Below are 57,671 nucleotides of genomic sequence, written 5' to 3' on the forward strand. Positions count from 1 at the left end.
CGTACGGCGCCGCCTACGCCCTGCAGGAGCTGCTGACCATCAAGTCCGACGACGTGCTGGGCCGGGTGAAGGTCTACGAGGCGATCGTCAAGGGCGAGAACATCCCCGAGCCGGGCATTCCGGAGTCGTTCAAGGTCCTCATCAAGGAAATGCAGTCGCTGTGCCTGAACGTCGAGGTGCTCTCCAGCGACGGCATGTCCATCGAGATGCGCGACACCGACGAGGACGTCTTCCGCGCCGCGGAAGAGCTCGGCATCGACCTGTCCCGGCGTGAGCCGAGCAGCGTCGAAGAGGTCTGACGGTCCCCATGCGCGACCTGCGGGTGCCGGCCCGCTGCCTGCCGGGTCCGGCGGCCGGGGCATGCCGGGCCCGCAGGGGCCCGTCGGCAGCGTGGCCAGCGAGGAATCACCCGTTCAGGTCACCGGGCCACGGCCAGGCGGTAGTTCTCGTCCGTGGTGAGGAGGTTCCGGTGGGTGTCCTCCGCGGTGATGACGCCGTCGTCCAGGACGAGGACCCGGTCGGCGGCGTCCAGGAGGGCCGGGCTGCTGGTGATCACGATGGTGGTGCGGTTCCGGCGTAGCTCCGCGATGTTGCGCGCGATGAGCTGTTCGGTGACCGCGTCGACCGCTGTCGTCGGGTCGTGCAGGACCAGGATGTCGGCGTCGGCGGCGAGGGCGCGGGCCAGGGACAGCCGCTGGCGCTGCCCGCCGGAAAGGTTCGCGCCCCGGTCGCGGACGCCGTAATCGAGTCCCTCGCGGTGGAGGGCGACGACGTCGGTCAGCATGGACGCCTCGACGGCCTCGGAGACCATACGGCCGGCGCCCGCCGGGTCGATGTTCGTGCGGAGAGTGCCCGCGAAGATCTCCCCGTCGTACGGGTTCACCAGCATGTGCTCGCGGACCGCCTCGATCGACAGGTCCGCGATCTCCTGCCCGCCGACCCGCACCACCCCCTCATACGTGTCGGGCGGGACGTTCACGGCCAGGATCGACGCGAGATCGGCCGCCGCGCGCGGCTGGTAGACGGCGATCGCCACGAACTCGCCGGCGGGCACGTGGAACTTCAGCTCGCGCAGGGACCCGTACCGGACGCTGTCGACCTCCAGGTCTCCGCCTGCGGACGGGCGCCCCTGCCTCGGGGCCATCACTGGAGGCGCGGCCAGCACCAGCGCCATCCGCTCGGCCGACGCGCGCGCGATCATCACGTACTTCGGCATCTCCGAGAACAACCTGAGCGGTTCCATGATGAACTGCGCCAGCCCCACGGCCATGACGAGCTGCCCGATGGTGATCTGTCCGTTGAACGCCAGCCAGCCCGCCGTCAGGGTCACAGCGGCGGCGAGGATCGCGTTGAGTGCCAGCGCGGTGCCGGCGTAGGCGCCGTTCACCTTGGCGACGGTGATCGCCTGGCTTTTCGCCTCCGTGCTGACCTTCCGGTAGGACAGGAACCCGGCGTGGTTGCCGCCGAAGCCGTGCAGCGGGCGCAGGCCGGTGATCAGGTCGGCGACCTTCGCCCCCGCCCGCGCCACCCGGGCCTGCTGCTCCCGGGTGCTGGCACCGATCCGTCTGGACATCACGCTCAGGATCGACAGGATCGCGACGGTTCCCACGATCACCAGCAGGCCGAGCTGGACGCTGGCCATGCCCAGCGCGACCGCTGTGATCAGCACCGCGACCAGCGAGCTGATCAGCAGCGGCACCACCTCGATGATGTCGGCGGTCTGGTCGGCGTCCTCGGTGGCGATGGTCAGGACCTCGCCGGACTTGAGATCGACGTCCCTGGCCACCGGTTGGAGCCCGCAGGCCGCGACCCGCACCCGCCAACGGTGTGCCTCGGTCGTGTTGGCCTTCTGCAGGATGCGCATCCCGAACCGCCACGACAGTGACACGGTCGTGATGATCACGGCCAGCGCGGCGATCGACAGGGCGAGGGAGCCGGTGCTGCGGTCCCGCATCGTGTGTTCGACTATCAGGCCGAGTGCGATGGGGAAGGCGGTCTCGCCGGCCTGGTACATGCCCATGAGGACGGTGCCCCAGGTCATGGCGCCCGCGTTGCGCCGCAGTGCGGTCCGGAGGATGTCGGGCCCCGTGCGGGGCCTCTGCTTGTCAGGAGTTGTCATCGAGGTGTCGGGCAATCGCTTCCGGGGTTCGCAGGGTGAGCAGATCACGGATGGTGATCACGGGACCGTACTCGCGGCGGAGCAGCCCGATCAGCCGCACCGCCAGCATGGAGTGCCCCCCGAGGGACATGAAGTCGCTCACCGCGCTCACCTCGTCATCATCCAGGTCCAGTGCCTCGGCGAAGAACTCGCACACCACGGTCTCAGTCTCGGTCATCGGGCCGCGCTCGGCCGACGTGGTCAGCGCGCCCAGGGGTCTGGCCTCCGGCAGCGCCTTGGCGTCGGCTTTCCCGTTCACTGTCAGCGGGATGGCATCGACGTGGGCGTAATGCGTGGGGCGCAGGTAGTCCGGCAGCCCGGCGCCCACCTCGGTGGCGACCGTCGCCAGGTCGGAGCCGCCCAGTACGAGGTAGGCCGCCAGCCGGAACGCCCCGTCGACCTGCGGATCGGGTTGGGCGACCGCGGCGGCGAACCGCACCGCCGGGTGTGCCTCGAACGCGGCCTCGACTTCGCCCAGCTCGACCCGGTGCCCCCGGATCTTGACTTGCTGGTCGGTGCGGCCCAGGTACATCAGGTTCCCGTCGGGCCGCCGGAGCACGAGGTCCCCGGTGCGGTACATGCGCTCGCCGGGTTCGCCGAACGGGCACGCGACGAACCGGTGCGCGGTCTGGCCGGGCTGCCCGAGGTAGCCGCGCGCGATGCCGATACCCGACACGTACAGCTCACCGGGCACGCCGTCCGGCACGGGCCGCAGCCACGGGTCCAGCACGTACACGTCGGTGTTGTCGATCGCCACGCCCACCACCGGGTCCTGGCACTCGAAGGTGCCGACGCCGAGGGTGTTGATGGTGTACTCGGTGGGTCCGTACAGGTTGTAGCCGACTGTCCCCTCGGTCTCGGCGAGCCGACGCCACAACGTCGGGGTGACCGCCTCACCGCCCAGCAGCACCAGCGCGGGTCGCCGCGCGGGGTCGTCGAGCAGCCCCTCGGCCACCAGCTGCTGGGCGTAGGTGGGGGTCACGTTGATGACGTCGATCCCGTGCTCAAGGCAGTACTCGACCAGCCGGGGCGCGTCGCGTCGCAGCTCCTCGTCGCAGATGTGCACCTCGTGGCCGTCGGCGAGCCACAGTAGTTCCTCCCACGACATGTCGAACGCGAACGACACGGTGTGCGCGATCCGGAAGACCCGGTGGGCGTGCTCCACCAGCACCGGCTCGAAGATGCGGCGCTGGTGGTTGATCAGCATGTTGGTGAGCCCGGCGTACTCGGTCACCACACCCTTGGGCTTCCCGGTCGATCCGGAGGTGTAGATCGTGTACGCAGGGTGCCGCAGGCGGGCCGGGTCGTCCGGCGCGAACGTCACGAACGGCTCGGCCTCGGGCAACGGGCGGTCCAGCTCGATCAGGTCGCCGGTCAGCCGGGGAGAGACGGCGCTCACGGTGAGGATCACGTCCGGGCGGGCGTCCGCGACGATCGCGGCGATCCGCTCGTCCGGGTGGTCCAGCTCCAGCGGCACATACGCGGCGCCGGCGCGCAGCACGGCGAACAGCGCCACGATCGAGTCGAGAGAACGCGGGATCGCGAGACCCACGGTCGTCTCAGGGCCGATGCCGCGCTGGACGAGCAGACCCGCCACCGCGCGACTACGGTCCCGGAGCTGGGCGAACGTCATGGTCCGGCCGTGGGCGACGAGCGCGACCCGCTGTGGGCTGCGGTCCGCCGCCTGGTCGAACCGGTCGACCACGGTGTCCGTGCCGACGTCCGTACGCTCGGCCGGCTCGGGCTCCGGCCCCAGACCCCGCAGCGCGCCCACCGGCCCGGTCGAGCGGGCCAGGTCTCCGAGCACGCGCAGGTAGTCGTCCAGGAGACGACGGGCGCGCTCCGCGTCATCGTCGCGGTACTCCAGCTTGACCGTGAGCCGGTCGCCGGGCGTGACGACCCAGGTGAACGGGTAGTGCGTGGAGTCGTCGGCCCGCACCGCGGTGATGCCGTGCCTGGCGTTCATCCTGGCGAACGCGTCCATGTCCAGGAAGTTCTGGAGCACGAACAGGTTGTCGAACAGGGTGTCGTGCCCGCTGGCCCGCTGGATCTCGCCGAGCCCCAGGTGCTCGTGCTCCATCGCCGCGACTCTGTCCGCCTGCACGGCGGCCAGGTACTCCCGCACCGTGTCATCCGGCCGTGCCCGCGTCCACATGGGCACGGTGTTGAGCAGCACGCCGACGATGTCGGACAGGCCCTCGCCTTGTCGACCGGAGACGGTTACGCCGAACACGGCGTCACTCCGGCCTGTGTGCGCGCCCAACAGCAGGCCGAACGCGCCGGTCAGCACCGAGTTCAGCGTGACAGCGTGCGTCCTGGCCGCTTCTCGCAGCAGTTCCGACTGTTCGGCGGACAGCGTGTGCACGAGTACGTGCGGCGGATCGTCCGGAAGTGACGGCGACGGTCCGGCGAGCAGCGTCGGGCCCGGGAGGCCGGTCAGGTGCTCGGCCCAGAAGCGTTCCGACACGGAGAAGTCCCTGGCGTCGAGCGCCCGCGCGTAGTCCTCGAAGCTCGGCGTGGCCGGGACCGGGGCCGGCGGTTCTCCCGTGACAACGGCCTGATAGGCGTCGAACAGGTCCCGCAGCACGATCTCGCGTGACCAGCCGTCCCACAGCAGCAGGTGGTAGCTCAGCAGCAGGCCGTCGCGGTCGCCGGGCAGGCGCACCACGGTCAACCGGATCAGCGGCGGCTCATCCAGGTCGAAGCCCGTGTCGCGGTCCTGGGCGCGCAGGGCTTCGACTTCCGCGTCCGTCGACAGTACGACCGTGCGGACACCGACCCGCCGGCCCGCCGCGAGGACCTGGACCGGGTTTCCGCCGGCGTCGGTGCTGAAACCGGCGCCCACGACCGGGTGCCGCGCGATCACGTACGCCATCGCCTCGGCCAGGGCGTCGGTGTCCAGCCGCCGGTCGAAGGCGAAGTAGTTCTGGGCGACGTAGTGCCCGGCCGAGCCCGCCAGCTGGGCCTGGAAGAACAGGCCCTTCTGGAGCGGGGTCACGGGTGCCGTCCACTCGGCCGTCGCGGAGGCGTCCGCGATCCGCTCCAGCGCGCGCCGCCAGTGCTCGGCAAGCTCGTCGGGGATGCCTTCGGCGAGGGTGAAGACCGCGCGCAGGCTTCCGGTGGCCGCGTCGATCCACGCGTTGACCTCGACAGCGTACGGGCTGCCCTGGTCACCGCCGGCGATGTGCAGCGCCTGGGACTCGCTGCCCCGGCCGAGGTAGTTGAACAGCACCTGTGGGCGCGCGTTCAGCAGCGGTGCCGTCTGCGGGTTGAGGTACCTGAGCTGGCCGTAGGCGACATGCCCGCGCTCGTCCGGCTGGCGTTCGGCGACCTCGCGCGCCGCCGCGACGGGGTCGGTGTGCGCCGTGAGCCGCACGGGCGCGACGGAGGTGAACCAGCCGACCGTGCGGGTGTAGTCGTGGTGCCCGAGCACCGGGACCCGGCCATGCCGCTCCAACTCGATCGCGAGATCGGCAGGCGACGGCTGGATGTGCGTCAGCGCGGTCCGCAGCGCGCCGCACAGCAGCTCGGTGAGGCCGACGCCCAGTACGGCGGGCGCGGTACGCGTCACGCGGGCGGTCAGCTCGGGCGCGATCTCCACAGTGGTCTCGCGCAATCCCTCGATCACGGGCAGCAGCACGGGCGCCTCGAGCGTGGTGACCCAGTGCCCGAGGTCGTCGATCACATGGGCGGACCGGGCCGTCAGCGCGTCGGCGTACTCGGCGTAGGACGTGGTCGGCGGCGCCAAGGGCGCCCCGCGCATGGCGGCGGCCAGGTCGTCCAGCAGGACCAGCCAGGACACCGAGTCGACGGCGAGGTGGTGCACGGTGACCACGAGGGTCCGGCTCGCCGCCAGCCACGAGAACGCGACCACCTCCCCGGACTCGGGATCGAGCCGTCCGGCGTCTCCGTCCGCCACGGCCGTCGCGTCGGTCGCGTCCGTCCGGACGACGGTGACCTCGCGGGCGGGTTCGGTGCGCAGTGCCCACACCCCGTGCTCGACGCGCAGCCGCAGCCGGAGGGCCGGGTGTGCGGCCACGACGGCGTTCGCGGCGCGCTCGGCATCGGCGAACCCGGTTCCCTCGGGTGCCGCCACTGTCCTGGCCTGGGCGAACCGGGCGAGAGAGCCACCCAGTTTCCGTTGGCGCAGGATGATCGGAGTCGGTGCCAGCGGGCCGTCCTCGCGGCGGGCGGGCGCCGACGCCGTGGTCTGCGGCGTGCGCGCCTCCAGGTGCCCGGCGAGTGCGCGCGGCGTCCTGAACAGGAACACGTCCCGTGGGGCGATCGGCAGGCCGAGCGCCCTGGCCCGGTTGACCACGGTGATGGCGACGATGCTGTCGCCTCCGGCCCTGAAGAAGTCGGTGTCGCCGTCCGCGTCGCAGCCGGGTAGCGTCTCGGCGAAAATGCCGACCAGTGCGGCAAGCGTGGAATCACTCGCGGGCACCGGGGTGTCGTCGTGCGCGGCGCGCTCGCTCAGGGCCTGCCGGTCCAGCTTGCCGTTGACCGTCAGCGGCAGGGCGTCGACCCGCAGCACCCGGCCCGGCACCATGTGCGCGGGCAGCTTCGCCGACAGCGGGCCGGTGACGTCGCCGGGCACCCGACCCACGACGTGCGCGACCAGGTGATCGCCGCTGTCGGCCACGGTGACGGCCACATCGACCACGCCGTCGAGTTCCCTGACCGCGGCCTCCACCTCGCCGAGCTCGATGCGGAAACCCTTGAGCTGCACCTGATCGTCGGCGCGGCCGGTGAACTCCAGCTCGCCGCCGAGCGTGCGGCGGGCGAGGTCGCCCGTGTGGTACATCCGGGAGCCGTCGCCCGCGAACGGGTTCGCCACGAACCGGCTCGCGGTGAGCTCCGGCCTGCCCAGGTAGCCGAGCGACACCTGGTCGCCGGCGACGTAGATGGCGCCCACCCGGCCCGGCGGCACCGGCCGGAGCCGGTCGTCGAGCAGGTAGGTGACCAGGCCGGGGATCGGGCCGCCGATCGGGCTGACGTCGTCGCCGGAGACGAAATCCTCGTCGGTCAGCACCCGGTGCGTGACGTGGACGGTGGTCTCGGTGATGCCGTACATGTTGACCAGCTCGGGCGAGCCGGTGCCGTGCCGCTCGACCCAGCCGCGCAGCCGCCCGAGATCCAGCGCCTCGCCGCCGAAGATGATCCGGCGTAGCGATGTGAGCGGTTCGCCGGCGTGCCGGTCGGCCTCGATGAACTGGTAGAACGCCGACGGGGTCTGGTTGAGCACGGTCACTCCGCGCTCGCGGACCAGCCGGTGGAAGTCGACAGGGGAGCGGGTCAACCCGTACTCCGGCACCAGCAGCTCACCGCCGTGCGCCAGCGCGCCCCACAGCTCCCACACCGCGAAGTCGAAGGAGTAGGAGTGGAACTGGACCCACACGTCGTGCGGACCGAAGTCCATGCCGGGCCGGGTGTTCGCGAGCAGCGTCACCACGCTGGAGTGCGGGACGACGACACCCTTGGGCCTGCCGGTCGATCCGGACGTGTAGATCACGTACGCCGGGTCGTGCCAGCCGACCTCGGGCGCGGCGGTGGCCGGCGGCGGCTCGTCCCCCGGTACGAGCAGGTGGGCCGGCACGCCCGCCCTGGCCGACAGCTCCGTGAAGCGGTCCCGCTGTTCCCGGTCCACGAGAACGACCTGCGGGGCGGCGTCAGCGAGGATGTACTCCAGCCGTTCATCCGGGTACGCCAGATCCAGCGGCACGTACGCGCCGCCCGCGGTGACGATCGCGACCAGGGCGACGACCTGCTCGAGGGAGCGCGGGACGGCGACGGCGACCCGTTTGCCCGGTCCGACCCCGGCCGCGCGCAGCGCCGAGGCCAGCGCGTTCTTCGCGTCTGCCAGTTCGCCATAGGTGAGCGACCGGGTGCTGCCGTCGAGACCGCACTGGGTGACGGCGACGGCGGCCGGGTCGCGGTCCGCGGCGGCGTCGAACAGTCCGCCCAAGGTCGTCGGGGTGATCGGCGCGGGGTGTCCGGCGCCGTCGGGCACCGGGTCGTCCGGCCGGGTGAGCAGGCCGGTCAGGGTCCGGGTGAACGTGCGCAGGATCGCCTGGGCGTGCGTCTCCCGCAGCAGTTCGCTGTCGTAGATCAGGTTGAATCGCGGCCGGCCGTCGAGCGTGCGCTCCACCACGAGCGTCAAAGGGTAGTGCGGGGCGCCCTCGTTCACGATGTCGGTGATGACGAACTCGTCGCCAGGCCTCCGCAGACCGTCCACATCGGTCGCGACGTCGAACACCACCAGGGTGTCGAACAGGGGACCGCCACCGACCTGGCGGCCGATCCTGGTCAGGGAGACATGCTGGTGCGGCAGCACCGCGCTCTGGTGTTCCCGCACCGAGGCGAGCAGTTCGCGCGCCGTGGTGGTGCCGTCCCATCGGGCGCGCACGGGGATCGTGTTGATGAGCAGGCCCACCATGTCCTCGATGCCGGGCACATCCGCGTCACGCCCGGACACCGTGGAGCCGAACACCACGTCCTTGCCCTGCAGGACGCCGCCCAGCGTCACCGCCCACGCGCTGTGCACGGCGACGCTCAGTGGCACACCCGCTGACCGGACGGCCGCGTCGATGCCGTCATCCGGCTCCACGGCGGTTTCGGCGAACCGGTCGGACGGGGTGTGCCCCTCGGCGACCAGCGAAGGGCCGGGCAGGCCGGCGAGCTGATCGCGCCATACCCGGTCGCTCTCGTCGTCGTCGCGTGCGGCGAGCCGGCGCACGTGGCCGGGGAAGTCGCCCTGCGGGTACACGGTCCCTGGCGCGTGATACTCGGCCAGCAGCGCGCGCAGCATCGGGGGCACCGACCAGCCGTCGGCGATGATGTGGTGCACGGTCTGCACCAGGACGTTCCGGCCGGCCCCCGTGCGGATGAGGGTGTACCGCATCAGCGGGCCGGCGGCCAGGTCGAACCCGGCGCGGCGATCCCGCTCGGCGTAGTCGCGGATCTCGTCGCCGGTGATGCCGGGGCGCTCCAGCGTGGTGAACGGCGCCTCCACACCGCTCTCCAGCACCGAGACCACGCGGCCGTCGGCGAGGGCCGTGAACCGCGCGGCCAGGTTCGGGTACAGCGCGAGCAGCCGGGTGGTCGCCGCCGCGAGCCGGTCGGCGTCCACATCGCCGTCCAGCGTCAGTATCTGCTGCTCGACGTAGCTGCCCGCCGAGCCGTCGTCGAAGACCGAGTGGAAGTACAGGCCCTCCTGCAGCGGGGTCAGCGGCAGGATGTCCCGCAGCGCCGGGCCGTCCAGGGCGTCGACATCGGCCTGTGTGAGAGACACCGCGCCGAAGTCGCTGGGGGAGTGGCCGCCGTGGTCGAGCGCGGCCAGCCCTGCCAAGGCCTCCCGGAAGTACTCGCCGATCGTCGCGATGTCCTCGTCGGCGAACACTCCGTCCGGCCACGAGATGGTGGTGACCAGCTCGTACTCGCCGGTCGCGCCGGGTTCGGCGATCGCGTTGAACTCCAGGGCGCGCGGCAGGCGCATCCTCGGGTCGCGCTTCTCTCCCAACTGCCCTGTGGCGCCTGCGAGCCGCCAGTCACCGGACGCGCCCGCGTCGAAGCGGCCCAGGTAGTTGAACAGCACCTGCGGGGCGGACGCGTCGAACCCGATGCCGGCCAGGTATCGCAGGGCGCCATAGGACACGCCGTTGCCCGGCATCCGGGCGAGGTCTTCCTTGACCGACTTGAGCGCGGCGGACAGGTACTCGGGGGTAGTGAGATCGGCCGCCGCGCCAGGGTCCACGGTCACCGGGAACAGCGTGGTGAACCAGCCCACGGTCCGCGACAGGTCCGGCTCGAAGCCGGCGGCGCCCGCCACGAACCGTCCTTCGCGGCCGTGGCCCTCGAGTTCGATGTGCGCGAACGTCTGATCCTGCCCGAGACCGCGGCGCCACCGGGCGAGGGCGACGGCGAGCGCGGTCAGCAGCACGTCGTTGACGCCCGCGTGGAACCTCGCGGGAATCTCACCCAGCAGTGCGGCTGTGACCTCCGGGCCGACTGAGACGGCCCGGACCCTCTCGCGCGCGACGGTGTCGGATCCGGACAGCGGACGCCTGCCCAACGGCCCGTCCGCCTTCGGCAGGGGACGCTGGAAGTAGTCGCGGTCCATGTCGAACGCCGCGCGCTCAAGCAACTGTGTCCAGCGCCGGAACGACGTGCCCACCGGAGGCAACTCGATCGGCGTGCCCGAGGTGAGCTGCCGCCACGCCGTGGCCAGGTCCTCCATCAGGACCCGCCATGACACGCCGTCGATCACCACGTGATGGACGACCATGACCAGTTGTCGTGCCTCGCGCCGCCAGACGGCACGGAGCATCACGCCGTTGTCCGGGTCGAGCCCGCCGGTGGCGAGCTCGACGCACTCGCCGAGCGGCCGGTCGCTCTTCTGCCACCCCGCGACGGCCTGGTCCGCCTCCGGGATGTCGAAGCCCCAGCGGGCGCCGCGCACCAGCTTGGCGCGCAGCATGTCGTGCCGCCTGACCACGGCGGTGAGCATCTCGTCGAGGGCGTCGGCGGTCAGGTCCGCCGGGGTGTTCAGCACCACCGACTGCACGAAGCCGTCGATCGCGTCCGTGCTCTCGCCGAGCCACTGCACGATGGGCGCCCCTACGACGGAACCGGTCGCGACATCCTCGCGGTCCACGGGGGAGACACCGTCACGGCTCGCCGCCGCCGCCAGCGCCCCCACGGTGCCGTTGGCGAAGATCTGCGCCGCCGTGACGTGGAGGCCCGCGTCGCGCAGCGCGCTCAGCAGCGAGATCGCCAGAATGCTGTCTCCGCCGAGTCTGAAGAAGTTCTGGTCGACACCGACCTCGTCCAGCCGTAACACCGACGCGACCGCCGCGCACACCACGCGCTCGTTCTCGGTGGTGGGCGGGACGGACGGCCCCGCCTCGACCGCCGGCTCCGGCAGCGCGCCCCGGTCCAGCTTGCCGTTCGGAGTGAGCGGGAACTCCCTCATCACGACGAAGCGCGCGGGCACCATGTACTCGACCATGTGCTCGACGGCCCACGCCCTGACCTCGTCCGCCCGCAGGTCCTCGCTCCCGGCCACCGGGATCACGTACCCCACCAGGTATGTGCCGCCCGCCGCGTTCTTCTTCGCGACGACACAGGTATGCCGTACCCGGGGGTGCTCCGCGAGACCGACCTCGACGTCCTCGATCTCCAGCCGCATGCCGCGGATCTTGATCTGGTTGTCGGCCCGGCCGAGGAAGTCCAGCGACCCGTCCGGGGCGAACCGCGCGAGGTCACCGGTCCGGTACAGCCGGGACCCGTCCCCGGCGAAAGGATTCGCCACGAACCGGGATGCCGTCAGGCCGGGCGCGTTGACGTACCCGCGGCCCAGGAGGAACCCGCCCACGTACAGCTCGCCGCCGACACCGACCGGGACCGGGCGCAGCTCCTCGTCCAGCACGTACAACTCGGTGTTGGGGTTGGCCCTGCCGATCGACGTCGACAGGCGTTCCGCCGCGCCCCGGTAGATGACGTGCGAGACACCGATCGTCGTCTCGGCCGGGCCGTAGCCGTGGTACATGGGGATGTCGAGCCGGGTACGGAACCGTTCGTACAGCTCCGGGGTCAGCACCTCGCCGCCGCACCACACGTGCCTCAGGCTGTCCAGCCGCCCGGAGTCGCCCGCGATCTCCAGCAGCACGTCCAGCATGGACGACACCAGGTACGTGAAGGTGACGCGCTGCTCGGTGATCACGCTCAGCAGGTGGTGCGGGTCGCGTTCGCCGCCCGGCCGCAGGACCACCAGCCTGCCGCCGCACACCAGCGGCAGGAAGATCTCGTTGATGGAGATGTCGAACGACAGCGGCGCCTTGAACAGCGACGCGTCGTCGGGGCCGAAGCCCAGGATCTCGTCGACCTGCCACAGCAGGCGCTCGCTGATCGCCTCGTGCCGGATCATCGCGCCCTTGGGCCGCCCGGTCGAACCGGACGTGAAGATCACGTATGCCAGGGCGGGGCCGGGGACGGCCACCTCGGTGTTCTCGGTGGGATACGGGCCGAACCGCCACTCGTCGAGGTCGACGGCCACGGCTTCCGGTTCACCCGCGTCGTGCTCGCCGGAGTCGTTGAGCTGCACCACGACCCGGGCGTCGTCGATGACGACCGCTCTGCGCGCGGCGGGCCAGTGCGGATCGAGCGGCACGAACGCGCCCCCCGCCTGGAGCACGCCGAGCAGGCCGATCACCATCTCGGCGGAGCGCCCCAGCGAGACGCCGACGACCTGTTCGGCGGTGAGCCCGCGTTCGATCAGGTGGTGGGCCAGCTGGTTGGACAGCTCGGCCGCCTCACGGTAGGTCAGGGACCGATGTTCGTCGACGATGGCGACGGCGTCCGGCCTGGCGCGAACCTGCTCACGGAACATCTCCACGATGGTCGGGCGGATCCGGTCGGCCTTGTTGTCGTTCCACTCGGCCAGGGCTTCGAGCCGTGCCGGCACGCTGGAAGGGCCGATGGTTCCCACGGGCCGATCCGGGAAGTCGGCCAGGTCGTCCAGTGCGAGCTGCGCGTCGGTCAGCACGACGCCTTCGGGGACGGTGATGCTCCGGCCGTCGGCGCCGACCTCCCAGCCGCCGACCCCCTCCCCGCCGTTGTCGACCCATCCGAGGACGTCGGCGAACAGGGTGCCGGAGGTGAGGTCGAGGCTGCCGGGGCTCTGACCCGTCGCCCAGTAGGCCAGCCCGATGGCGCACGCTCCGGTGATGGTCCTGTCGGGATATTCGCCGGTCCGCCGGCGCACATCGGCCAGGCGCGAGGGAGAAAGCAGTGCGAGACGAGGGCTCGGTTCCATCATCGAAGACTCAGTCGCCCTTTCAGGTATGAAAGTCAGCCAAACCTAATTGAATTCCTCAACTGCCTTCTTGCCACGCGCGCCACAGCCGCGCGTACCGGCCGCCCAGAGCCACCAGTTCCTCGTGGGTGCCGTGCTCCACAACGCGTCCCGCGTCCAACACGGCGATGCGGTCCGCCGCCATCGCCTGGGTCAGCCGGTGCGCCACGAACAGCGTGGTGCGGCCCAGGCACACGGCCGACACGGCCCGCTCCAACTCGGCGGCGCCCTGGCTGCCCGCCTCCGCGGTCGACTCGTCCAGCACCACCACCGGCGACCGGCCCAGTACCAGCCGGGCCAGGGCGATCTGGGCGACCTTGGTGCCGTCCAGGCGCTCGCCGCCCTCGCCGACCATGGTGTTCAGCCCATCGGGCAGGGCCGCGACCCACGTCTCGGCGCCGGCCGTACGCAACGCGTCCATCAGCTCGGCGTCGGTCGCCTCCGGCGCGGCCAGCCGCAGGTCGTCGGCGAGCGGACCGGAGAACACGTGCGTCTCCTGCGTCAGGATGCTCACCAGGGCCCGTACCCCGGCCTCGTCCAGACCGGCGAGGTCGGTCGACCCGACGCGCACCGACCCGGCCTGAGGGGTCCCGATGCCCGCGATCAGCGCGGCCAGGGTCGTCTTGCCCGCGCCCGTCGCCCCCACCAGCGCGAGCGAACCGCCCGCCGGGATCACCAGGTTGACGTCCCGCAGGACCGGCTGCTCGGAATCGGGATAGCCGAACGTCAGCCCCTCCACCGTCACCGGGTACGGCCCGGCGTCCGCCGGGGCGACGGCCACCCGGCCCACCAGCCTTTCCTCCGTGGCCTCGCCCAGCACCCCGACCAGCCGGGTCAGACTCGCGCCCGACTTCTGCGCCTCGTCGAAGGTGAACATGATGGCGCCCAGCGGAGTGAACAGCCGGTGGAACAGCAGTGGGGCCACCGACGCCTCACCCAAGGTGACGGCATCGGCCTCCAGCAGGACGTAGCCCACCACGATGATCAGGACCAGCCCGATGAACTCGGCGCGGTTCTCCCTGCCGACGAACCGGCCGAAGAACCGGAACACTTCGACGCCGAGATCGCGCACCCGCCACGACTCGCGGGTGACCTGCTCGCGGAAGGCGTCCTCAAGGCGGTACGCCCGGACGGTGTCGATCCCGTTCAGGCCACTGATCAACGCCTGCGCGCGATCGGCCTGGGCTTCCCGCTGCTTCTGGTAGAGCGGTGCGGACCGGGGGAGATACCAGCGGAGGGCCAGCGCGTAGGCGGGCAGCGCGCCGGCACCCGCCAGGCCGAGCCGCCAGTCCAGCCCGAACATGCCGACCGTGGCGATGACGACCAGCACTCCCGCCGAGAACACCGTGGGGACGGCCGTCCGGATGCCCTTGGACACCACGGCCACATCGTCACCGACCCTGGACAGCACGTCGCCCCGGCCGACCTGCTCGATCCGCGCGCTCGGCATTCCCAGCACCGCCTGGACGGCGCCCTCCCGCAACCGCGCGAGCAGATCCGCGCCCAGCCGCCCGGTCAGGTACGTCGACGCCGCGGCGGCCGCCGAGCCGAGCAGCGCGGCGGCCACCAGCAGCGTCCCGATCGTGATCAGGATCGACTGCGGTTCGCCCCCGACCACCCCGTCGACCACCCGGCCGAGCAGGAGCACCGGCAGCACCTGGAACGCCGCCCCGGCCACCGTGGTGAGCACGGTGGCGGCCGTCAGCCATGGCACCTCGCGGGAGTGCGCCGCGACCCATCGGGCGGCCTCGCGTCCGGTCGCCGTGCGCAGGATGGCCGGGGCGACGCGCGTGTCGGCGGTGCTCACGCCCGGACCGCGGCGGGCCGGGGACGGAACACGTCTGCGGGCATCTCTAGCCGGCCGACTTGACGAGTTCGTCGATCGCGTACGGCAGGGACAGCAGGGTGCCCTGCGACATGGCCGCGCCGATCGCCGGGCCCTCGCTGTCCAGCAGGTACGACACCTTGCCGTTCTTGACCGCGGGCAGGTTGGCGAACAACTTGAACTTCTTCAGCGCCTCCTGGTCCGCCTGGTCGGCGATGACGAAGATGCGGTCGACATCGATCAGGTCGATGCGCTCGGGGGACAGCACGGTGTAGAAGCTGCCGCCCGCGAGCTTGTCGATCTCCGTCGCGCCCTTGAAGCCGATGCCCGACACCAGTCGCCCGCGCACGTCGGTGGTGGTGAACGGCGCGACCGAGTTCTTGTACCAGGACACCGCGACGGCGGTCCGGTCGGCGAACTCCGGGTGCGCCTTGCGGGCCGCGTCGAGCTTGTCCTGGATGCCCTGCACCAGCTTGGCGCCCTCGTCCGCCTTGCCGAGCGCCTTGGCGATGTGAACCGCGTTGTCCTGCCACGGCGCGCTGAACGGCTCCTTCTCGCCCTTGGTGCGGCCCACCGTCGGGGCGATCTTGGAGAGCCGGTCGTAGGCGGCCTGGTCGATCTCGGAGTAGACCGCGATGATCAGGTCGGGCCGCAGGGCGGCGATCTTCTCATAGTTCGGGCCGGGGTCCCCGTTGTTCATGATGACGTCGGGACGGGTGTCCCCCCACTTGTCCTTCACCCACGGCCACTGGGTGTTGACGTCGGGAGTCTTGCCCGGCGGGTTCGGGTACTGGTCGACCATGCCGACCGGCTTGATGCCGAAGGCCAGGATGGCCTGGTCGTCGGTGTAGCCGACGGAGACGACCCGCTGGGGGGCCTTGGGGATCTGCGTGGACCCGAACGCGTGCTCCACGGTGAGCGGGAACGCGCCGCCCGTGGTGGCCGCGGTGTCGCCGCTCGGCTTGTCCGCCGAGCCGGAACCGCATCCCGCGAGGAGGCCGGCGCTGAGGGCCACAGCGGACAGTACCGCCGCGAAGCGCCGCAAGGTCTTCGTAACTGTGGTTCGGTGGGGGGGCATCCAGAATCCCTTGCTTCCGTGCAATCGGCTGCAACCCTTTATGAGGAGCAGGAAAACCGTAGCACGCGGGAATTAGGTGAGGCTAACCTTGCTTGTGGCGGGCCGGACACGGGTGCGGCCGATCGGCACGATGGGTGGCCGGTCGCTCACCCGGTCGCCGATGGCCCCGTGCGGCATCGTGACCCCCGCGCATCCCGGATCGTGCGGGTCGAGCCCCTCGCCCACGTCCTTGGCCGTGAGCTCGGGGATGTCCTCGCTGCCCGGCACGACCGTTCCCCCGGCGGGTTTGAGCGGCCGCCCGCCTGTCCTCACATCCCCCTTCGGAGGTTCGCCCTCACCAGCAGGTAGACGAGGAAAGGGCCGCCGATCGCGGCGGTGACCACGCCGACCGGGAGAGTGATCGGCAGCGCCGTACGCGCCACCAGGTCAGCGCCGATCAGCAGCAGCGCGCCCAGCAGCCCGGAGGCCACCAGCGGCGGCGTCGGATACCGCGCCAGACGCATCGCCACCTGCGGCGCCACCAGTGCGACGAACGGGACCGGGCCCGCCGCGCTCACCGCCACACCGGCCAGCAGCACCGCGCACAGCAGCAGGACCGCCCGCACCATCGAGTACCGGACGCCCAGTCCCGCCGCGACCTCGTCGCCGAAGTGCAGCGGCCTGAGGTGGAACGCGACGCACGACACGACGGCCAGGAGGGCGAGCGTGCACCACAGCGCCACCCAGACCTCCTCCCACGACCGGTTGTCCAGCGAACCGACCAGCCATGCCTGGGCCCGGGCCACGTCCCGGATGTCGGCCGTGACCAGCAGCCAGGCCGTGATCGCCTCCATCACGGCGCTCACCGAGATGCCGATGAGGATGAGCCGGAGGCCGTCGATCCCGCGCCGCCAGGCCAGGAAATACACCAGCAGACCAGTGCCGAGACCGCCCGCGAGTGCCGCGGCGGACAGGCCCACGGAGCTGACGATCGCCGCGGCGGCCCCACCCGACACCGTCACCAGGAACACCGCGACCGCGCTCGCGCCTCCGGTGATCCCCAGGATGTCCGGACTGGCCAACGGGTTGCGCGCGACGGACTGCGTGATCGCCCCGGACACCCCCAGCGCGACCCCCACGATGAGCCCGGCCAGGGCGCGCGGCATCCGCAGATCCATGATCACGAACTCGTCGACCCGCTCACCCCGGCCGAGGAGCGTGGCGATCACCTGTGGCAGGCCGATGGGGAAGTCCCCGAGGCCGATGGACAGGCAGAACACCAGAAAGGCCGCCGCCGCCAGCAGCAGCGTGACGAACACCATCCATGGCCGCCACACGAACGACGCGTAGCCGAGCCGCACGCCCGGAGCCGACGACTGCTTCACCGCTGTCTTGTTCATACCGTCTTGAACTTTCCGCGCCACACCAGCGCCGCGAAGAACGGGGCGCCGACGAGAGCGACGACGACGCCTGCCTGCAACTCGCCCGGTCGTGTCACCACGCGCCCCACGATGTCACAGGCCAGCAGGAGGACCGCGCCGAGCAGACCCGCGCACGGCACCAGCCAGCGATAGTCCGGTCCGGTGAGATACCGGGCCACGTGGGCCACCATGAGCCCGAGAAACGCGATGGGGCCGCATGCCGCCGTCGTCGCGCCCGCCAGCAGGGTGATGGCGACGATGCCGACGGTCCGGCTCAGTGCGATGTTCACACCCAGCCCTCGCGCCATGTCGTCACCCAGGTTGAGCAGATTGATGGCGGGCAGTGTGGTCGACGCCAGCACCAACCCGGCCACGATGAACGCGGACACCGGCCAGATGACGTCGAATTCGACACCGGCCACAGAGCCCGCGTTCCAGAACCGCAGCGCGTTCAGCGAAGCCTGGTCCGACAGCGCGACCGCATTGGTCATCGCCGCCAGGAACACCGCGACCCCCTGCCCGGCCAGCGCGAGCGTCAACGGGCTGCCGGCGCCCCTGCCGAGGCTCGCCAGCCCGAACACGACGACACCGGCGACCGCCGCCCCCAGGAAGGCGAACCAGACGTATTGGTATGGATTGGTGAGCCCGAACAGGAGGGTCACCGACACCACGGCGAACGAGGCGCCGGAGTTCACCCCCAGCAACCCCGTGTCGGCGATCGGGTTACGCGTGTATCCCTGGATCAACGCCCCGCTGACCCCCAGGGCGATGCCCGCCACGACCGCGAGCACGGTCCGGGGCACCCGTACGGTCTGCACGATGAGCGTGATCTCGGTGAGCCGCTGGTCGGAGCCCGGCGCCGCGAACAATCCGTGCCACACCTCCGCGAGACTCAACGCGCGTGCGCCGACAGCCAATGACACCGCCCCCGTGACCAGGAGAATCACCACAAGCGCGCCCAAGCCCACAACCCGCCGCCAGCGGGCCACTGTGGCCTCGGACGCGGGACGTTTCCCCACAGTCGTACTCATCGACGTACGTCATCCCTCTGATCCACCGGGAACACGCGGCCAGAGGGGCCGTCACGAGCCTCATGAGGAAACCCCATGTCCCGCCTCGGCGCCGACCGGCTTCGGACATGTCATCCGAGAAGACACGCCTGCCGTCGCCTCGGACTGTCCCGAGGAGACGACTCCGCCTCCGGCCGCCGCGCGCTCCGCCTTCCCGAGACCGCCTCGACCGGAAACGGCCCGGCCGGGGCGGACGGTCGGGACATGGTGAGCGGCCGCGGCTCGCGTGTTCTCCGAACCCGCCATTTCGATCAACAAATTTAGGTAAGTCTATCCTTAGCTTCTGTTCGGCGGTAGGGACGGAGGAGGACCGCGATGGAGAACATCTTCGCCCGGTTCGGGTGTGCAGGTGAACCCGGTACCGACGAGTTCTGGGCGGCGGCGGCGGGGGCACCCGCGTTCATATCCGCCGGCGACGGCGGCGGCTGGACGACCCTGTTCCTGTGGCGCGGGTCCCCGGCGAGCATCGGCTTCGAGAGCTGGTCGGAGCCGGTCCCCCTGCGCCGGTGGGGCGGTACGGACTGCTGGTACGCCGAGGTGGTCATGCCCGCGCGGCTGCGGGTGACCTACCAGTTCCTCACGGACGACGCGGCGTACGCCGACCCGCTCAACCCGGCCGGTGCGGGCGGTGACCGGTCCATCGCCGCGACCCCGGACGCCCCTGCCCAGCCGCACTGGCCTGCCATCGGCGCGGACGACGTCCTGCCCCTCCCTCGCACCCGTTTCCGCTGGTCCAGCGAGAGGCTCGGCGGACGGCGCACTGTGCGAGTCCACCCGGCGGGCGGTGGCGGGCCGATGGTCCTGCTGCTCGACGGGGACGACTGGCTGTACCTGCACCCGGCCGTGACCGCGTTCGACTCGGCCGTCGCCCACGGCGAGATGCCCGCCGTCACGCTCGTCTTCCTGCCTGCCCAGGCCAGGGACGCCGAATTCGGGTGCAGGCCCGAGCTGTGGGAGGCGGTCCGGGACGAACTGCTGCCGCTGGTGGCCGAAAGCGGCGTACCCGTCGACCGGGACCGGCTGGTGGTCGCCGGGCAGAGTCTCGGCGGACTGAGCGCGATGTACGCGGCACTGGAGTTCCCGGGCCTGGTGTCCGGTGTCGCGTGCCAGTCGGGGTCGTTCTGGTGGACGCCCGACGCCGTGGACCTGGCCGACCCCATGGGCGGCCCGGCCGGCGGTGCCGTCGCCGCGCGCTTGCGGGAGCGTCCCGACCTGTCCGGTCTGCGGGTCGCGTTCGACGTGGGGGAGCACGAGACGCGGATGCTGCCGCACTGCGAGCTGGTCGAGACCCTGACCGAACAGGCCGGTGCGACCGTGCGGGTTTCACGCTCGGCCTCCGGCCACGATCGAGCGGGCTGGCGACACGCCCTGCTCAGGGATGTCGCCTGGGCGCTCGCCTAGCGCTCGGCCGTCAGGCTGCATCGGTGAGAAGGGCTCCGGTGCGCGCCCGGCACTCGTGCGGCGCGATGGCCGAGCTGTGGTAGCCGGTCAGCGTCACGAGCCGAGGAGCGCGTACGGACAGCGGGAGCTACCTCACGGTCTCACGCCTCTGGGGAACCCGGTCCAGCGCAGGTCGGCCGGGAGATGGCTCATGTCGTTGAACATCACGATCGTGGGCGGCAGGGCGTCGCGGTACTCGATGACAGTCAGCGCGGTGTTGGCGCTGTTCAGTCCGAGCCACCGGGACGGCGGCGCGTCCAGTGCGTGCCGCACCAGCCACGCGATCGGATAGGCGTGCGTCACCAGGACCTCGTGCGTGTCGGGCCCGGCCCCTCCCGCGGTGGTGTCGGGGACCTTCGCGAACCGGGCGACCAGGGCCTCGGCGATCCTCTGGCCCGAGGCTGCCTCGGCGTCGTCGTAGCCGTCGAAGAAGCCGGTCCAGGACGGAGGTGTTTCGGCCGCGCCGGGAACGTAGGGCACGTGGTCGACGAGTTCGGCGGCCTCGGTCACGGGCACGTTCGGTAGATGCCGGGCGAGTTCGTGCGCGCTCGCTACGGCGCGTGGTAGCGGAGAGTGCCACACGGCGTCGACCGGTATGCCGGCGAGCCGTTCGCCCAGCAGGCCAGCCTGCCGGTGCCCGATGCCGGTGAGCTCCCCGAACGCGTCGGCCGCGCCGTGGCGTGCCAGGTAGAGGTGTCGTGTTGCCATAGGTGGTCAGGGGTGCGGTGCCCGTGCGGGCCCGCTTCCCCTCTCCTTTCGATCCGTAGGTGCGGGTTCGGTGGCGGAACGCTTGGGCGGGGCCGGTTCCTGGTCTGGCGGAGGCCGTGCGCGGCCGGGCGGCGCGACCATCGTCAGCGGACGGGACCCGTGCCGTTGCGACTGCCGGCATGCTTGCCACGTCGGCGGCGTGCGCCTTCCGGCGATGACCCCTGGCCGGGGACGGAAGTGATCAGTCACGCGTTCGTCGCCGTGACGGTGCCGGTGGTGCCGTCGACGGTGATGACGGTGTCGTCGTGGAGCCTGCTCGTCGCGTTCGGGATGCCGAGGACGGCGGGGATGGCGTGCTCGCGAGCGACGATCGCGGCATGGGAGAGCACGCCTCCGGTCTCGGTGACGACGCCTGCGGCGATGCGCAGCAGCGGCGTCCAAGCGGGGTCGGTGAAGGGGCAGACGAGGATGTCACCCGGGCGCACGCGCGCGAAGTCGCCGGGACCGCGGATGACCCTCGCGGTGCCGGTCACGGTCCCGCGGCTGCCCGGTGTCCCGGTGAGCGTCGCGGCCGGGGCGTCCGAGGCGCTGGAAGGCGACGCCGGCGGTGGGAGCGCGGCGGTGACCGGCCGTGCTTGCAGAACCCAAATGCGGCCGTCGACGATCGCCCACTCGATGTCCTGCGGCCCGCCGAATACGGCAGCGATCTCCTCGCCCAGCTTGGCGAGCCGCGTGGCGGTCGCGTCGTCGATCGTCGGTTGGTCCCGGGCGGAGGTGGGCACGTCGCGAATGACGAGCTCCGTGCCGCGCCGGTCAAGGCGGGTCCGTTTGTCCGCGACGGTGCGTGTGACCGACCCGTTCTCGGCGACGCGGTAGGCGTCAGGGGTGACCGTGCCACCGACGACGCTGGGGCCGAGGCCCCAGGACGCCTCGATCCCGGTCGCGTCATCCGGGCCCGCGGGTGTGAACATGACCCCGGATACCTCGGCGTCCAGATGGCGTTGGACGATGACGGCCATCACAGGATCGTCGGAAGGGCGGCCGTCGCGGCCGCAGGCACCCCGGTAGTCGATGGCGCGGGGGGAGAACAGCGAGGCCCAGCAGGCACGTACGGCATCGGCGACCTCGCTGACTCCGCGCACAGCGAGAAAGCTCTCGTGCTGACCGGCCGCCGACGCCTGAGCGGTGTCTTCGCCTGCTGCCGATGACCTCACCGCCACGGGCGGATCGCCGAGCTCGTCGAGTGCGCGTCCCAGTGCGTCGATCACGGTGGCGCGGACCGGGCGGGCCTCGACCGTCCGCCGCGCCGCGTCAAGATCGTCCGACTCGCCGGTGAGTCGTGCGAGGTCCAGGTCGCGGACAGCGTCGAGGTAGGCGGCGAACGGGACGACGAAACCGTCGGGGACCGGCAGACCCGCGCGGAGCAGCGCGCCGAGTGCGCCGGCCTTGCCCCCGCAGGTATCCGCCACAGCCTCCATGAGGGGAACGATCATCCACCCCTGCCTTTCAACGAAATGTTGACGATGCGTTGCCGATTGTGGATCATTACTTGTATGCAACGCAAGCAGGACATCGCCCAAAGCATGCACGCCGACCACGCCCAGGCCCACCGGGAGCAGGACGCGCGCGCGCGTCTTCTGGACCTGGGCGCAGACGCGCTCGACGCCCGTCCGTGGCAACCCTCGTCCGTCCCGCCGTCGGCGGTCGACCTCACGCGGTTCGCCGTCTGGCGCTCCGCCGACCTGGACCCGGATGACATCCTGGGCGCGCTCGCTCTCCTGCCCGCCGCGCGCGCCGAGGTCGAAGGTGTCGAAACCGCCCTGCTGTTCACGGCCCGGAGCGCGGGACTGACCTGGGCGCAGATGGCGCACGCGATGGGGTTCAACTCCCCGCAGGCGTGCCAGCAGCGGTACACCCGCCTGGTGACACGACAGGACGCCGACTCGTGACGCGGGACTCTCCGCACGACCTCCTGGTCCTGCACGCCGTGCGCATCACCGGGTTCGCGGACACCCCGGTGATCGCTCATCGGTACGGGCTCGATGCGGCCGAGACGGAAGAGGCGCTGCGCGACGCCGAGGCACGTGGGTGGGTTGGGCACACCGCCTTCGCCGGCACCGGAGGCTGGTCGTTGACCGAATCGGGCCGAGTCGAGAACGAGCGCCTGCTCGCGGCCGAGCTCGCACGCGCCGACGGCGCCGACGAGGTCCGTGACGTCTACCGCGAGTTCCTCCCGCTGAACGCCCTCCTGCTGCAGGCCTGCACCGACTGGCAACTCCGGCCCACCGCCGGCGATCGGCTCGCCGTCAACGACCACTCCGATCCCGCCTGGGACGCCAGGATCCTCCACGAGCTCGCCGGCATCGACCGCGCCCTCCTGCCCCTCGCGGGCAGGCTCGGGAGCGTCCTCGCGCGGTTCCGCGGATACGACACGCGATTCACCGCGGCCCTGGCTCGCGCCCGAGCCGGGGAGGGCGCCTGGGTCGACCGCACCGACGTCGACTCCTGCCATCGTGTCTGGTTCGAGCTCCATGAAGATCTCATCGCCACGCTCGGCCTCGACCGGCACGCGGAACCCTGAACCCATGCTCCGCCGGCCCTCGCCCGACGGTCACCTCGCCGTCAGCCGGGACCCGGTAGACGCCGGCCACCGGCGGATGCCCGCCCCTGTTCTTGCCGGTGGGGATGGCCTGCTTGCGGGCGGTGGGTACGGCGAGGACCTCCAGGCGGGCCGTACGGCGGTGTCGCCGCCGTCGGCCCGTGGCGCGGACCGGCCCCCTCGCCGGCTGAGTGCGCTGATCGGCCGGCTCAGCGGACGCGGTCGTAGACCATGGCGATCTCGCCCAGCTCGCCGGTCTCCTGGTGGGTGAGCGTCCACTTCGAGGCCGGCAGGCCGTCGTCGAACAGTCGCCGCCCACCCCCGGCGATCTCGGGGAAGATCATGAGGTTCAGCCGGTCGAGCAGGTCCGCCGACAGGAGCGGCTTGATGATGCTGGCGCTGCTGTTGACGAGGATGTCGCCCTCACCGGTGGCCTTGAGTTCGGCGACGACGTCGGCGGCCGGGGCGTTCACCACGCGGGTGCGTTCCCACGGCGCTTCGGTCAAGGTGGTCGAGAAGACCACCTTTTCGGTGTCGACCAGCCACTTCGCGTATCCGCGATCACGCGGATCGGCGTTCTCGTCTTCGGCGACAGACGGCCAGTACCCCAGGAATCCCTCGGCATTGATGCGGCCGAGCAGCGCCGTCGTCGCGCCCTCCCAGATGCCGGTCATGTGGTCTCGCGCGACCTCGCTGGTCACATACGGGGCGAACGCCCCGAAATCGCCGGGCCCGCCGGGGCCGTTGTAACGCCCGTCGAGGGTGAGGCTCAGGTTCGCGGTCACCCTGCGGCCGGTCGAGCTGGTCATTTCGTGCTCCTTTTATTGGTGTCGTGCTCGGTGTCGTGCGAGTCCGCGGCGAGGGTCGCCGCGAGTTTGTCGAGGCTCTGGCCGAAGCCGATCTCGATGCCTGCGATGAAGTCCGCGGAGTCGACGGTGCTGTCGGTGATCCGGTAATGGACGTCGAGGTCGGTGCCGGTGCCGGTGGGCCGCAGGCCCATATCGACGTGGGCGGTGAAGGCGAGGCCGCCGCCGGGAAGCAGTGGGGAGAGCCGGTAGGCGAGGCGCTCACCGGGGCACACGTCGTCGACGACCCCCTCCGCGCGCCCGGCGACCAGGTCGGAGCCGTCGGCGTCCTCGGCATCGCGGTACTCATGGAGGATCCGCCCGCCCGGTCGCGCCTCGAAGACGAGCTCGGAGACGCGGAGGTCGTCGGGTGTCCACCACCGGGTGAGCAGGGAGGTCTCGGTCAGGTGGCGCCAGACCAGCTCGGGGCGCCCCGCCAGCGACCGGAGGAACCGGAACGAGCGGCCGTCGGCCCACCCCGGCTCTGTCGCGGCGAGCCGCTCTGCCTGGAGGCTGTGCCCATAGCGGTTGTAGGTCCCGCGCGGGCCGCCGGCCTGGTCCGCGGTGTCGGCGAGCCGGCTGAGCGCAGCCGCCAGGTCTCGCAGCGGAGCGGACCGAAGCGCGTAGACGCGGCGCTGGCCGGCGCGCTGGGAGGTGACGACGCCGGCGCGCTCAAGGGTCTGCAGGTGCTTGGTCGTCTGCGGCTGGCGCGCCCCGGTGAGCTGGGCGAGGACACCGACCGGCCGGGGCCGTTCGGCCAGCAGGTTCACGAGCCGCCAGCGGGCCGGGTCGGCCAGTGCGGTGAGGAGTGCGTCCATAGGAGCAAGTATTCCTGATGAAGAATATTCGTGTCAAGGAATAAATGCTGGATCGGTCGGCCCGGCTCGGGGCCGACCGGCCCCGAGCCGGACCCATCGTCACCCGGCCTCTCCAGCCGTCATGCGAGGCGAGCCGGGCGAACGGTGTCCGGCGGCGAGGCAGCCGCGAGGATCGGGCAGTGTGCCCGTTGCCGGGCGATCACGTTCGCTTCGGTGCTGGAGCGGAGGGCGACCAGCCGGTACGGCGGCGCGGTCAGCATGGCGTCCGACATCGCCATGACAGATGCGGCCGGCCACTCCGATGAAGGTCCGGGCTGTCAGGAGGCGTTGGTCCGGAAGGCGGAGCGGTAGGACTGCGGCGTGACGCCGACGACGCGTTTGAACCGCTCCCGGAACGCGGTGGGCGAACCGAAACCGGCCTGTGCGGCAATGCGCTCCACGCCGTGGTCGGTGGTCTCCAGCAGGAACTGCGAACGCCGTACGCGGGCTCGCAGCAGCCACTGCAGCGGGGTGGTGCCCGTCTGCTCCCGGAAGCGGCGGCTGAAGGTCCTCTCGCTCAGCCCGCTGCGCGCGGCCATCTCTGCCAGGGTCACCTCCTGGGCCAGGTTGTCCTCGATCCACGACAGCACCGGCTCCAGCAGCGAGCCCTGCGGTACCGGCGGCTGGGCGTGCACGATGAACTGCGCCTGCCCGCCCTCCCGTTCCAGCGGCGTCACCGACAGCCGGGCCAGGTCCGCGGCGACCGCCGAGCCGAGGTCGCGCCGGATGATGTGCAGGCACAGGTCCAGGCCGGCGGCGGCCCCGGCCGAGGTCAGGATCTGGCCGTTGTCGACGTACAGCACGTCCGGTCGCACATCGACCAGCGGGAACATCGTGGCCAGCCGGTGGGCCGCCGCCCAGTGCGTGGTCGCGCTCAGCCCGTCCAGCAGGCCGGCCGCGCCCAGGATGAACGCTCCCGCGCAGATGGACGCGATCCGGGTGCCGGCGGCCGCTGCCGCGCGCAGAGCGTCGAGCACCTCCTCCCCGGGAGGGGAGGCTCGCTCCGAACAGCCCGGCACGACGATCGTGTCGGCCTGCCGCAGTGCCTCCAGGCCGTGCGGGGCGATGAGCGTGAAGGCCTCGCTGACCACCTGCGGTGTCGCCGCACAGACCTGGACCCGGTACGGGCGGCGCCCGTCCGCCAGTCGGGCACGCCCGAACACCTCGATCGGGGTCGCCATGTCGGCCGCCACCACATGGTCCAGAGCCAGGACCGCCACCGTGTGCATGGGGGACACGGTAAAGGAGAGCTCGCCAGCCACGGACGAGCGGTTCAGAGGGTCGGTGCGGCCATCTTCGCAGGCAGCGTCGGATGGCGAGAACCCGTTGGAAATTGTCGATCCAGCTCATGGGGCCCGGCGGCCGGTCGGCCTAGCCTTGCGCTGCGAGATTCCGAGCATATGGAGAAGGAGCGGTATCCGATGCACGCGTAGTCCGTCTTGTCCGACGGTTCCGACCTGCTGGATGTCATCGCCCCCATGAGGTCCCGCACGCCGCGGGGATGGCCACCGACGGCGCGGGGACCGCCGAACCGGTCACCGCGGAAGGCGTCTGACCAGGGCGCCGAAGCGGGCCGGCCAGGTCCGCGCCGGCTGGAACCGGGCGTATCTCCACCGTGTCCGGACGCCGTCAACGCAACGTGCACGTTCTCCATGTCCGGACACCGTCAATCCAACGTGCACGTTCGCAGAACGGATCACCACGCCTCATGTCCATCTTCATGCCGATCCTGATCGGTCTGATCGCCGTCTCCCTCATGTCTCTGATCCCTGAGCCGCATCGGCGCCGCGTCAATGCCGTGGTGGTCGCCGGTGCAGGCGCCGCCTACCTCAGCGGAGGCGGGCTCGGCCACTGGGAGTTCGTGCTGCCGGTCGTCATGAGCTACGTCGCCTACCGAGGGCTCGAGAGCTGGACGTTCATCGGCATCGGCTGGCTGCTCCACACCGCCTGGGACGTGCTGCACCATCTGAAGGGCAGTCCCATCCTCCCCTTCGCCGAGCACTCCTCCTTCGGCTGCGCCATCTGCGACCCGGTGATAGCGCTGTGGTGTTTCGCGGGCGGACCGTCGATCATCGGCTGGGCTCGCACACGTCTCTCCCGCAGACCGGTGGTGCCGATCGGCGCCCCCAGCGGGCAACCCGAATAGGGCCTCGATCGGCCGAGGTCACGCACAACCCCCGCGTACGGGCCGAAGCGAAACGCCCCGCGCATGTGCGAGGAAGGTACTGATGACCGCTGCCCCGTCCGACGCGGCCTGCGCCGAGCGGCAGACGCACGACGGTGCCATCTTCGCCGACCCGCGCAGCGCGGCAGCAAGGACGCCGCGCGCCAAGGATCGGCCCCGCAGCTGCGAGTTGACGTTCTTCGGCTACGGAGTGCTGCCGCCGACCTTTTCCCACCGGTGGTGAGCGGGGGAGAGGCGGCTCCCGCCGACCCGGCGTTCCGGGGGACGATTCGCACAGGGCGCCGCCCTCGTCATCGATCTCGTGGACGCGTACTCGTTCCGCCGTCCGGGCGGCGGCCTGGCGGCACAACGCCGCCCGGACAGCCCCTCGCCGCATACGGGCTCACCGGCGGCGTCAGGATGACCGCGGTAGCTGCAGTCCCCGGAGGAGCAGTTCGACCAACCGGCGGGGGTCGTAGCGGGGGTCGCTGTCACGCCCGATGCAGAGGTTGCCGACGCCGCGCATCAGTTCGTAGGCGTGCGTACCGGGCCTGATCTCGCCGGCGTCGACTGCGGCGTCGAGCAACTGCGCGCAGACGGGCACCAGGCGGTCGAGGAAGTAGGTGTGCAGCGTGTCGAAGCCGCTGCTGTCCGATTGCAACGCGTTGGCGAGTCCGTGCTTCGTGACCAGGAAGTCGACGAAGAGGGCGACCCACTGACGGAGTGCCGCGAGCGGAGAGTCGGCACTGCCCAGCAGGCTCGGGCCGGCCTCGGCGCATGCCTCGACCTGGTGGCGGTAGACGGCGACGACGAGATCCGCCCGGGTCGGGAAGTGGCGGTAGATCGTCCCCATTCCGACGCCCGCTCTGGCCGCGATCTCACGGATCGGCGCGTCGACGCCGGAGGTGACGAACACCGCGGCGGCGGCGGAAAGCAGCGTCTGCTGGTTGCGCAGCGCGTCAGCCCGCTTGCTCCGGGCCGGCACCTCCCCGGACTGGCCTGTAGTGGGCACCACGCTCTCCTTCCGGCAGCCGTTGACAAAACGGAACAGCGCTCCGTATATTAATCGGAGCAACGCTCCGATTTCAGCGTAGCTGAAGCCGGACACTCCTGCCCGCCTCACCCGCCGCCGGTCGAATGAGACCGGTGGCAGAGGCCATCGAACGGAACTACGCATCATGAGTGAATCGACTTACACAGCCGGCACCCTCGGCTCGCCCGCCCCCGTCCTCTCGGTCCGTCCGGTAGTGCTGCCGGCTCCCGGCCGAGCCGTGGACCTGGAGGTGCGAGTCTCCGCGCCCGTGACCGGGAGCGAGCTGCCGGTCATCCTCCTCTCGCACGGCCAGGGCTACTCGAACAACCTCTCCTCACTGAACGGCTACGCGCCACTCGCCGACTTCTGGGCGGCGCACGGCTTCGTCGTGATCCAGCCCACCCATCTGAGCTCCACGACGCTGAGCCTCGATCCCGGCACCCCCGGGGCCCCGCTGTACTGGCGATCGCGGGCCGAGGACATGAAGCGCATCCTCGACCAGTTCGACGTGATCGAGGCCGCCGTCCCGCAGCTCCTCGGGCGCCTGGACCGGAGCAAGGTCGCCGTGGCCGGGCACTCGATGGGCGGGCACACCGCGAGCCTGCTGCTGGGCGCCCGGCTCACCGATCCGCAGGACGGAACGGAAGTGAACCTGGCCGAGCCCCGGATCAAGGCGGGTGTGCTGCTCGCCGCGCCCGGCAGAGGCGGCGACGCCCTCACCGAGTCCGTGGCCGAGAGCCTTCCTTTCCTTCTGACCACGGATTTCTCCGAGATGACGACGCCCGCGCTCGTGGTCGCCGGCGACAAGGACATCTCCGCCCACCTGACGGTTCGGGGCCCGGACTGGCACGCCGATCCGTACTTCCTCTCTCCGGGCCCAAAGTCCCTGCTCACCCTGTTCGGCGCGGAGCACGGGCTCGGCGGGGTCTCCGGATATGACGTCGCCGAGACCACGGACGAGAGCCCCGCGCGAGTGTCTGTGGTCCAGCGGCTCACCTGGGCCTACCTCCGCGCCGAGCTCTACCCCGGGGATCCCGCCTGGCAGGCGGCGTGTGACGCGCTGACGGCCGGCCCCGACCCGCTCGGACAGGTCGAATCCAAGTAAGCCGAAGAGGAGCCATCTCTGTGGCGGACCGAATGGTCACCGCGCCGGCCGCGCCTCAAGGTCTGGCCTGCCGGCCCTGCCGGGAATCTTGCCGCGCGACACGCGCACCCGCTCAGGTGCGGATGTCGTCGAACATCGGCTCCGGTCACATCGCGTTCGATGCCGCGAAGGTTCCCTGACGCGCCCAGCCCGTCCCGACCTGACCACGTCCTGCTGGACCGCGTCGACCAGGCGCGAGGCCGCCCGGGAGGGACTCGAACGGCGGAGCGCCGGGGAGAGTCTGGCCGAATGGGGGATGGCGGGTCGGTCGGATGACCGATGGCGGAGGGTCGGCGCTGGGCCACGATCATGGCATGAGGCGAATCGTGGTGGTAGCGGTGGCGGCTCTGGCTGCTGCGGGTGTAGCGGGTTGCGGTGTGGAACTGGACGCGAAGGAGGTGCATTCCACTCAGGGGTTTGCTTTCTCCGGTGATGCACTCACCATCAAGTCCTCGCTCGGCGGGCTGAGGGTCATGCCGGGAACCACGGGGAGCGTGCAGGTGGAGCGGTGGGTGCGGGGCAAGGCGGCCACGGAAGGGAACGCGTCGTGGTCGCTCAAGGGCGACACGCTGCGCCTCAGCGGGAACTGCACCGCAGTTTTCGGCGATTGCGGCGCCCGGTACCACGTCAAGGTGCCGCCGGGGGTCAGGCTCGTGGTCGACGGCGGGGACGACGGAGTGATCCTCAACCGGCTGGCCCAGGACGTGGATGTGTTCGCCTCGGGCCCCATCAGGGTTTACGAGACGGAAGGCAGGCTGCGGCTACGGGGGAACGATGACGTGATCACGGGAGATGGGCTCAGGTCGGCGGATGTCAGGGCACGCACCACAGCCGGAAACATCACCCTGTCGTTCGCCGCCCCGCCGTCCAAGGTGGACGTGCTGTCCGGCGACGGCCGGGTGACGGCGACCGTGCCCGACGGCGCCTATGACGTTACCGCCAAGAGCACGCACGGCAGCGAACGGTCCCAGATCAAGGACACCGAGAGCGACAAGATCATCATTGCCAGGAGCACGACCGGAGATGTCCGGATAAACGCGAGCTAGTGCATGCCTGCTGACGCCTCCGATCCCGAAACCATGCGCCAGGCCGTGGCTGACACCGTGGCCAGGTTCGGGGACTCCAGTACGCCGTCAGCAACGCTGCCAGTCAGTACAGCCAGGCGGCGCCGGAGGCCGCGGTTCTCCGACAGCTCGGCCGGATCGACCGTTCACCATGGCGGACAGGCGACCCCGCGTTCGGGGTCGCCTGGCTCACCGCGCACCACGGCGAGCTCGTGACGCGCGTCGCAGACCCTTCCCGCCGGATGTGATCGCCCACGTCATGCCTGTCCGTGCGGGCTCTGCGCGGGCGACGACAACGGCGGGGTCCATGGAGTGGCCGGGCTGCGCGCTCGCACAGGCAACGACCACATCGTCTTGTACCGGCCGAACTCCCGGCCGTATCCGGACTCAATCCGGGGGGCCGGTGGGTTCCAACATGGGCACGAGGAACTGCCGGGCCACTCCGGCCAGTTGCTCGTCGTCGTCGAGGTCGATGACGTGACTGGGGATCGCCAGGAAGGACGCAGAGATCCGGACCATCAGTTCGGCCGCGAGGTCGGTGTCCAAGTCGCTCGACACGTTGCCCGCGCGTTGCTCGCGGCGGAGCTGACCCGCGACGAACTGCCGCACGGTTGCGAGGGTCCGGCCCCCGTCATTGATCATGGAGGGCACGAGCAGGTCCGGTTCTGTGGCGATCAGACCGCCGATCAGCGGGTTGCGCCGGATGGCGCGTAACGAGCTCACGAAGCCCAGAACCACCCGATCGGCGGCGGTGCGGGCTTGTTCTATGTCAATGAGGAACCGGTCGAAATACCGGCGAAACTCTCGACGTACGACGTGTTCAACCAGCGCGTCCTTCGTGGCGAACCGCCGGTAGACCGTGATCCGTGACACCCCGGCACGGCGGGCCACGTCCTCCATCGTGGAGCGCCGGATACCCATACGGCAGAACTGCTCATACGCCGCATCGAGTATGCGTGCACGGAGCTCGTCCGTGTCGTCAACCTGTTCGACGGCATCGATGTACGCGCGCTCCAGCAACGACTCCGAGTTCGACGGCGCCATGAGCACGGACAGCGCAGATTCCACGATCACCTCCGGTGAATTCATTCTGCCCAATCCCCAACAGCCGCTGCCACGGTCTTGTGATGACCGACACAGTGTGCTGTGATAAATGATACACAGACCCATTCAGTGTTTCTTTGTATCAACGCTCGGCCTCGACCTGAGGAGGAACGAAGGCATGGGCAAACTCAGCAGGCGCAACATGTTGAAGGCGGGTGGGGCGCTGGGCGCACTTGGTGCGCTGGGCGTCGCCTCGCCGGCACAGGCACACTCGCTGTGGACATGGTCACCCCAGGGCTCCGTGGCGGGCGCAGGGGCAGGTCTCGACCCGCGGTGGGTCTGGGACGAGGAGGCCGACTCGCTGGTCGCCTCGGTGATCGACAGGGGTGAGGTGCCCAGGGTCAACGAGCTGTTACGGACCTGGACCAAGAACGGCCAGCCGTTACCGGCCGGGCTGCCGGCGGACCTGCGGGACTTCATGGAGCGCGCCCGTCAACTGCCGTCATGGACCGACCAGCGCAAACTGGCCACCGTGGTCGAGTTCAACCAGAAGCGAGGGCTCTACCTCGGCCTCCTGTACGGGCTGGCCAGCGGCATGATGAGCACGGTCATCCCCAAGGAGGCGCTCGCGGTCTACTACTCCCAGGGCGGCGCGGACATGAAGGACCGCATCTCCAAAACCGCCAAACTCGGGTACGACATCATGTCCCAGACCGCCTACCAGCCCGATGGCGAAATGATCGTGACCTGCGTCAAGACCCGGCTGGTGCATGCGGCGGTGCGGCACCTGCTGCCGCAGTCACCGTACTGGTCGGAGGTCGCCGAGGAAGAGATCCCGATCAGCCAGCGAGACATGATGGTCACCTGGCACAGCCTGCCCACGACCGTCATGCAGAAGCTGACCACGTGGAAGGTGCCGATCCCCGCTGCCGAGTCCGCAGCCTTCCTGCACTCGTGGCAGCTGTGCGCGCACATGCTCGGCATCAAGGACGAGTACATCCCCGCATCGTGGACCGAGGCCAACACCCAGGCCGGGCAGGTCCTGAACCCCGTGCTGGCCCCGACGGCCGAGGGGATCAAGCTGGCCGACATTCTTCTCAACCTCGGCTCCTCGGTCGATGGCGCCATCCTCAGCAAGCCCGTACTCGGCGCGTTCACGCGCTTCATGCTCGGTGATGAGATCGCCGCATGGCTGAAGATTCCCAGGGAGCCGGTCTGGGACCCGCTTCTCAAGGTGTCCTGGAAACCCTTCATCGCCGTCCGCGAAGGCCTGCTTCCGTTCCCCCTGGCGCCGGAGGCCTACTGGCTCTTCGACGAGTTCCTCCGCAAAGCAGCCCTGCTCTTCCTGTCCGAAGCGCGACCGATCAGCATCGAGATCCCAGATTCCAACCGCCCGTCCTGATCAGGACCGCCTGAGCCGGACCTGCGGCGCCACGAGCGGAGGAAGGACTCCGGCCCGGCCTGCCCTCCGCGGGCCGGGGCGTGGCCACAAATTATCGGGTCAGCCGGCCCCTGTGTGATGCGCTCGCCGGCCACCTGGTCGGCGACCAGGTGGCCGACTGGGACGGCATCAGGCGCCAGCCGGTGTGGGACCCGCTGATCAGCTCCGCCTGGCCGAAAGCGGTGAAATTCCGCGAGGGCCTCATCCCGCTGCCGCTGGTGCCCCAGGTCGCCTGGGGTATCGACGGAGCCGCGCGGCGATACATCCTGTTCTATCTCACCAAGGGCAAGGAGACCAAGATCGAAACCCCGACGACCAACCGTCCGGGCTGAGCCGGATGATGACAGGATCGAACGGCGACGGGCTGGACGAGGCCATCGGGCGGCGGCGGTTCCTCGGGTACGTGCTGGCGGCTCCGACCCTGGTGGCTGCTGCCGAACTCGTTCCTCCGGCACCGGCGGCCGACGCCCAGCTGCCTTCGCCGGAACTCACGGAATTGCTCGACCTCAACGACGTGATGACCGCGGCGGCGCTGCCGACCTCGGGCCTGATCTCGGTCGAGGTCAACCCGGACGGCACGGTGTCGTTCGCGTTGCCGCGGGTCGAGGTGGGGCAGGGCATCACCACCTCGACGGCCATGTTGATCGCCGAGGAACTGGCCGTGCCGCTGGAACGGGTGCGGGTCACACTGGCCGACGCCCGGCCGGAGCTGGTGTTCAACCAGCTCACCGGCGGGTCGAACACGACCATCGCGACCTACACCCCGATCCGGGTCGCCGCCGCCATCGCCCGGCTCCGCCTGCTGGCAGCCGCAGCGGCCGAACTCGGCTCGGCGGTCACCGATCTGACGATGAAGGCCGGGATGATCATCGATCGCTCCGGCGGCGGCATCGACATCGGAGCGCTCGCCGAGAAGGCCGCGAGCACAGAGACCAGGCGGGTGTCCGTAGAGCTCGCGCCACGCGGGAACTTCACCGTCATCGGCAAAGCCCACAACCGCATCGACGCGCTGGACGCGGTGACCGGGCGCAAGAAGTTCACGATGGACCTCGATATCCCGGACGCGAAGCCGACGATGGTGTGCCGCCCGCCGACCATCAACGGCACAGTCGGCTCGGTGGCCAACCTCGCAGAGGTCCGTAGCATGCCGGGCGTCACCGATGTCGTGGTGATCTCCACCGGGGTGGTGGTGCGCGCCGGGACCTTCGGCCAGTGCGTCGACGCCATACGCGCCCTGAAGGTCGCCTGGAGACCCGGTACCGCAGAAGGAAAGTCCGACGAGAGCGTGCTCCGGGAGCTGGAAGCCGCGGAGTTGCCGCTCGGGCTCCGGCCGCCGGCTCCGGTCGTCGAAGGCAAGTTCACGTTCTACTTCCGCAGCAACAGCGCGCTGGAACCCAACTGCGCGGTCGCCGACGTGGGGGCCGACCGCGCCGAGATCTGGTCGGCGTTGAAATCGCCGATCGTCGCCCAGCGGGCCATCGCCGCCAAGCTCGGGCTGCCGCCCGGCAGGGTCATCGTGCACGTCACCGAAGGCGGTGGTTCCTTCGGGCGCAAGCTGTTCTTTGACGCCGCGCTGGAAGCGGCCGAGGTGTCCCAGAAGATCGGCAAACCGGTCAAACTCATGTGGCACCGCGCCGACGACTCCCGTCAGGGCCGCACCCACCCGATGGCCACCTCGCGGGTGCGCGCCGCCTACGTCGGCGGCACCGTGCTGAGCTACAAGCAGCGGCACACCAGCGTCTCCACGGACCTCGGCCACGGGCTCGGCGAGATCATCACCGCCATGGCTGCGCGGCTTCCGGTGGGCGACATCGGTTTCTCCCAGACATTTTTCCATCTCAGCCAGGCGATGTCCTACCGGTTCGGCGCCAGCAGCCAGTTGCTCAGCGAAACGGACAGGGGCTTCAACACCGGCAGCATGCGCAACGTCTACTCGCCCGACGTCACCTGTGCCCGCGAGCTCATCGTCGACCAGCTCGCCGCGAGGATGGGCAAGGACCCTTACCGGTTCCGGCATGACTTCCTCCGCGATGACCGCTCCCGGGCGGTGCTGGCGAAGGCGGCCGAGGCCGGCGACTGGGGTCGGCCGATGCCGGTCGGCACCGCGCAGGGCATCGCGTTCCACGCCGAGTACAAGGCCGTCAGCGCCGCGCTGGTCGAGATCGACTGCCGGCCCGAAACCGTCAACCGCCCCATCCGCGACGGTGTGACCGGACCACGCGTCACCAAGGCCGTATTCGCTGTGGACGTCGGCCTCGCCGTCAACCCGAGGGGTCTGGAAGCGCAGATGATGGGCTGCATCATGGACGGCATCGCGCTGGCCCTGACCTCCAGCCTGCACCTGGACGACGGCTACTTCCTCGAAGCGAGCTGGGACAACTACTTCTACACCCGGCAGTGGAACACCCCGCCCGAACTCCAGATCATCATCATGCCCAGCACCTCCGAGGAGCCCGGTGGTGCCGGGGAACTGGGCGTCGCCGCGTCGATGGCCGCCGTCGCCTGTGCGTACGGCCGCGCGACCGGGACGATGCCCACCAGCTTCCCGATCAACCACGGCACGCTCTCCTTCGTTCCTAAACCGACTGTCCCGCCCGTTCCCCAGTCCCCGGTCGACGGCCTGAACGACGCCCGCTGAATCAAGGAGGTCTGAGTGCCTGAGCACACTTTCCGCGTCAACGGGGAGCAGGTCACCGTCGACGTCGCCGGCGACGTGCGCCTGCTGTGGGTCCTGCGCGACATCCTCGGCATCACCGGCCCGAAGTACGGCTGCGGCATCAACGTCTGCAAGGCCTGCACCAGCCACATCAACGGCAGAGCGGTCAACCCCTGCGCGATCCCCGTCAAAGATCTCCAGCCGACCGATGAGGTCACGACCATCGAAGGGCTTCCGGCCACGGTCGGCGAGGACCTGCACCCCATGCAGCAGGCATGGCTCGACCACGACGTCGCCCAGTGTGGCTACTGCCAGCCCGGTCAGATCATGGCCGCCGTGGCGCTGGTCCGCCGTGTCGCCGTCGAAGGCCGCGAAATCACCGACGTCGACCTCGACGGCCTCCGCAACATCTGCCGCTGCGGCACCTACTTCCGTATCCGCGAAGCCGTCAAAGCCGGCGCCGAGCACATGTGAGGTCCCTGTGGGCGCGGTAGTCCCTCCGGGCTGGGACCCGGGGGACACCCCCAAGGACACGTCAGAGTCCATGGGACTTTCCGATGATGTCGCGCTGGACCCCGCTCGTGCCGCCGTACACGGTGGACACCACCGTGGATCGCAACGGGCGTTCCAAGCCATGCTCCATGGCATGGTTGATCGCATCGATCAACGAGCTGCTGTGGCCGGTACTTTCGCGCCCAGGCCGACTACCGTGCCTGATCTTCCTGCGTCACCGCATCGGCCGGGGGCGAGGCGTTCCGAGACGCGTTCGTGATCAAGGTCCGGCAGGATTTCCTCTCCCGTACCAGGCTGAGAGGAAACCACCGTGAAGCGAGTGATCGCGGGCATCGCCGCGACCACGGTCACCGTGTCCGTCGCCACGGCACCCGTACAGGCCGCCTCCGCGGATCCGGTCACGGCGTTGAAGAGCCAGTTCGTCGCGGGTGAGGGGGTGAAGTTCACCGACGTCGCCACTCTGGTCGAGTTCACCGGGAACACCTCCTTCCTCAAGCGCACAGGTTCCTTCCAGTTCGGCAAAACCGGGATCGTCGCCTCCGACGTCAACGCGAAGCGCACCAGCGACGACCCCGAGATGCCCAGCAGCTTCCCGGGGATGCTGGCCAGGCCGGAGCGGACGATCAGGATCGGTACCACCAGTTACTACTCCGGCGGTGCCTGGGCGCCGTCGAAGGGCAAGACCTGGATCAAGCATCCACACGGCATGAACGCCGGCTTCAGCGGCTGGTACGGCCAGCTGGTGAACATCGCCGAGCCGGCGACCCTGAAGGCCCTGATCACGAAGGGGAAGCGAACGGGACGCACCTACGCAGGAACGATCAGCTTCGGCGCGCTGGAGAAGGTCTCCCCGTGGTTGCGCGACGCCGGCCTGACCGGGCTGTCCAGTGGAGACAAGGCCGCGGTGCTGCGCTTCAGGCTCACCCTGGGCTCCGACCAGCTTCCCCAGCGATTGGTCACTGTTTACCCGGGGAGCACCCACATCAGTGCGGCAGTGGCGGAGGACAGGCGAGTCAGCATCGAGACCCATTACACCGGGTGGGGCAGCCGGGTGAGCGTCAAGGCGCCTGCGGCGAGCGAGGTGGAGAACATGGGAAAGCGTGAGCCGTCCGACCGGGGCGGCGGCCGGGGTTAAGGCGGGAGACTCCCCGCCGGGCCGGGATCGCCGGTGAACCAGGCCCGGCCGCTCCCCGCCGGGCACTTCTCCCACCCCGATCTCGCCGGGGTGAGAGAAGGCCGGAGCGATCTCCCCGGCCTTGGACGACACAGCCGGCTGTCTGTGCGCCCGTGCCTGGATCCAGACGAAGTACCACTGAGCGCACGCAGCACGTCCGTACCAGCCAGATGACCTTCTCGGTGCCCGAGCCGATCGAGAGGCCGTCGGTGGTGACTCCGGTGCTCCCCGGCGATGTGATCCTCACCGGCACCCCGGGCGGGATCGGCGGCGCCCCTGCCCCGGCTCGCTCCTGCCTGATCCAGGAGACACGCTTTAGGATCGGGCCATGCCCTTGAGCGCGAGCGACGTCGACCGGTTCGAGGACTCCAGGCCGCGGCTGGAGGCCATCGCCTACCGCCTCCTCGGTTCCGCCGGGGAGGCCGAGGACGCCGTGCAGGAGACGTTCCTGCGCTGGCAGGCCGCCGACGTCGACCGCATCGAGGTTCCCGAGGCCTGGCTGACGAAGGTCCTCACCAACCTGTGTCTCAACCAGCTCACCTCCGCGCGGGCGCGCCGCGAGACCTACGTGGGCCAATGGCTTCCCGAGCCGCTGCTCGCCGGGGACCCGATGCTCGGCCCGGCCGACACCGCCGAGCAGCGCGAATCGGTCTCGTACGCGGTCCTCACCCTCATGGAGCGCCTCTCCTCCAACGAGCGGGCGGTGTACGTGCTGCGGGAGGCCTTCGACTACCCGCACCGGGAGATCGCCGAGATCCTCGGCATCACCGAGGCCGCCAGCCAGCAGATCTTCCACCGCGCCAAGAAGCACATCGCGGCCGGCAAGGCCCGGGCCCGCACCGAGATCGACGAGGTCGCCGCCCGGCGGATCGTCGAGGAGTTCCTGGCGGCCGCCGCCAGCGGCCAGACCGAGCCGCTCGTGCGCCTGCTCACCGAGGACGCCATCTCGATCGGTGACGGCGGCGGGAAGGTCCCGGCCCGCGCCAAGGCGTTCGAGGGAGCCGTCGCGGTCGCGAAGTTCCTGCGGGGCCTGTTCAAACCCGGCGAGGCCAAGCGCGCCCTGGTCGGCGGCGCGCCCGAGGTCTACGTCTGGACCGCCAACGGCGGCCCCGCCGTCGTGGCCGTCGTGGACGGCCGGGTCGTCGGTGTCATGTGCCTGGAGGTCACCGCCGAGGGCATCGCCGCGTTGCGCAACCAGGTCAACCCCGACAAGCTCGAACGCGCGACCGCGCACTGGGCGGTCGCTGACCACGGGGAGCCCCTGTTCAACGCCTTCTGAGCGCTGTGAGGTGCTTCACATCGCGTTCCTGTCAGGAAACGGCGGGCCGCCCGGTTCAAGTGGCGAACCCGCCCAGGACAGGAGCAAGGAAATGCAGCACCGCATCATCGTCCTCGGAGCCGGATACACCGGAGCCATCGCCGCCGGCCGACTCGCCAAGCGGCTCCGCCGCGAGGACGTCGCCATCACCCTCGTCAACGCCGAGCCCGACTTCGTCGAACGCGTCCGCATGCACCAGCTGGCGGCCGGTCAGGACCTCAGGCCCCGGCCGTTCAGCGAGATGTTCGCGGGCACCGGCGTCGAACTGAGGATCGCGAAGGTCACCGGCATCGACGTCGACCGCAAGACCGTCGCGGTGATCGACGCGAACGGTGCCGAAGAGCTCGCCTACGACATACTCGTCTACGCCCTCGGCAGCGGCTGGAACGCCCAAGGCGTCCCCGGGACCGCCGAGCACGCCTACGAGATCGCCGGCCGCCCCGGAGCACTCCGGCTGCGCGAGCGTCTGGCCCGCCTCGACGCCGGGCAGAGCGTGGTCGTCGTCGGCGGCGGGCTCACCGGCCTGGAGGCCGCGACCGAGATCGCCGAGGCCCGCCCGGACCTCGACGTCGCCCTCGCCGCCCGCGGCGGCCTCGGCGACTGGCTCTCGCCCAAGGGCCGCGAGCACCTGCGGAAGGTCTTCGGCAAGCTCAGGATCACCGTGCACGAGCACACCGCCGTCACCGGCGTCGAAGCCGACCGCGTCGCCACCGCCGACGGCAGGGCCATCCCGGCCGCGGTCACCGTGTGGACCACCGGCTTCGCGGTTCACCCGACCGCGAACGCGACCGCCCTGGAGGTCACCGGAACCGGCCAGATCGTGGTCGACGGGACCATGCGCTCGGTCTCGCACCCGGACGTGTACGCCGTCGGCGACGCGGCCATGGTGATGGGCCCCGGGGACAAGCCGCTGCGGATGTCGTGCGCCTCGGGAACTCCGGCCGCGTGGCAGGCCGCCGACGCGATCGCGGCGCGCCTGACCGGCGGGAGGGTCCCGAACACGCCGATCCGCTATTTCAACCAGTGCATCTCACTGGGCCGCAAGGAGGGGTTGATCCAGTACGTCACCGCCGACGACCGCGCCGTGCGGGCGGTCCTGACCGGACGGCTCGCCGCCGTCTACAAGGAGCTGATCTGCAAGGGCGCCGCCTGGGGCGTCGCCAACCCGACGCTCGGGCTGCCGACCCGGCGCCGCCGCGTCGCGCGGGATCGGGCCGCGGCGGGTTCGGCCGTCAAGGCGCCGGCGTAGAGCACGGAGCGGAGCGGGCGCCCTCGACGCGAGGGCGCCCGCCTCGCTGCCGGTCCACGCGGTGACGATTCGTGTCACCACCGGATCGAGTCCGTCGGCGGGGACCTCCGCTCACTGCGTGCCCTGATGGCGGATCCCTTCACCAGGCCCGTTCGGATCCGGCGAGCTGGGCGGCCATCAGGGTGGTGTAGGCGCCAGGCCGCTCGACCAGCTCCTGGTGGGTGCCCGCCTCGGCGACGCGTCCGCCTTCCAGGACCACGATCCGGTCGGCGGTGAGGATGGTCGACAGCCGGTGGGCGATGACCAGGGTGGTGCGGTTACGGCGCACGCCGGCCATGGCCGCGGAGACCTCTTGCTCGCTCTCGGTGTCGAGGTTCGAGACGGCCTCGTCCATGATGAGGATCGGCGCGTCCTTGAGGATGGCGCGCGCGATGGCGATGCGCTGGCGCTGGCCACCCGACAGGCGGGCGCCCAGCTCGCCGGGCAGGGTGTCGTAGCCGTCCGGGAGGCCGGTGATGAACTCGTCGGCCTGGGCGGCCCGGGTCGCGGCGATGACCTCCTCGCGGCTCGCCTCGGGCCTGCCCAGGCGGATGTTGTCGATCAGCGGGATGTTGAAGAGGTAGACGTCCTGCGGGACCAGGGTGATGAGCCCGCGGAGGTCGTCCTGGGGGAAGTCGCGGATGTCGTGGCCGCCGATGGTGATCGATCCCGCGTCCACGTCCCATAGCCGCATGAGCAGGCTGGCGCAGGTGGACTTGCCCGCGCCGGAGTGGCCGACCAGAGCCACGGTCTCGCCGGGGGCGATGTCGAAGGAGACGTCGCTGATCGCGTCGGGCAGGGCCGTGCCGTACCGGAAACGCACGCCGGAGAAGGCGACGTGTGGCGAGATGGGGCCGGGCGGTGGTTCGGTGACGTGGTCGGTGACGGGGGCGGGGGTGTTGAGGATCGTCATGATGCGGTCGCCGGCGGCGATGACGAGGTTGAGGTCGCGGGCGACATCGGTGACGGCGATGACGGGTGCGAAGGTGGTCGCGGCCAGCACGACGGCGACGGGGTACAGCACGGCGTCGAGGCCGCCGTCAGTGACGAGCAGGGCCGCGGTGAGCAGTACGGCGAGCAGGCCGAAGGTGGTGAGCGCGTTGGTGACGGAGTGCTCCAGGCCGGAACGGCGGCCGTGGGCGAGCTTGGCGGCCAGGAGCCGGTCGTCCTGTTCGGCGAGGCGCTCGAGTTGCCGGTCGCCGGCACCCGAGGTGATCAGCTCGCGCAGGCCCTGGAGGGTGTCGACGGCTTCGGCGTTGAGCTCGCCGACGCGGGCGCGCAGCTCGGCGCCGTGGGCTTCGGCGCGGCGGCGCAGCCAGGCGGGCACCAGGGCCAGCAGGACGAGCGCGGGCGCCAGGGCCAGGGCCAGGGCGGGGTGGAAGACGCCGAGCGAGGTGAGCGCCGCGACCGGGACGGTGGCCGCGCTGACCAACGGGCTGAGCGTGTGGGCGAACCACAGCTCCAGCTGCTCGACGTCGGAGACGGCGGCGGCGCCGAGGTCGCCGGAGCGGCGTTCGAGCAGGTAGCCGGGGGCAAGGCGGTCGAAAGCGCTGTAGACCCTTCCACGTACGTCGGCCAGGACGCGGAAGGCGGCCATGTGGGCGAGGTAGGACTCCAGCCAGGGCGTGACGGCGAGCAGCGGCAGTAGCAGGCCGAGCACGATCAGGCCGCCGCGCAGGTCGTCGGGCGAGGCGCCGGTGACGGCCCGGCTGACCACCCAGGCGCCGACGCCCGCTGAGGCGAGGACGACCACGTGGTGGGCGATGCCGCTGAGGATCGCCGTGATCAGCAACCAGCGGTGGGGGCCGAGCAGTCGGGCCAGCGGCAGCAGACGGGCGATCATCGGGCGGCTCCTTCCTGGGCGGCGACCAGGCGGGCGTAGGCGCCTCGCCGGCTGAGCAGGCTGGTGTGGTCGCCCTCTTCGACGATCTGGCCGTCGGCCATGACGATGACGTGGTCGGCGTCGCGGACCGTGGACAGGCGGTGGGCGATCATGAGGGTGGTCCGGCCGCCGGTCAGCGCGTCGAGCGCCTGCTGGATGCCGGATTCGTTGGCTGCGTCCACGCTGGAGGTGGCCTCGTCCAGCACGAGGATCGGGGCGTCCTTGAGCAGGGCTCGGGCGATGGCGATGCGTTGTCGTTCGCCGCCCGACAACCTCAACCCGCGTTCGCCGACGATCGTGGCGAGGCCCTGGGGCAGATCATGGACGAAGTCCGCGCGGGCAGCCCGGATGGCGGCGTCGATCTCGGCCTCGGTCGCGTCGGGCTTGGCCAGGGTGAGGTTGTGCCGGACGGTCCCGTGGAAGAGGTAGGTGTCCTGGGAGACCACGGCGATGAGTGAGCGCAGCACGTCGAGTGGGAGGTCGCAGATGTCGGTGCCGTCGATGCTGATCCGGCCGTCGGTTGTGTCGAAGAAGCGCAGGAGCAGGGCGGAAACGGTGGTCTTGCCCGCGCCCGAGCGGCCGACCAGGGCGACGCGCTCGCCGGGGGCGATGTCCAGCGTGAAGTGGTGGAGGGCGGGCTTGTCCCGATCCCGGTAGGAGAAGGTCACATCGTGGAACGACACTCCGGAGCCCGTCACGACCTGGGCGCCCTCCGACCGCGCCGGGGCATCCAGGACCTCGAAGATCGCGGTCAGTGAGGGGACGGCGTTGTAGCTGGAGTGGTAGGCGGACTCCAGCTCGCGTAGCGGCCGGAAGCACTCGGCGGTCAGCATGAGGATGAGCAGCAGCTCGGTCACGGTGAGCTCGCCCGCGGCCAGCCGCATCGCGCCCACACCCAACGCCACCGCCGTGCCCAGCCCGATGACGAAGGCCACTCCGCCCAGGTAGAGCACGACGACGGCCATCAGCCGGATCGAGTCGCGGCAGAAGGCTTCCGCCAGCTTGGCGAGCTCGGCACCCCGGCGCCCGCTGGCGTTGAAGGCTTTCAAAGTGGCCATGCCCTGCAGGGCGTCCAGGTTCTCCGCGTACAAGCCCTTGTAGCCGCGGAGCCAGGCGGCGTTGCGCCCCCTGAGCACCCGCTTCGAGACCAGGGGCAGCACCGGCATCAGCACCGCGCACAGCAGGACGACCACCCCGATGATCGGGTCGAGCAGGAACAGGAACGCGGTCACCCCGACGGAACCGACCAGGGCGGCCACCATCTGCGGCAGGAACCTGCCGACGTAGGCGTCCACGGTCTCGACTCCGTCGACCAGCGAGGTCTGGGTGGACCCGGTCCGTCCCTGCTGCGCCCAAGAGGGCCCGAGCAGCAGCAGCTTGGCCGTCAGCCGCCGCCGCAGCTCCTTCTTGATGCCGCCCGACGCGCGCAGGGCGACGCTCTCCCGTACGGCAAGCGCCAGGCTGCGCACGAGCTGCAGGACGGCGATTCCCGCGATGGGCCAGATGATGGCGGCCACCGGCCGGCCGGAGAAGATCCGGGCGAGCGACTGAGCGATCAGCACGCCCTGGCCGACATAGGTCGCGGTGATGGCCAGCAGCAGGCCGACCAGCCCGGCCAGGCGCCGGCGGACGGGCGGTGACAGGCTCAGCAGCCGGGTGATCACTGGTCCTCCTTGAGCTCGAAGACGAGCTGGGCGCGCTGTACGGCACGCACGCCGTACACCTGGGAGATCCGTTCGGGGGTCAGCACCTCGGCCGGAGATCCGCCGGCGACGATGCGACCGCCGTCCATGAGGTAGAGGCGATCGCAGTACTCGGCGGCCTGGTTGAGGTCGTGCAACGCGGCCAGCGTGCTGATGCCCAGCCCACGTACCAGCCGGAGGATCTCCAGCTGGTGGCGGATGTCGAGGTGGTTGGTGGGCTCGTCCAGCAGGAGCAGGCGGCTCTGCTGGGCCAGGGCGCGGGCGATGAGCACGCGCTGCTTCTCGCCGCCCGAGAGCGTGGTGAAGCCGCGCTCGCGCAGATGTCCCGCCGCCACCCGTTCGAGGGCCTGGGCGCAGATGAGCTCGTCGGCCGTGGTGGTGCGGTCGAGTGGCTTCTTGTGCGGGGTGCGGCCCATGGCCACTACTTCGGCCACGGTGAAGTCGAGCTCCGCCGGGGTTTCTTGGGCGACGACCGCCGTGCGCCTGGCGGATTCGCGTGGCGTGAGCCGTACCAGGTCGTCGCCTTCGACGGTGATGAGGCCGGCGGACGGGCGGAGGGCGCGGTAGGCACTGCGCAGCAGCGTCGACTTGCCGCAGCCGTTGGGGCCGAGCAGGCCGACGAACTCGCCTGCGCCGATCTCCAAATCGGCTCCGTGGACGATCGGCCGGCCGTCGATCCGGAGGGAGACGCCGTGGAGTGTGAGGGTCATCCGCGCCTCCGCAGCAGCCACAGGAAGAACGGGACGCCGAAGACGGCGGTGACGATGCTCAGGGCCAGCTCCTGCGGGGCGGCGATGGTGCGCGCCGCCACGTCGACGAGTTGCAGGAACACCGCGCCCAGCAGGGCTGAGACCGGCAGCACCCGGCGGTGGTCGGCGCCGACGAGCATTCGCGCCGTGTGCGGGACGATCAGGCCGACGAAGGCGATGGCGCCACTCGTGGCCACCAGGACACCGACCAGCAGCGAGGTCAACAGGAACAGCCGCACCCGCAGGGCGGTCACGTTGATACCGAGGGAGATCGCACTCTCCTCACCGGAACTCAAGGCGTTGAGCGGCCGGTGCTGGAAGAGCAGGTAGGCGACCCCGGCGAGCAGGACGACGGTGGGGATCGGCAGCATCTCCCAGCGGGCACCGCCGAGGCTGCCCATCAGCCAGAACAGCACCTGCTGCGCGGCCCTGCCGCTCTGCGCCTGCTGCAGGACGTAGCTGTAGACGGCCTGGAACAGGTAGGCCAGGGCGACTCCCGCCAGTACCAGGCGTGCCGGGGTGATCCGGCCCGAGCGCTGGGCCAGGACGTACACCAGCACCAAGGCGAGCAGCGCGCCGAGGAAGGCGGCCACCGACAGGGAGAGCCCGCCGAGCACCGATGAGCCGAGGATGAAGACCAGCACCGCGCCCAGCGACGCGCCGGAGGAGACGCCGAGCAGGAACGGGTCGGCCAGCGGGTTGCGGACCAACGCCTGCAGCACCGCGCCGACCACCGCCAGACCGGCCCCGACCAGGAGCGCCAGCAGGGCTCTGGGCAGGCGGAAGTCCCAGACGATCTGGGCTTGCGCGGGCGTCCAGGTAGGGGCGGCAGAGCCGGGCACGAGGCGGTCGGCGACGATGCCCCAGACCTGAGCCGGGCCGACCTGGACCGCGCCGATGGTCACCGCGAACAGTGTCGATGCGACGGTGGCGAGGACGAGCACGGCGATGACCGGCCACAGCCGATCGGACACGCGTGCCGCATACCCCCGTCGCAGCGCCTTCGCCTGACTCATCAGGCGAAGGCTTCGGGGTGGAGGAACGCGGCGATCTCCACGACGGCCAGGATGTTGCGGTAGCCGGGGTGCTGGGCGGCGGCGGGAAGGGCCAGGTAGCGCTTGTCCTTCGCGGCGGCGCTGTTCTTGGCGATGGAGAGGGCGTCCTCTGCCTTGGCGGGTGCCGTGGGCATCTGCTTGCCCATCAGCGTGGCGTATTCGGTGACGAGCAGCGCCTGGGGATCGGTGGCGGCGATCTTCTCGGCGTTCACCTCGGTGTAGTCGGCCTTGACGTCGGCGAGGACGTTCTCGCCGCCTGCCAGGGCCACCATCTGGTTGGTCAGCCCGGCTCCGCCGTACGCGTTGACCGGCCCTCTGCCGCCGTCGGTGGCCAGGACCCTGACCTTGGGACGGCCGGCGACCCGCTTGGCGGCGTCGTCCAGGGTGCCGCGCAGCTCGGTGATCAGCTTGTCGGCGCGGTCGGGGACGCCGAAGATCGCTCCGAGCTTGCGCAGATCGGTGAAGGTCTGGTCGATCTTGAATTCGAGCTGCTTCTCCGGGCTGCACCAGCCGCCCAGCAGATAGACGGGCGCTCCCGCCGTTCCCAGTTCCTCAACGGTGGCGTAACCGCCGGCGGCGTCGAAGCTGGCCGAGGAGTTGTCGAGCACGAAGTCGGCGCCCTGGGTGAGCATGACCTCCTTCTGCGGCAGCATGATCGTCGGTGAGATCTCCGGGATCTTGTCGTAGCGCTCTTTCTGGCCGGGCAGGAAGGCGCTCTCGGAGAAGTCGGTACGGCCGGCGATCCGGTCCTGCAGGCCGAGCGCGAGCAGGGTCTCCAGGGCGGGCTGATAGCCGGTGACCACCTTGGCGGGAGGCTTGTCGAAGGTCAGCTTCCGGCCGCAGTTCTCGACGGTGACGGGGAAGCCCGCCTGCTGCGCGGCGGACGGCCGGGTGGTGGCTGCCTGGGGGGTCACGGGCTGGGCGCCGCAGCCCGCCAGGGCAAGCGCGGACAACAACAGGGCGAACAGCCTCATGGGTGCCTGGCTCCTTGCAAAGTCATATCAGGTGCAAATCATTCGCAAATTAGGCCAGAGGGGATGCGGAGGTCAAGACTGTCTCCGTTCTTGTTGCAGAATTATTGCTGTTGCATATAAGTTGCAACTATCGCGCATGGCGCGGAACAGGTCCGCGCCCGGGCGGTGCTCACGCTGGTCTTCACCCGGCTGACCCTCGCCTACGTCGTGCGGGCCCGCAGGTGGGCCTTCGGACGAGGCCGGCGGCGCGGCCGCACGGTCCTGGTCGCGGTCGCCGCCACCGCGCTGCTCCGGACGCTCGTCACCCTCGTGCCGTCACTCGGCGCCACGCCCTCCTGGCAAGCGGAAAACAGGGCGGAAGGTCCCACGCCGGTGGGACCTTCCGCCCTGCCACGCTGTGGCCTGCGCCACCGATCCTGGGAAGGGAGGTGGAAGCGATGACTGATTCCCACGGCATCGTCGTCGGCTATGACGGCTCCGACTTCTCCATGCAGGCCTTGGAGTGGGCGATGGACGAGGCCGAACTGAGGAAGCTGCCGCTGACGGTGGCCCACGCGTGGCGGTGGCCCTACGGCGAGGCCGACGAGGAGGCCAAAGGTCACCTGCGCAAGGCCGCCGAGCACGTGCTGTACCACGGGGGCGAGTGCGCCCGCTCGTGCAGCACGATCACCGACGTCGCCGTCGATCTGCATGAGGGGGCCGCCGCCGAGCGGCTGGTGGAGCTGTCGGCCCACGCGCCGCTGATCGTGCTGGGCTCACGCGGGATGGGCGCCCTGGCCAGGACGGTTGTGGGGTCGGTGGCCGGCTATGTGGCGGCGCACGCGCGCTGCCCGGTGATCGTCGTGCGCGGACCCGGCCCGATCCCCGTCCCGCGACACCGCGGGGCCGTGGTGATGGGCATGACCGGGCACACACCTGACGCGGCGATCGAGTTCGCCTTCGCCGAGGCCGAAATCCGGAGGCTGCCCCTGGTCGCGGTGCACGCCGGACACCTGCAGCCGATGGCGTGGAGCGCGCCGATGCCGCTGGTGCCCGACACGCGGGCCATCACGACGGCGGCCGAGGACGACATGCTCGAACGGTTGCAGCCGTGGCAGGCCAAGCATCCCACGGTGCCGGTGCGCACCTACTTCGTCGCCGCGTCACCCAGAGAAGCACTGTTGGACCTGTCGAAGGAGGCCGCTTTGATGGTGGTCGGCGGCGCACGCGGGCGCGGCAGGCTCGGCTCGGTGACCGCCTCGACCCTTCAGCACGCGTCCTGTGCCGTCGCGGTCGTCCCCGTCCTGAAGGAGAACCCGCCGCAGGCCGAGGCCCCGCTTTCCGCCTCCCATACCTCCGAATGCTGATCAGAGCATCGTCACCGATGCGGAAGACAAGGAACAGATCATGGTGACGCAGGTGAAAGACGTCATGGGTGTGGTGGCCATCGCGGTTCACCGGCAAGCGACGTGCACCGAGCTGATGGCGACCATGCGCCGCTTCAAGGTGAACGCCGTCGCCGTGATCGACACCGACGGGCGCCCGGTCGGGATGGTGTCGGAAGACGACCTGCTGTCGAAGGAGGCGGGTGCCTCTTGCGGCGAGCCTCTTTTCGAGGGGCGCCGGCGGCTCCAGGAGGCCGAGAGAACCGCCGGGCCGACCGCCCAGGAGATCATGACCAGTCCGGCGTTGACGGTCGGCGCGGAAACCCCTATCCGGGAGGCGGCCCGGCTGATGAGCGATCATCGGATCAAGCAGTTACCGGTGGTCGACCCCACCAGTGGGAAGATCACCGGTACCGTGCACCAGGTCGACCTGCTGAAGGTCTTCAGCCGGTGGGCACCCGACATCCTGGCGGACGTGGCCGCGGCCATCGCACGCCTGCGCCTGGACATGCGGACGCTGGCGATCACGGTGGACGACGGCGTGGTGCGCATCGAGGGCAGGCTGGCCCGACGCTCGCAGATCGCCCAGCTCACCGAAGCCGGCCGCCGGATCAAAGGAGTGGTGGACCTACAGGTCGAGGCCACCTACGGTCAAGACGATCATGCGGAGACCCGGGTCCTCCATGCCTGAGAAGTCTCGGCCACGGTGGTCGATGTCCGATGCGGGTGCGGCGTTCTCGGGGACATCCGCGATGGCGGTCTGAGGGCCTCCCGGTCCGGCGCAAGCCGTACTCCGAGCCGGATCCGAGATCGCATGTCCGGATCGGGCGTGCGCGGTGGCCGCGATCTCCACCGGCTCCACCGGCCGTTACGGTGGAGGCGAAGGAACGGTCATGAGTCGTTCTTCGGGGCGGCTCCTCGGGAGGCGCCGCCAGGGGGAGGACGCGACGATGCACGCGAAGGACACGACGTCGTTCACAGGTGGAGGTCAGGCCGAGGTCCTGGACCGCGACACCTGCATGGCGTTGCTGCGGACCGTCAAAGTCGGCAGGGTCGCATGGTCGGCCCCGAGCGGTGAAGTGATGGTGTTGCCGGTCAACTTCGTGGTGGACCGCGACGGTGTCGTGTTCACGTCCTCACAGGGCGGCAAACTTGACGCTGTGCACCGGGGCGGCCCCCTGTCGTTCGAGGCCGACGACATGGAACCCGCGCTACGCGTGGGCTGGAGCGTGCTGCTGGTCGGCGTCGGCGAAATCGTCACCGACCCCGACCAGGTGCGACGCCTGAAGGAACTGCCCGCCCCCTGGGTGGCGGCGGCCGAGCCGGTGTTCGTCCGCCTGACGGCTCGGCAGGTGACCGGCAGGCGTCTGCCGCTGCAGCCGGGGGGAGTCGCCGTCGAACGGGTCGGCGGCGCCTGAGCGGGTGCCCGGACCCGGCCGATCTCGGGTGCAGGGTGACGGCGGCGCGCTCGGCGAGTCCGTAGGCGACCCGGACGGCGGAGCTGCCGGCGCCGCGCCTTGAACAATGCCGCCACCTGGCTCCGGCCTCGGCGGCGCCGCGGGTTTCGTGGAGGGCGGAGGCGCGGCAGACGGTCATCGGGTGCCTCCATCCCGGTCCGGACGAGTCGCCGAGGTGGATGGAGCCGGACCGGTAGGGACGCGCGTCACAAGTTAGGCACTCCTCTAATTTGACATACCTCTAATCAGCGGGGCAAGCTACTGACTACTTCGACAAACTTCTAAACAGGAGGTGTGCGGTGCGCGCTCTGTTCCGCCGATCCCGCCGGGTCCGGCACGTCTCGTTCAACGAGGCCACCGGCGAGGTCTGCGACGCCGCCTGCCGGGCGGACGCCGCTGCCGACCGCGCCCGCACCACCTTCCTGCTGTTCCGCTGACCCCCGAGGCCCAGGAGAGACAACCATGAGTGACAGCTGCTGCGGCACCGCCACCTCCCTTGAACTCGAGCAGACCCTGACCGCGGGCGACGCCGGCGCTCTGCCCGTCGTCGTGATCGGCGCCGGTCCGATCGGCCTGGCCGCCGCCGCGCACCTCGCCGAGCGCGGCCAGGACTTCCTGGTCCTGGAGGCCGGTGAGCAGGTGGCCTCCTCGGTCGCCCAGTGGGGCCACGTCCGGGTGTTCAGCCCGTGGAAGTACGACATCGACGCCGCCGCCCGGCGCCTGCTGCAGGCCGACGGCTGGACCGAGCCGGACCCCGAGTGGCTGCCCACCGGCGCCGAGCTGATCGGCGACTACCTGGCCCCGCTGGCCGAGCTGTTCGGCACGCGGGTACGGCTGGGCGCCCGGGTGAGCGCGATCAGCCGCCTCGGCTACGACCGGGTGCGGACCGGCGGCCGCGAAGACGCCCCGTTCCTGATCCGCCTCGCCGGCGGCGAGGAGCTCCAGGCTCGCGCGATCATCGACGCCTCCGGCACCTATGCCAGCCCGAACGTCCTGGGCGCCTGCGGCCTGCCCGCCTACGGCGAGGCGGAGGCGGGCGAGCTGATCGACCACGCCCTGCCCGACACGCTCGGCGCCGACCGCGAAGCCTACGAGGGCAAGCACACCCTCGTCGTCGGCGCGGGCCACTCGGCCGCCACCACCCTGCTGGCCCTGGCCGAGCTGGCCGACACCCCGATCACCTGGGCGATCCGCGCCGGCAACGCCACCCGCACCTACGGAGGCGGCGCAGCCGACGCTCTGCCCGCCCGCGGCGCACTCGGCACCCGCCTGCGCGCGCACGTCGACTCCGGTCGCATCCAGTTGCTGACCGGCTTCTTCGCCTATTCCGTCACCACGGACGGCGGCCAGGCCACCGTGATCAGCCGTGACCCGTCCGGAGCCGAGCAGTCCGTCACCGTGGATCGCATCGTGGTCGCGACCGGCTACCGCCCCGACCACTCCATCGCCTCCGAGCTGCGCCTGGACCTGGATGCGATCCTCGGCTCCACCCGCGCCCTCGCCCCGCTGATCGACCCCAACCAGCACTCCTGCGGCACCGTCCCCGCCCATGGCGTCGACGAGCTCGCCCACCCCGAGCCCGGCTACTACGCGGTCGGCGTCAAGAGCTACGGCCGCGCCCCGACCTTCCTGATGGCCACCGGCTACGAGCAGGTCCGCTCCGTCGTCGCCGCCCTGGCCGGTGACTGGGAGGCTGCCCGCGACGTGCGGCTCGACCTGCCCGAGACCGGCGTGTGCTCCTCCAACCTGGCCGAGGCCCAGGAGGCGCGCGTGGGCCTGGCCACCGGCATCAGCGGCGGCCTGCTCGCCACACCGTTGCCCCTGGTGACTGCCGACGCCGGTGGCGGTTGCTGCGGCTGACCCGCACCACGTACCAGACTGTGGCTGACCCGTACCACGCACCGGAAAGGAGCCCGAGATGTCTGAGGGACACCCCGCCGCGGCCCAGGGGGAGGCGCTGCGCCTCATCTGCGGTCACGGGCCGCTGGAGGCCGGGCGGCTCGGTGAGCGCCTGGTCGCCGCGAGGCGCCTCAGCACCGATCCGGACTTCGGCCCGGTGATCACCCGCATGGCGGGAACGTTGACCTGGCGGCTGCACGCTCAAGGGTTCATCGCCCAAGCGGAGTCCGGGAACGGCTGGACGGTGACGGCGGACGGCCGTGAGCTGATCGCCTGCGCCGGGACGCGCGGGTGAGCTCCACCGCCCCGGCCGCCGCCTCCCTGACAGGGGGCGGCGGCCAGTCGCGTTTCACGAGGGGCTGGCGGATCGTCGCCGCGCTGGCCGTCACCCAGACCATCGGCTACGGCGTGCTCTACTACGCCTTCTCCGTCTTCCTCACCCCCATGGCCCGCGACCTGAATGCGAGCGGCGCCCAGATCGCCGCCGCGCTCACCGGCTCGATCCTGATCGCCGCGCTGTGCGCCCCGCTGGTGGGCCGCCGGCTGGACGCCCACGGCGGCCGGAACCTGATGACCGCCGGCTCGATCCTCGGAACGGGCGCCGTGCTGGCCTGGTCACGGGTGGACAGCCTGCCGCAGCTGTATGCGGTGTTCGCCGCGATCGGCATCGCGTGTTCGATGGTGCTGTACGAGAGCGCCTTCGCCGTCATCGTGAGCTGGTTCGACGGCCCCGTCCACGGGCGCGGCCGGGCAGGTGCGCTGCTCGCGCTCACCGTCGTCGCCGGGTTCGCCTCCTCGATCTTCCTTCCGCTGACCGGGCTGCTGGTGGACTCCTACGGCTGGCGCCACGCCCTGGTGGTCCTGGCCCTGACCTACGGGGTGGCGGCCATCCCGCTGCACGCGCTCATCGTGCGCCGCCCCGCCCGTGCCGACCGCCAGGGCGCCACGACCGAAGAGCGGGCCGGGATCGTCAGAGCCGCCACCCGCCGGCGGCCGTTCTGGCTGCTGGTGATCGCCTTCACCGCCAACGGCGGGGCGGTGGCCGTGATGGCGGTCCTGCTGATCACCTACCTCATCCACCTGGGCCACTCACCCGTCCTGGCCGCCACCCTGGCCGGGCTGCTGGGCGTGCTGTCGGTGACCGGACGCCTGCTCACCACCGGCCTGCAACGCCGTATGCCCGCCGCGCTCATCGCGGCGGCGATCTTCACCCTGCAGGGCGTCGCCGCCGCGCTGCTGCCCCTGGCCGGGCGGACGGTGCCGGGCGCCGTCGGCTGCGTGCTGGGATTCGGGATCGGATTCGGCATCGCCTCCATCACCCTGCCGCATCTGCTGGTCGAGCGGTACGGCACGGCGGCGTATGCCTCGTTGTCGGGCCGCATCGCCGCCTTCTCCGTCGCCGACAAGGCCTTGGCCCCGCTGGGAGCGGTCGCGCTCGCGCAGGCGGCCGGATATGTGTGGGTCATGGCAGCGGTGGCCCTCGCCTGCGTGGTCGCCGCGGTCGCACTGCTGGCCTACCATCGCGTATAATTTAGATAGATTTCGAAGTAAGGAGCGCCGTCTTGACCGCCGTCACCACCTCGTGCTGCGCGCCGATCGCACGCGAGCCGCTGAGCGAGCCCGATGCGGCCGAGCTCGCGGTGCTGCTCAAGGCGGTCGCCGACCCGGTCCGGCTGCGGCTGCTGTCGATGATCGGCTCCCACGCCGGCGGTGAAGCCTGCGTGTGCGACCTGACCGCCGCCTTCGACCTGACCGCGCCCACCATCTCCCACCACCTCAAAGTGCTGCGCACCGCCAATTTGATCGACTCCGAGCGGCGCGGCACCTGGGTGTACTACTGGATCGTCCCGACCACCGTCGCCCGCCTGGGCGCGCTGTTCACCCCGCTGGCGGAGTCCGTGAGCGTCTGAGCGTGCCGGGCCGGACGTACCCGCCGAGCCGCCCCGTCAGACCTGAGGCCGCCAGTGGCGGCGATCACGGTGGACGTGGTGTCGGCCCGGCCGATGATCATAGGGGAGTGGCCGGGATCAGTCATGACCGCTGAATCCGTGTCCGTCCGCAACCACATCCAGGGCGCCTGGATCGCCTGACACACCGACGTCTGAGGAGCCCCGTCATGAACAGATCCGTAATCGCCGGCACCGACGGCTCTCCCGCCGCGTCGGATGCGGTGCTGTGGGCCGCGCGTGAGGCCGTACTGCGTGCCAGGCCCCTGAGGATCGTTCACGTTCGCGAGCAGTGGGCCGGCGACGTCCCCGTCCACACGATGAAGAACTACCGGGATCCAGAGGCGAAGCACTGCGGGGCGATGCTCGCGGACGCGGCTGAGGCTGCGCGGGCGAGTGCGCCTGGACTGGAGGTCACCACCGCACTCGTTGACGGAGACCTCGTCCAAAGGCTCCTGGAGGAGTCCGAAGCTGCCGATCAGCTCGTGATCGGCAGCCGGGGCCAGGGCGGGTTCGCCGGGCTGCTGCTGGGCTCGGTCGGCATGGGCGTCGCAGGCCACGCCGGCTGTCCCGTCGTCGTCGTCCGAGGCGACTCCGCGACACGCCACGGCCGGATCGTGGTCGGGGTCGACGGATCGGAGGGGGCGGAGGCCGCGCTCGCTCATGCCTTCGCCGAGGCCGAGATCCGAGGTGCCGTCCTGCACGCCGTCCATGCCTGGCAGCCCCCTGGCCTGTCCACGCCGGCCGTCGAGAGCGGATCGATGGGGGAGGGGATCGGCGCTGAAAGAAGTGCGTTCCTCCGGCGGGTGCTGGCTCCATGGCGGGAGCGGTTCCCCCGTGCCACGGTGACCGAGTCGGTCGTCTGCGGTCACCCGGCCGGAGCCCTCCGCGACGCCTCCACCGAGGCCGACATGGTCGTCGTCGGCTCCCGCGGCCACGGCCTGATCGCCTCCGCCGTCTTCGGCTCGGTCAGCCACGGCGTCCTTCACCACGCCCACTGTCCCGTCGCCGTCGTCCGTCCGAAGGGGCCGGCTCCGGAGCCGGCGTAGTCCCCCGGACGGGGCAGGCGCCCGGACTCGGTCGGCGGGAGAAGACGGTGCGGTGGCGCGCCTGATCGGCTGCGGCGCCGGAGAATCCTCAGCCGCGCGCCTGATCGGCTGCGGCGTCGGAGAATCCTCAGCCACACGTCCGGACTCCCCGGCGGGGGAAAGGGCGAAGGTCCTGTTCATGCCGGGACGATCGCCCCTGGGGAAAACGCCGGCGCCGCAGTCGGATGGAAGCGCAGCAGAAGCGAGAGGAGCATGTCATGAGCGAATCGATCACCGCTGCGACGGACGGCTCGCCCGCCGCCCTGGCGGCCGTGAAATGGGCGGCTGATGACGCCGCCCGCAGAGGGTTGCCGTTGAGGATCGTCCACGTTGTGGACCGCTGGCCGTATGGCGTCGCCGCGTTCCCTCCGCCCGACTGGGCCGAGCTCGCGGCGCGCGCCGGCGAGCAGGTGCTCGCCGAAGCGATCACCGTGGCCACGAGATACCGGCCGGACGTCCGGGTGACGACCGAACTGATCGAGGGATCACCGGCCAAGGTTCTGCGGGAGCAGGCCGGCACGGCCACCGAGCTCGTGATCGGCAGCCGCGGCCTGGGCGGCTTCGTCGGCGCCCTGCTGGGCTCAATGGTCCTCCACGTGGCCGGTCATGTGCCCGGCACCGTCGTGGTCGTCAGGGCGGACGCGGGCCAGCCGCACGGTGAGATCGTCGTGGGTGTCGACGGCTCCGCCGAATGCGAGCCCGCGCTGGCCTACGCCTTCGAGCAGGCCAGGCTGCGCGGCTGCGCCCTGCGCGCCGTCAACGCCTGGCAGCGGCCGGTGTACGGCCTCATACCGGAGATCCCGTCCGACATAGAAGAAGTTCACCGTTTCCACCAGCGTATGGTGCGGGACAAGCTCGGCACCTGGCGGGAGAAGTTTCCCGAGGTGGAAGTGGTGGAGGACGTTCAGGACGCGCATCCGGTCAAGGCCCTGACCGACGCCTCGGCCAGGGCCGGCCTGGTCGTCGTGGGCTCGCGGGGGGTGGGCGCGGTCGGCTCGGTGCTGCTGGGCTCCGTCAGCCGCGGCGTGCTGCACCACGCCTACAGCCCGGTGGCGGTGGTCCACTCGTGACCACCGGGCTCGTACGGCCGGCCTGACGAGCCGCCGACCGGCCGTTCACATCCATCGGCCGCCCGGGACCGCTGCCCGGCCGCACCGGCCGGCGATCACGGTCGCGCCTGTGCCTCGAACAGGCAGACGACCCCGGCCATCGCGCCGAGATGGATCCCCTCGGCGGTGGTGCCTCCCTGGAGGTCCTTCACGTCGTTGTTCAGCGCCTCCACCAAGAAGGGGTGGGAGGCGCCGGGGCGCAGGCGTGCCAGCACCCCGGCGTGGACGACCGCGCTCAGCGTGGAGCCGTGGCAGGTGCGGGCGAGGTAGTAGTCCACCGTCCGTGCCGCCATCTCGGCGTTCCACCCGTAGCCGAGGCCGGTCAGGATCTCACCGACCCCTTCCTGCCCCAGCAGGTGCAACAGCATGAGCACGTCGGCCTGCTTGGAGACCTTGTACCTGTTCGACGTGTCCCCTTCGGCCTCCAGGATGCGGTCCAGCCGCCGGATGTCCGTGTACTTCTCCCGGTAGGCGGCCCAGTCCAGCTCCTCCAGCTCCGCATATCCCTCGAACTGGCTGATCACCCCGTCATGGAAGTCCACCCGCATCCGCCGGGACATGCCGGTGAAGAGGTCGATCTCCTGTCGGCTGACCCCTTCGGCGCCGACCAGATCGATCATGTCCAGGACCCGGCGCATCAGCCATGCGGTCATGATGTTGGTGTAGGCGTTGTTGTCGAGGCCCGGCCCGGTGCGGCCCGGGTAGCCGTCGTGGTACTCGTCCGGGCCCATCACACCGCGGATCGCGTAACGCCCCTGCTCGCAGGTCGCGATCGAGGCGAAGAACCGGGCAACCTCCAGCAGCAGCTCCCCGCCGAAGCCCGCCAGGAAAGCGGTGTCCTCGGTCGCCCGGTAGTGCTGCCACACGTTGTAGGCGACGGCCAGGCCGACGTGGCGCTGCAGGTGCGAGCGGTCGGGCAGCCAGCGGCCGGAGCGGGGGTTGAAGTGCAGGCGCGGTGTCTCCTCCCGGCCGTCGCTGCCGCTCTGCCAGGGGAACATCGCTCCGGTGTGCCCGGCGGCGCGGGCGGCCCAGCGTGCCTCGGGCAGGCGGCGCCACCGGTATCTGAGCAGCGCCCGGGTGATGTCCGCGAAGCGCGGGGCGAGGAAAGGGAAGACGAACAGGTCGTCCCAGAAAACGTGGCCCCGGTAGGCCTCGCCGTGCAGGCCGCGGGCGGGTAGCCCGGCGTCGAGTTCCGCGACGTGCGGGGAGGCCGTCTGCAGCAGGTGGAAGAGGTACAGGTTGAGGATCTGCTGCACCTCGGTGTCCTCGGCGGTGACATGCGCCCGCTGCCACAGCCGGTCCCAGGCTCGGGCGTGCCGCTTGAGCAGGCAGGGAAAGCCGCCCGCGCGCACGACCGCGGTTCTGGCCGCGGCCTCGCTCTCGGCGACGGCCCGGTCCCGGGAGGTGTACAGGGCGACGACCTTCTCCACGGTGACCCCTTCGCCCGCTTTCACCTCGACGGCCCGCTCATCGCTCACCCAGCCCTCTTGGACGGCCTGGTCATCACCGGACGCGCTCTCCGCGACGCCGGTACGGCTGCGCCCGCCGGCCAGCGTGGTGCGGGCGGCGAGCGCGATCTCCACCCGGGAGGTCGCGGTGCGCGTCAGCAGTTCGATCACACTGTGGGCGGCGTGCCCGCGGATCGGGACGAGATGCCGATCGGCCAGCCCGCGGTAACGGGCGACCCCGGCGTTGGTGACGCGCCCGTCGAGCGCCGAGCGGATCTCCAGCGTCCCGCTCCAGTTCTCCGGAACGATCGTCATGGTCAGGGCGGCCAGGTGCGGGTCGTCCATCGAGACCAGGCGGTGCTGCTCCAGGCGGGTGATCCGGCCGCGGGAGTCGCGGGTCCGCAGGAGCCGGGTGAGCACCCCCCGGCGCATGTCGAGCGTGCGGCGGTCGGCCAGGATCTCGACACCGTCGGGGGCGAACCAGTCGCCGCCGTCGGCACGGAAGGTGAGGGGCAGCCAGTTCGGCGCGTTGACGAGATCCTCGTTCTCCGCCGAGTGGCCGGCGACCTGGGAGACGAGCCGGTCGTAGCAGCCGGCGACGTAGGTGCCGGGATAGTGCACCTCATCGGCGCGTGACTCCGGCGCGGCACCCCGGGTGGCGAAGTAGCCGTTGCCGAGCGCGGTCAGAGCCTCCCTCAGCCCCTCCTGGGCGGGGTCGAAGCCGTCATAGACGAGGAGCCAGGGGTTCACGCCTTCTCCCGTGGAGTCGTGGTCGCGCCAGGTCGGTGACGACGAGGTCGGCTCCGGCGGCTCGCGGGGAACCTCCGTTCCCGTGCCGGTCGACGCCGACGACGACGCCGAAGCGACCTGCCCCGGCGAACGGCCGGAACCGCTCGCCGGACCGCTCGGCGCGCCCGCGCAGGAAGGCGTCGAAGCCCCGCTTCCACGCGGCGGCGTGCACCCTGGCCGTATCGGTGATGCCCCCATCGGTGTCGAAGATCATCGCGGCTGTCCGTCCGAGGTCCATGACCGTCGGGAGCGTCATGGAGCACCCCCTTCCACCTGCACGGTACGGCGCGGCTCGCGGCCGCCGTCAGGGCTGATCGGCCCCATTGCCCAGGGACCTTCGTCGGAAGCGCGGGCCCCGCGGCCACAGAGGGCGAAGGTCCCCCTGGTCGGGGACGATCGCCCCTGGGGAAACCACCCGTGTCGCGGTCCGATGGGTGGCGGGGGAAGTCATGACCGAATCGATCGCCGTCGGGACGGACGGCTCGACCGCCGCGACCGCGGCCCTGGAATGGGCGGTCGACGACGCCGCCCGCAGCG

49 protein-coding genes (1 of these 49 running past the window's edge) are annotated in these 57,671 nt (G+C 70.7%); 28 read left to right on the plus strand and 21 right to left on the minus strand.

The annotated features are described in order from the left end of the window. Positions 1-299: DNA-directed RNA polymerase subunit beta (locus CA984_RS00435; RefSeq protein WP_133061493.1), on the plus strand; the 299-nt coding region annotated here is incomplete at its 5' end. A gap of 119 nt (positions 300-418) precedes the next feature. Here CA984_RS00435 and CA984_RS00440 read toward each other — a convergent pair. The 7 genes from CA984_RS00440 to CA984_RS00470 form a co-directional block, all read right to left on the minus strand. After that, complete coding sequence (locus tag CA984_RS00440) at positions 419-2,119, minus strand: ABC transporter ATP-binding protein (RefSeq protein ID WP_086566792.1); 1,701 nt, start codon at positions 2,117-2,119, stop codon at positions 419-421. Then, complete coding sequence (locus tag CA984_RS00445; RefSeq protein ID WP_086566548.1) at positions 2,106-12,974, minus strand: non-ribosomal peptide synthetase; 10,869 nt, start codon at positions 12,972-12,974, stop codon at positions 2,106-2,108. Before CA984_RS00445 ends, CA984_RS00440 begins: the two co-directional genes overlap by 14 nt. A 55-nt stretch (positions 12,975-13,029) precedes the next feature. Further along, the gene (locus CA984_RS00450; RefSeq protein ID WP_086566551.1) at positions 13,030-14,817 is read right to left on the minus strand and encodes an ABC transporter ATP-binding protein; all 1,788 of its coding nucleotides are present in this window, start codon (positions 14,815-14,817) and stop codon (positions 13,030-13,032) included. A 46-nt stretch (positions 14,818-14,863) separates the two neighbouring features. Continuing rightward, positions 14,864-15,913, minus strand: a complete 1,050-nt coding sequence (locus CA984_RS00455; RefSeq protein WP_086566554.1) for an iron-siderophore ABC transporter substrate-binding protein — start codon at positions 15,911-15,913, stop codon at positions 14,864-14,866. Between the two features lie 72 nt (positions 15,914-15,985). Then, complete coding sequence (locus tag CA984_RS00460) at positions 15,986-16,180, minus strand: hypothetical protein (RefSeq protein ID WP_086566556.1); 195 nt, start codon at positions 16,178-16,180, stop codon at positions 15,986-15,988. Positions 16,181-16,221: 41 nt separating this feature from the next. Then, positions 16,222-17,292 (minus strand): FecCD family ABC transporter permease, encoded by a 1,071-nt coding sequence (locus CA984_RS00465; protein WP_086566559.1) that lies wholly within the window; start codon positions 17,290-17,292, stop codon positions 16,222-16,224. After that, positions 17,289-18,344: a FecCD family ABC transporter permease gene (locus CA984_RS00470; RefSeq protein ID WP_086566562.1), complete on the minus strand. Its 1,056-nt coding sequence runs from the start codon at positions 18,342-18,344 to the stop codon at positions 17,289-17,291. The genes CA984_RS00465 and CA984_RS00470 overlap by 4 nt, the downstream gene beginning before the upstream one ends. Before the next feature lie 354 nt (positions 18,345-18,698). Between CA984_RS00470 and CA984_RS00475 the strand changes: the two genes are divergently transcribed. Next, positions 18,699-19,784 carry an alpha/beta hydrolase-fold protein gene (locus CA984_RS00475; RefSeq protein WP_086566564.1) on the plus strand — a complete coding sequence of 362 codons (1,086 nt, stop codon included), beginning with the start codon at positions 18,699-18,701 and terminating at the stop codon, positions 19,782-19,784. A 132-nt stretch (positions 19,785-19,916) separates the two neighbouring features. Here CA984_RS00475 and CA984_RS00480 read toward each other — a convergent pair whose 3' ends face one another. Both CA984_RS00480 and CA984_RS00485 read right to left on the minus strand, forming a co-directional pair. Then, positions 19,917-20,531 (minus strand): histidine phosphatase family protein, encoded by a 615-nt coding sequence (locus tag CA984_RS00480; RefSeq protein ID WP_086566567.1) that lies wholly within the window; start codon positions 20,529-20,531, stop codon positions 19,917-19,919. A 245-nt stretch (positions 20,532-20,776) separates the two neighbouring features. Further along, on the minus strand, positions 20,777-22,024 hold the full coding sequence (locus tag CA984_RS00485) for a PEP/pyruvate-binding domain-containing protein (protein WP_086566570.1): 1,248 nt from the start codon (positions 22,022-22,024) through the stop codon (positions 20,777-20,779). 60 nt (positions 22,025-22,084) lie between these two features. Here CA984_RS00485 and CA984_RS00490 point away from each other — a divergent pair, with 60 nt between their 5' ends. Beyond that, positions 22,085-22,480 carry a DNA-binding protein gene (locus tag CA984_RS00490; RefSeq protein ID WP_086566794.1) on the plus strand — a complete coding sequence of 132 codons (396 nt, stop codon included), beginning with the start codon at positions 22,085-22,087 and terminating at the stop codon, positions 22,478-22,480. Beyond that, entirely contained in the window at positions 22,477-23,112 is a 636-nt protein-coding gene (locus CA984_RS00495; RefSeq protein WP_086566571.1) for a transcriptional regulator, read from the plus strand. The genes CA984_RS00490 and CA984_RS00495 overlap by 4 nt, the downstream gene beginning before the upstream one ends. Before the next feature lie 227 nt (positions 23,113-23,339). Here CA984_RS00495 and CA984_RS00500 read toward each other — a convergent pair whose 3' ends face one another. The 3 genes from CA984_RS00500 to CA984_RS00515 form a co-directional block, all read right to left on the minus strand. Then, on the minus strand, positions 23,340-23,939 hold the full coding sequence (locus CA984_RS00500; protein ID WP_086566574.1) for a dihydrofolate reductase family protein: 600 nt from the start codon (positions 23,937-23,939) through the stop codon (positions 23,340-23,342). Continuing rightward, entirely contained in the window at positions 23,936-24,793 is an 858-nt protein-coding gene (locus CA984_RS00505) for a metalloregulator ArsR/SmtB family transcription factor (RefSeq protein ID WP_086566578.1), read from the minus strand. Before CA984_RS00505 ends, CA984_RS00500 begins: the two co-directional genes overlap by 4 nt. Positions 24,794-25,110: 317 nt before the next feature. Beyond that, the gene (locus CA984_RS00515) at positions 25,111-26,061 is read right to left on the minus strand and encodes a GlxA family transcriptional regulator (RefSeq protein WP_086566583.1); all 951 of its coding nucleotides are present in this window, start codon (positions 26,059-26,061) and stop codon (positions 25,111-25,113) included. Between the two features lie 479 nt (positions 26,062-26,540). Here CA984_RS00515 and CA984_RS00520 point away from each other — a divergent pair, with 479 nt between their 5' ends. Both CA984_RS00520 and CA984_RS00525 read left to right on the plus strand, forming a co-directional pair. After that, on the plus strand, positions 26,541-26,978 hold the full coding sequence (locus tag CA984_RS00520) for a DUF6010 family protein (RefSeq protein ID WP_086566586.1): 438 nt from the start codon (positions 26,541-26,543) through the stop codon (positions 26,976-26,978). Between the two features lie 82 nt (positions 26,979-27,060). After that, a complete protein-coding gene (locus tag CA984_RS00525; protein WP_086566589.1) occupies positions 27,061-27,240 on the plus strand; it encodes a hypothetical protein in 180 nt (59 codons plus the stop codon). A 171-nt stretch (positions 27,241-27,411) separates the two neighbouring features. Here CA984_RS00525 and CA984_RS00530 read toward each other — a convergent pair whose 3' ends face one another. Further along, on the minus strand, positions 27,412-28,008 hold the full coding sequence (locus CA984_RS00530) for a TetR/AcrR family transcriptional regulator (RefSeq protein WP_086566591.1): 597 nt from the start codon (positions 28,006-28,008) through the stop codon (positions 27,412-27,414). 166 nt (positions 28,009-28,174) lie between these two features. Here CA984_RS00530 and CA984_RS00535 point away from each other — a divergent pair, with 166 nt between their 5' ends. Together CA984_RS00535 and CA984_RS00540 are read left to right on the plus strand one after the other, a co-directional pair. Then, on the plus strand, positions 28,175-29,134 hold the full coding sequence (locus tag CA984_RS00535) for an alpha/beta hydrolase family protein (RefSeq protein ID WP_086566594.1): 960 nt from the start codon (positions 28,175-28,177) through the stop codon (positions 29,132-29,134). Between the two features lie 353 nt (positions 29,135-29,487). Beyond that, positions 29,488-30,219 carry a DUF4097 family beta strand repeat-containing protein gene (locus CA984_RS00540; RefSeq protein WP_133061494.1) on the plus strand — a complete coding sequence of 244 codons (732 nt, stop codon included), beginning with the start codon at positions 29,488-29,490 and terminating at the stop codon, positions 30,217-30,219. Between the two features lie 405 nt (positions 30,220-30,624). Here CA984_RS00540 and CA984_RS00545 read toward each other — a convergent pair whose 3' ends face one another. Next, positions 30,625-31,326: a TetR/AcrR family transcriptional regulator gene (locus tag CA984_RS00545; protein ID WP_086566599.1), complete on the minus strand. Its 702-nt coding sequence runs from the start codon at positions 31,324-31,326 to the stop codon at positions 30,625-30,627. 133 nt (positions 31,327-31,459) lie between these two features. Here CA984_RS00545 and CA984_RS00550 point away from each other — a divergent pair, with 133 nt between their 5' ends. The 8 genes from CA984_RS00550 to CA984_RS00585 all read left to right on the plus strand — a co-directional run bounded on the left by CA984_RS00550 (position 31,460) and on the right by CA984_RS00585 (position 39,632). Continuing rightward, positions 31,460-32,683, plus strand: coding sequence for an oxygenase MpaB family protein (locus CA984_RS00550; protein WP_086566601.1), 1,224 nt, complete (start codon positions 31,460-31,462; stop codon positions 32,681-32,683). A gap of 80 nt (positions 32,684-32,763) precedes the next feature. Then, complete coding sequence (locus tag CA984_RS00555; protein WP_086566603.1) at positions 32,764-33,054, plus strand: hypothetical protein; 291 nt, start codon at positions 32,764-32,766, stop codon at positions 33,052-33,054. 5 nt (positions 33,055-33,059) lie between these two features. Beyond that, entirely contained in the window at positions 33,060-35,360 is a 2,301-nt protein-coding gene (locus tag CA984_RS00560; RefSeq protein WP_086566605.1) for a molybdopterin cofactor-binding domain-containing protein, read from the plus strand. Between the two features lie 15 nt (positions 35,361-35,375). Next, positions 35,376-35,852, plus strand: coding sequence for a (2Fe-2S)-binding protein (locus CA984_RS00565; protein WP_086566608.1), 477 nt, complete (start codon positions 35,376-35,378; stop codon positions 35,850-35,852). A 349-nt stretch (positions 35,853-36,201) separates the two neighbouring features. Continuing rightward, positions 36,202-37,026: a hypothetical protein gene (locus CA984_RS00570; RefSeq protein ID WP_133061495.1), complete on the plus strand. Its 825-nt coding sequence runs from the start codon at positions 36,202-36,204 to the stop codon at positions 37,024-37,026. 152 nt (positions 37,027-37,178) lie between these two features. Next, positions 37,179-37,403 (plus strand): fumarylacetoacetate hydrolase family protein, encoded by a 225-nt coding sequence (locus CA984_RS00575; RefSeq protein WP_278248960.1) that lies wholly within the window; start codon positions 37,179-37,181, stop codon positions 37,401-37,403. Further along, positions 37,394-38,344, plus strand: coding sequence for an RNA polymerase sigma factor SigJ (gene sigJ, locus CA984_RS00580; RefSeq protein ID WP_086566616.1), 951 nt, complete (start codon positions 37,394-37,396; stop codon positions 38,342-38,344). The genes CA984_RS00575 and sigJ overlap by 10 nt, the downstream gene beginning before the upstream one ends. Before the next feature lie 91 nt (positions 38,345-38,435). Next, positions 38,436-39,632, plus strand: coding sequence for an NAD(P)/FAD-dependent oxidoreductase (locus tag CA984_RS00585; RefSeq protein ID WP_086566619.1), 1,197 nt, complete (start codon positions 38,436-38,438; stop codon positions 39,630-39,632). Positions 39,633-39,771: 139 nt separating this feature from the next. Here the strand turns inward: CA984_RS00585 and CA984_RS00590 are convergent, their stop codons facing one another. Genes CA984_RS00590 through CA984_RS00610 form a run of 5 tightly spaced genes read right to left on the minus strand, consistent with a single transcriptional unit; the run spans position 39,772 to position 46,034 of the window. After that, complete coding sequence (locus tag CA984_RS00590; protein WP_086566621.1) at positions 39,772-41,514, minus strand: ABC transporter ATP-binding protein; 1,743 nt, start codon at positions 41,512-41,514, stop codon at positions 39,772-39,774. Continuing rightward, the gene (locus CA984_RS00595) at positions 41,511-43,217 is read right to left on the minus strand and encodes an ABC transporter ATP-binding protein/permease (protein ID WP_086566625.1); all 1,707 of its coding nucleotides are present in this window, start codon (positions 43,215-43,217) and stop codon (positions 41,511-41,513) included. Before CA984_RS00595 ends, CA984_RS00590 begins: the two co-directional genes overlap by 4 nt. Beyond that, entirely contained in the window at positions 43,214-43,966 is a 753-nt protein-coding gene (locus tag CA984_RS00600) for an ABC transporter ATP-binding protein (protein ID WP_086566628.1), read from the minus strand. Before CA984_RS00600 ends, CA984_RS00595 begins: the two co-directional genes overlap by 4 nt. After that, positions 43,963-45,021 carry a FecCD family ABC transporter permease gene (locus CA984_RS00605; protein WP_086566631.1) on the minus strand — a complete coding sequence of 353 codons (1,059 nt, stop codon included), beginning with the start codon at positions 45,019-45,021 and terminating at the stop codon, positions 43,963-43,965. Before CA984_RS00605 ends, CA984_RS00600 begins: the two co-directional genes overlap by 4 nt. Beyond that, positions 45,021-46,034, minus strand: coding sequence for an ABC transporter substrate-binding protein (locus CA984_RS00610; protein ID WP_086566633.1), 1,014 nt, complete (start codon positions 46,032-46,034; stop codon positions 45,021-45,023). Before CA984_RS00610 ends, CA984_RS00605 begins: the two co-directional genes overlap by 1 nt. A gap of 165 nt (positions 46,035-46,199) precedes the next feature. Here CA984_RS00610 and CA984_RS46985 point away from each other — a divergent pair, with 165 nt between their 5' ends. The 11 genes from CA984_RS46985 (at position 46,200) to CA984_RS00660 (ending at position 54,858) form a co-directional block, all read left to right on the plus strand. Then, on the plus strand, positions 46,200-46,475 hold the full coding sequence (locus CA984_RS46985) for a hypothetical protein (RefSeq protein WP_207620615.1): 276 nt from the start codon (positions 46,200-46,202) through the stop codon (positions 46,473-46,475). After that, the gene (locus CA984_RS00620) at positions 46,472-47,380 is read left to right on the plus strand and encodes a universal stress protein (RefSeq protein ID WP_086566636.1); all 909 of its coding nucleotides are present in this window, start codon (positions 46,472-46,474) and stop codon (positions 47,378-47,380) included. Before CA984_RS46985 ends, CA984_RS00620 begins: the two co-directional genes overlap by 4 nt. Positions 47,381-47,420: 40 nt before the next feature. Beyond that, the gene (locus CA984_RS00625) at positions 47,421-48,089 is read left to right on the plus strand and encodes a CBS domain-containing protein (protein WP_086566639.1); all 669 of its coding nucleotides are present in this window, start codon (positions 47,421-47,423) and stop codon (positions 48,087-48,089) included. A gap of 202 nt (positions 48,090-48,291) precedes the next feature. Continuing rightward, on the plus strand, positions 48,292-48,816 hold the full coding sequence (locus CA984_RS00630) for a pyridoxamine 5'-phosphate oxidase family protein (protein WP_133061496.1): 525 nt from the start codon (positions 48,292-48,294) through the stop codon (positions 48,814-48,816). A gap of 338 nt (positions 48,817-49,154) precedes the next feature. Further along, entirely contained in the window at positions 49,155-49,292 is a 138-nt protein-coding gene (locus CA984_RS45765; protein ID WP_165781048.1) for a hypothetical protein, read from the plus strand. A gap of 25 nt (positions 49,293-49,317) precedes the next feature. After that, positions 49,318-50,715, plus strand: a complete 1,398-nt coding sequence (locus CA984_RS00635) for an FAD-dependent oxidoreductase (RefSeq protein WP_086566644.1) — start codon at positions 49,318-49,320, stop codon at positions 50,713-50,715. 58 nt (positions 50,716-50,773) lie between these two features. Next, positions 50,774-51,049 carry a hypothetical protein gene (locus CA984_RS00640; RefSeq protein WP_086566647.1) on the plus strand — a complete coding sequence of 92 codons (276 nt, stop codon included), beginning with the start codon at positions 50,774-50,776 and terminating at the stop codon, positions 51,047-51,049. Continuing rightward, complete coding sequence (locus CA984_RS00645) at positions 51,046-52,284, plus strand: MFS transporter (RefSeq protein ID WP_086566650.1); 1,239 nt, start codon at positions 51,046-51,048, stop codon at positions 52,282-52,284. The genes CA984_RS00640 and CA984_RS00645 overlap by 4 nt, the downstream gene beginning before the upstream one ends. A gap of 32 nt (positions 52,285-52,316) precedes the next feature. Continuing rightward, positions 52,317-52,664, plus strand: coding sequence for an ArsR/SmtB family transcription factor (locus tag CA984_RS00650; RefSeq protein ID WP_086566652.1), 348 nt, complete (start codon positions 52,317-52,319; stop codon positions 52,662-52,664). A gap of 206 nt (positions 52,665-52,870) precedes the next feature. Continuing rightward, positions 52,871-53,749, plus strand: a complete 879-nt coding sequence (locus tag CA984_RS00655) for a universal stress protein (protein WP_086566655.1) — start codon at positions 52,871-52,873, stop codon at positions 53,747-53,749. Between the two features lie 257 nt (positions 53,750-54,006). Then, positions 54,007-54,858, plus strand: coding sequence for a universal stress protein (locus CA984_RS00660; RefSeq protein ID WP_086566658.1), 852 nt, complete (start codon positions 54,007-54,009; stop codon positions 54,856-54,858). Between the two features lie 95 nt (positions 54,859-54,953). On the opposite strand, the gene CA984_RS00665 is transcribed toward CA984_RS00660, so the two are convergent. Continuing rightward, positions 54,954-57,095: a glycoside hydrolase family 65 protein gene (locus CA984_RS00665; protein WP_086566661.1), complete on the minus strand. Its 2,142-nt coding sequence runs from the start codon at positions 57,093-57,095 to the stop codon at positions 54,954-54,956. After that, a complete protein-coding gene (locus CA984_RS48995) occupies positions 57,070-57,390 on the minus strand; it encodes a hypothetical protein (protein WP_086566664.1) in 321 nt (106 codons plus the stop codon). The genes CA984_RS00665 and CA984_RS48995 overlap by 26 nt, the downstream gene beginning before the upstream one ends. Positions 57,391-57,583: 193 nt before the next feature. On the opposite strand from CA984_RS48995, the gene CA984_RS00675 reads away from it, so the two are divergent. Continuing rightward, positions 57,584-57,671, plus strand: partial view of a universal stress protein gene (locus CA984_RS00675; protein WP_086566667.1) — the beginning only. It continues 821 nt past the right edge of the window; the window shows 88 of its 909 coding nt (coding positions 1-88); it begins with the start codon at positions 57,584-57,586; its stop codon lies beyond the right edge, outside the window.

This window comes from Streptosporangium minutum (assembly GCF_002149035.1).
Lineage (GTDB): Bacteria > Actinomycetota > Actinomycetes > Streptosporangiales > Streptosporangiaceae > Streptosporangium > Streptosporangium minutum.

Coding starts and splice junctions, on each gene's coding strand:
- CA984_RS00505 (WP_086566578.1), bottom strand. CDS start 24,793: ATGGACGCACTCCTCACCGCACTGGCCGACCCGGCCCGCTGGCGGCTC.
- CA984_RS00485 (WP_086566570.1), bottom strand. CDS start 22,024: ATGATCGTTCCCCTCATGGAGGCTGTGGCGGATACCTGCGGGGGCAAG.
- CA984_RS00640 (WP_086566647.1), top strand. CDS start 50,774: ATGTCTGAGGGACACCCCGCCGCGGCCCAGGGGGAGGCGCTGCGCCTC.
- CA984_RS00440 (WP_086566792.1), bottom strand. CDS start 2,119: ATGACAACTCCTGACAAGCAGAGGCCCCGCACGGGGCCCGACATCCTC.
- CA984_RS00635 (WP_086566644.1), top strand. CDS start 49,318: ATGAGTGACAGCTGCTGCGGCACCGCCACCTCCCTTGAACTCGAGCAG.
- CA984_RS00600 (WP_086566628.1), bottom strand. CDS start 43,966: ATGACCCTCACACTCCACGGCGTCTCCCTCCGGATCGACGGCCGGCCG.
- CA984_RS00515 (WP_086566583.1), bottom strand. CDS start 26,061: ATGCACACGGTGGCGGTCCTGGCTCTGGACCATGTGGTGGCGGCCGAC.
- CA984_RS48995 (WP_086566664.1), bottom strand. CDS start 57,390: ATGACGCTCCCGACGGTCATGGACCTCGGACGGACAGCCGCGATGATC.
- CA984_RS00445 (WP_086566548.1), bottom strand. CDS start 12,974: ATGATGGAACCGAGCCCTCGTCTCGCACTGCTTTCTCCCTCGCGCCTG.
- CA984_RS00475 (WP_086566564.1), top strand. CDS start 18,699: ATGGAGAACATCTTCGCCCGGTTCGGGTGTGCAGGTGAACCCGGTACC.
- CA984_RS00655 (WP_086566655.1), top strand. CDS start 52,871: ATGAACAGATCCGTAATCGCCGGCACCGACGGCTCTCCCGCCGCGTCG.
- CA984_RS00585 (WP_086566619.1), top strand. CDS start 38,436: ATGCAGCACCGCATCATCGTCCTCGGAGCCGGATACACCGGAGCCATC.
- CA984_RS00550 (WP_086566601.1), top strand. CDS start 31,460: ATGGGCAAACTCAGCAGGCGCAACATGTTGAAGGCGGGTGGGGCGCTG.
- CA984_RS00500 (WP_086566574.1), bottom strand. CDS start 23,939: ATGACCAGCTCGACCGGCCGCAGGGTGACCGCGAACCTGAGCCTCACC.
- CA984_RS00525 (WP_086566589.1), top strand. CDS start 27,061: ATGACCGCTGCCCCGTCCGACGCGGCCTGCGCCGAGCGGCAGACGCAC.
- CA984_RS00605 (WP_086566631.1), bottom strand. CDS start 45,021: ATGAGTCAGGCGAAGGCGCTGCGACGGGGGTATGCGGCACGCGTGTCC.
- CA984_RS00560 (WP_086566605.1), top strand. CDS start 33,060: ATGATGACAGGATCGAACGGCGACGGGCTGGACGAGGCCATCGGGCGG.
- CA984_RS00470 (WP_086566562.1), bottom strand. CDS start 18,344: ATGAGTACGACTGTGGGGAAACGTCCCGCGTCCGAGGCCACAGTGGCC.
- CA984_RS00490 (WP_086566794.1), top strand. CDS start 22,085: ATGCAACGCAAGCAGGACATCGCCCAAAGCATGCACGCCGACCACGCC.
- CA984_RS00620 (WP_086566636.1), top strand. CDS start 46,472: ATGACTGATTCCCACGGCATCGTCGTCGGCTATGACGGCTCCGACTTC.
- CA984_RS00480 (WP_086566567.1), bottom strand. CDS start 20,531: ATGGCAACACGACACCTCTACCTGGCACGCCACGGCGCGGCCGACGCG.
- CA984_RS00520 (WP_086566586.1), top strand. CDS start 26,541: ATGTCCATCTTCATGCCGATCCTGATCGGTCTGATCGCCGTCTCCCTC.
- CA984_RS00455 (WP_086566554.1), bottom strand. CDS start 15,913: ATGCCCCCCCACCGAACCACAGTTACGAAGACCTTGCGGCGCTTCGCG.
- CA984_RS00465 (WP_086566559.1), bottom strand. CDS start 17,292: ATGAACAAGACAGCGGTGAAGCAGTCGTCGGCTCCGGGCGTGCGGCTC.
- CA984_RS00540 (WP_133061494.1), top strand. CDS start 29,488: ATGAGGCGAATCGTGGTGGTAGCGGTGGCGGCTCTGGCTGCTGCGGGT.
- CA984_RS00630 (WP_133061496.1), top strand. CDS start 48,292: ATGAGTCGTTCTTCGGGGCGGCTCCTCGGGAGGCGCCGCCAGGGGGAG.
- CA984_RS00625 (WP_086566639.1), top strand. CDS start 47,421: ATGGTGACGCAGGTGAAAGACGTCATGGGTGTGGTGGCCATCGCGGTT.
- CA984_RS00535 (WP_086566594.1), top strand. CDS start 28,175: ATGAGTGAATCGACTTACACAGCCGGCACCCTCGGCTCGCCCGCCCCC.
- CA984_RS00610 (WP_086566633.1), bottom strand. CDS start 46,034: ATGAGGCTGTTCGCCCTGTTGTTGTCCGCGCTTGCCCTGGCGGGCTGC.
- CA984_RS00660 (WP_086566658.1), top strand. CDS start 54,007: ATGAGCGAATCGATCACCGCTGCGACGGACGGCTCGCCCGCCGCCCTG.
- CA984_RS00590 (WP_086566621.1), bottom strand. CDS start 41,514: ATGATCGCCCGTCTGCTGCCGCTGGCCCGACTGCTCGGCCCCCACCGC.
- sigJ (WP_086566616.1), top strand. CDS start 37,394: ATGCCCTTGAGCGCGAGCGACGTCGACCGGTTCGAGGACTCCAGGCCG.
- CA984_RS00545 (WP_086566599.1), bottom strand. CDS start 31,326: ATGAATTCACCGGAGGTGATCGTGGAATCTGCGCTGTCCGTGCTCATG.